Origin of the sequence: Vibrio sp. 10N.261.55.C5 (assembly GCF_041470505.1) — a bacterium.
GTDB classification, from domain to species: domain Bacteria; phylum Pseudomonadota; class Gammaproteobacteria; order Enterobacterales; family Vibrionaceae; genus Vibrio; species Vibrio crassostreae_C.
Window position 1 is genome coordinate 8,120 of the sequence record NZ_JBFRMS010000007.1, and the last position, 57,671, is coordinate 65,790.

The window sequence follows — 57,671 nt, forward strand, 5'->3', positions numbered from 1 at the left end:
TGAACCACCACTTGTTGAAGTAGGTGCTCTTTCAAGGCGACATACAGCGGGGCGAACTTCTCACTGACTTGGATAACCCACCTTGCCATGGTGGCGCGTGATAGCTCGATACCCGACTGGGTAAACAGCGATCATCAATCAATGCATTGGGTGCTAACTCTTGTCCTCCACCCGCTAAGCGACCATTACAAAAAGCACCCACAAGGATCTCGCCGGTAAAGCTGCCTTTGTCTATGGGCAACGTGCCACTGTAGGGCTTAAAGCCAAGTGCTTTCACCACACCTGTTAGTGTATACGCACCGCCACCGAGAAAATCTTTAAGCTCGACTGGCGTTTCAGCTGTGACTTCAGCACCAAAACCCGCCGCAGCGACATTCATAAAATAGCGGTCATTCGCACGCACGCTATCCACCGCAAACGCCTTGCCTTCCAGCGCTAGTTCAAAAGCACCCGAAATATCGTTAGGTATTCCCGTTGCGGTAGCAAAATCATTCGCAGTGCCCATTGGGACAAGCGCCAGTTGTGGTCTTTCACTGGCACGGAACAGGTTGAGCGCGTTAACGGCTTCATTCACCGTTCCATCGCCACCGACAACAATCAGACGCTTAACACCATCGCATATTGCCTCGCTTACCAAACGAAACATGTCCGACGATTCCCAAGTCACTCTAACTTGCAGGTCAATATCATTGTCCCTCGCCGCAAAGATGGCTTGCCTTAATTCCGGGATATTGGCTTTCTTTCCGTTTAAAATCACGCGAATGCTGTCCATGGCTATGTCCTTGTATAGGCTAACTTGATAACTCTTTTGCTGCCGCTTTGATCTTAGCTCGTAACCACTTATGGCTTGGTTCATTAGTACGGCTTGGATGCCAAATCATACACATATCGAGGTCTTCCAACTCGAAGGGTAATGGCAGTGTTTTTACCGCGTACTTTTCAGCAAAACAATGCACTGATGAAATAGGCATTACTCCGATGTACTCAGAGCCTTCGATAACAGGAAGCATCTCTACAACGCCCGCTGCGCGATACACGATTCTACGTTTCTCAAGGTCACTATAGTGCTCAGAGCTTAATAAGCTTTTGCGCGCATGCCACCTAGAGACCACCACATGCTCGAGTGCTAAGAACTGTTCCATATCGATGGTATCGCCAACCGTAGGATGATCACTACTACACACCACCACCAGCTCTTCTGTAGAAATCACCTCGTGCTTAAGCATGGTTCTTCCTTTAGGCGTCATATCAACAATCACGTCGTGTCTTTGCAGCCTTAAATCAGACTCATAGTCTTCGGTAAACAGAGGATGAACCTCTAACGCGATACCTGGTGCGACTTGGCTGATTAACCGCATGACTTTTGGCATCATTTCGTAGCTCGCCGCCGAGACGCAGGCAATGGAAAACACGCGGCCTGAGGTTTTAGGATCGAAGTCTCTTGATGCGGATAAGGTAGAAGTAAAGTTTTTAAGTGCAGCGGCCATTGCAGGATAGATATCAATAGCGAATGTGGTTGGCTCTACGCCTGATGTGGTGCGATGAAACAGTGGCTCATCATAGATATCTCTCAACCTTGCAAGTGCTTTACTCACTGCTGGTTGGCTTATATCCATGCGATTAGCAGCTCTAGATAAGTTCTGCTCTTCATAGATAGCAACAAATATAGGAATTAGATTTAGTTCGGTACTTTTCATACAGTTCCATATTAAAGAAGCAGGTTCCCCATAGTAGAGAACCTGCCGATTATGTTCGATGCGAATAACTAAAGTTTGCTACTTAGTTCTATCTTTTAAGTTTGGCAAGGCTTTAGGGATTTTCAAGCGAGCGGCAATTGAACGAGATTGACTCTGGCTTGATTTCTCGTTGGGCAAGTTACGTAACCCTTTCCATAAACGAGTGAATACGTTTTTATCTTCACATCCTTGTTGAAGGGCTTCGCTATCCTCTAGCCAACGCTTTTGCCCATTTGATTTACCATTTTTCGCTTTATCATGTTGCGCTTTATTCAGTTCTAACTGAGAGGTTTCGTTTCGCAATTGACGGTAGATAAAGGTTCTTAATGCAGCCCAATTACCTTGCTTGAGTAAACGACGTAGTACCAACCAACCTGGTGTTGGGCGGTTCGCAGAATAACGTTTAACCGAAACAAAGCACGCCACACTGAACAACAGTGCCAGACCAACGCTAATAAACACTGACATGTAAGCCTTGATGAAAGATTGGACTGTGTGTTTGGCTTCAAACAGATTCCCTTTTATCACCACGGTTTCAAGGCGTTGATTTTTGCTGTCCCACCACTGAAATGAAAACTCTGGCAGCGTAAATTCACCGCCCTGCTGAATAACATAAACCGTCTCCTCAATTCGACTGGAACGGTAGTTACCACGATCTTGAGTATCATCTAAACGATTAGGTTGCGGGTAAGCTTGGTACTGCTGGGTCGATTCATTGTTCAACACATCTGGCAGCAACACAGAAAAGCTGTCTTTTGCCTTAATCGTGATAGTTCGAGTAATAGCATCGCCAACTTTTAGCTCTTCACTTGAGCGTTGCCATTGCTGCTCTATATCTACTTCTGTCGCAGAAAACCAAGGCGTTTCATTATCGAGTAAACCTGAAGGCAACGAAGCTTCAAACTTAATCGGCTGCGTGTAAAGCGTACCGCCCACGTTTGAACCATCAGGAGCAGAAACTTGGATACGAACCGGCACGGTTGGAATGACAAACTCGCCAGAAGTCATCGGATAAAGTGTCACTTCCCATCGTTGACGCGACCATGTAGTGCCATTGACCCGTTCCGTGTAATTAGTCGCGAGTTGGTTACGTTGCTTAGCGATCACGTTAGGGATTTCGATACTGCCGATTCGAGTCCCTCCTGTTAACCAGCGCGGAGTCGCCACCTCAATATTTAGAATTACCTGCTCATTAACGCTCACTTTAGTCGGCGTTATCTTATCGCCTGACTTTGGCTTTTCCCCTACCCAAGCGATAAGCTCAACGTCACCACTTTTTTGGAGATCGAAGATATCGGCAGCAGAAGCAACAAAAGGAGAAAACCAACTCAATATAAGAGTCATCGACAGTAACCACTTATGGGTTCTGAATCGCACTCTCTTTGATTGAATGGCTTCAAGAGCTAAATGATATCGACTCATTGGGTTTGCTCCTGTTTTGACGCTTGTTCGATGGAAGGTGCAGGGTCTCTTAATTGAATTTGGAACTTGGACTTTAAGAAGAACTTAGGGTCCGCTTCGACTCGTTTTAACCACTTATCGGCAAGCTCTTGGCTACCCAAAATTTCATTGGCATTAAGTGTTTCCTTCAACATAACTTCGGCTACCGTTTGTTCTTCTGCGCCGTCCCCCGTGCGTGGCTGGTCATCAGCTAATTCTATGGACTCCTCAAGCCCATCAGATACCGAAGAAGATGCTTGGCTTTCACTGGTGCGATTAACCTCTTCAACAATGCCGCTTAGAACCGCCAAATTGTTTTCTATATCGGCTTTCAGTTCTGGTGACAGATCGGGCTTTTCACTCAGTGATTTGAGTAGATCGCGAGCAGCAAGGTACTCTCGCTGTCGAGCTAAAGCACTGGCTGCGCTATACAAACCATAATCGGTCTTGGTTTGCAAAAAGGCACTGTGAGCTAACTTAAAATCACGAGCATAGTAATAAGCTGCGCCCTTTCTCATGGGATCCTTAAAGTGCTTTGCCGCTTCAAGGTATTCCTTTTGATTCAATAAACGTTGCCCTTGTTGATCAGGCGTTAGCCATAAATCCCACCACCATTGGGCAGTTTTATCCCAAACCGTAAGGGACTCTTCAACTATGGGTTTATCCGCGGTTAAGCTCACCGTTTTCGCCAAGGTATACGGAGAATACACACTGCCTGTAATCAAAACGCCAACCACACACCATTGAACCAACCACCCTTTTCTAAACCACAACAGCATGATGATTGCCATTGGAATCAGCAGACCGTATCCCATGTCTTTCCAAGGCATTGAAGACTCACCGTTCAGTTGCATGTTTCTTTCAACCGCTTTGTTGAGTTGTTGGATGTCGGAGTTATCAACGGTCACTTCGATCAGCCTTCCGCCCGTCTTGCTCGCTAAGCTACGCAATGAATCGAGGTCTACAGGGCTGTCACTCACCACATTGCTATTTCCTGCCGCTAGAATGAGCAGTTGATACGGATTGTCGTTAAAGAAGGTTTCGAACGCCCTGATGGTACTTGGGTTCACACCATCTGATACCAGCAACACTGACGAACCTAACTCACCCGATAATTGTTGATTGATGAGTGGCAACGCCTCTTCCGCTGACTTACCGGATACAGGCATGATGTCAGGAGTGATAGCTGCCAGAAACGGTTCAAATACCTTGCTGTCTTGGGTCACTGGCATCGCCACGTGTGCGCTGCCTGCATAAACCACTAAGCCCGTATTACCGCCTTTGCGAGCTGCCAATAAGTCTCTAATTTTCTGCTTAGATCGTTCCAAGCGACTTGGAGGCAAATCTTTAGCAAGCATAGATTCACTATTATCAAGCACAACCAACATCGACGCTTTGTCTTCACCAAAAGGCGAAGCCTCACGCTGCCATGTTGGGCCAGAACAGATAATGATGGCGATAGTCACAATTACCACCAATAGCTTCAACGGCAGTTGCTTGCGCCAGCCTGTTTCGCCAATCGTCAATGCATCACGTAAATGTGTAGGTAAAATGTCTTTCCACGTTGGTTTGGTCTCTTCTCTCCAACGAACCCATAACAGGAAGAACATCGGAATAAAGGCCAACAACCACAAAGGTCGGATAAAATGAAACTGGGTAAAAAACTGTTGTATCGTGAGAGAATCAGGCATCACTCTCTCCTTTCAAATTCTTAGCCGAAGAAGCGAGCAGCGATCTTCGGCGTATCGTTGCTAAGCTGAATGCGGTCAAATACATCACTACAACAATCGCCATCAAATAGTGGTGCAGCCCCTGTTTAGGGCGATAAGTGGTACTTTCATATAACTGAGGTTCAAGCTCACCAATCTGAGCATAGGCTTTGGTCAGTTCGTCGCGGTTAAGTGCTTCAAAGGCTTCGCCACCTGACTCTTGAGCGACACGCTTGATGGTTTCCATATCCAGAGCAACCTCTCCAACGGTTTGCGGATCGCCCATCGCAATAACGTGAATTCGAACGCCTTTAGCCTTGGCGACTTTTGCGGCATCGATAGGCTCAACAAAACTTCCTGTATCATTACCGTCTGTTAATACGATCACGACTTTCTCTTTTTCGTTGGTGTCGACGTTTGAATCTTGAACGGCAGCACTTTGCTTTTCACTTTGTTCAAACACCTTGATCGCCAAGCCAATTGCATCGCCCAAGTGCGTACTTTGCCCTGCCATCGCGACATCGGTTTGATTAAGCAGTTCAAGCCATACATCTTGGTCCGCGGTAAATGGCGTTTGTACAAACGCTGCATCACCAAACAAGATCAAACCGAGTCGGTCACCTTTTCTGGTTTTCGCAAAATCAGCCAGCACCTCTTTGGTCGCATCTAAACGAGAGATTTTATCGCCTTGTTTAGAAGTGAAATCTTGCTCCGCCATTGAGCCAGACAAATCGACCAGCACCATCACATCACGACCCAATTGTTCGCGAACCTGTGGCTCACCAAGAATGGTTGGTTTCGCTAACGCACACACGACCAATACCCAAGTAATAATGAGCGTGGTTCGTTGCCACCAGCTTGGAGTTAACTGGCTTGCACCTTCTGACGGTGCTTCCCCAATCGCTTCTACCAATTCTCGAAAAAATGGCACCTTAATCGCCATTTGCTTAGTTCGATAAGCTGGCACCGCAAAGTAGACCAACAACGGTAAAGGCAGCGCAATAAACCACAGCGGATGCGCAAATTCAAAACTGGCAGATAAAACATCAAACATTGTCTTGCCCCTCAACCGTTACCTGTACATTCGGCTTGTGAAGTTTTAGCCACATCATCGCGGTTTGAATTACCTCTAAACGCTGTTCAAAGCTCAAACGCACATTAGGGTCAATTAGGCTTTGCATCCATAATTCCGAAACTTCATCGGCAAAGAACGCATTGCTGTTTTCACTTGTGTTAGCGCTAACAGGCAGATAAGCGTTCAGACGGTTGACATAGGCTTTTCCAAACAGCTTTGCATTACTGCTGTCTAGGTAACGAAGTACCACTTTGAGGACTTTAAAGGTTCGTTCAGTTGAGTTCTTGTCTCTTGCATCCAGTACCATGAGTTCTTGAAGCGCTTCTTTGCGATAACGGTTATTCCACCATTTCTGCGCCAAACGATAAGCCAGATAGATAGCGACCAATAACAGAATAACGCCAAGGATCTTCCAGCCGATCGTTTGAGGAGCCCAGCTCACACTGTCAGGAATCGCTACATCGTGCAGTTCGCGGAGGATATAGGTACTTGGAGGAGTATGTTCAACAGCCATTTAGCGCCCTCCCACTAGCTTCTGCAGCTGTGATATGTGATTGCCCGACGTGTCTAATTCTATATAAGGGAGGTTTTTCATCGCCATCAATTTAGCAAGGGACTGTTTCTGAAGTGCCGCTTTCTGAGCAAGACTTTCACTCGCGAGGTTTACCTTAGATTGACTATCCAGATTAAGTTGAAAGCGACCATCACCCACCACCCAGTTTGCGCTTGCAAGATATTGAGGCAATGACTGTTCTAATGGGTCGGTGACCATAATGGCCAAGATATCGTTGTGTTGCTGTAACTGTTTTAGTCGATCGAGATGTTGTTCTCGGCAGTCTCGCCAGTCACTAATGAATATCAAGGTTGATTGCTTGAGTCTCATTCGCTTGATCAGTTCAATCCACTGGCTAAAACCAACACCCTCGCTGTCACTCACACTCACGTCTAAGCTTTGATTAGCCTTGGTAAGATGCTTTAACTGAGCCAATAAATCAGACTGTGAACGCTGCGCTTTGGTATGAAAGAGCTTTTGGTGCGACGCCAAAACGAAGCCGACACGATCACCATCTTTAAGCACTCGCCATCCACACAGTGCAGCCACTTCGGCAGCCACAACGGATTTCATGGTGTTTTGAGAAGCAAAAAACATCGAACTGCGCTGATCGACACAGATCATTACATTTCGGTCTTTCTCTTCGGTATAGCTACGAACATGCGGCTTACCCGTTCGCATCGTAACTTTCCAATCGAGATTACGGATATCATCACCCAATTGGTAATGACGTAATTCTTCGAAGTTCAAACCACGACCACGGAACAAAGAGTTATGTCTGCCCGAAAGTACGCTGCCCGCTTTTAAATGAGGTAACAGTGAAAACGACTCAGCTTGAGCCTGAATTCGCACTAACCTTGAATAATCACAATACAGTCGTGGATCGAGGCCTTGCGATTTGGGAGCTTGTGTTGGCTTCGCCATGACGCCCCCTAGTTATCCAATCTCAACATTATCGAGCAGTTCTTCAACCACTCTTTGATGGTCAACACCATCGGCCAATGCGTCGTAAGACAACGAGAATCGGTGACCTAATACGGTTGGTAACATGGCACGCACATCGTCCAACGTGACATGGTCACGTCCTTGCAACCATGCATAAGCGCGAGCACATTTATCCAACGCGATCGAAGTACGCGGACTTGAACCAATCTCAATCCATTTAGACAAGTTTGATTCTGGGTAACGCTCTGGCTTACGAGTTGCCATCACCAAGGCCACAATGTAGTTCTCAACTAAATCAGAAACAGCAATGTCTGGAAGTTGGCGCCGAGCTTCAAGTACCAACTCAGGTTCAATATGTTGTGGCGTGACTAATTCTGAACTGGTCTCGCTACCGAGTTCCTCACTGCGCACAAGTCGAATGATGTCGCGTTCAGCTTCATCTTCTGGATAGTCGACTGTCACTTTCATAATGAAACGGTCCATTTGTGCTTCAGGCAGTGGATACGTACCTTCTTGCTCAACTGGGTTTTGTGTGGCTAGCACCATGAACAAATCTGGCAGGATGTGAGTTTGACCACCCACCGTAATCGTCCCTTCCGCCATCGCTTCAAGCAGAGCAGCCTGTACTTTTGCAGGCGCACGGTTCACTTCATCGGCTAATACAATGCTGTTGAAAATAGGACCCGGTTGGAAATGCAACTGAGGCTTTCCATCAAGCTCTTGATACACCTCCGTGCCCGTCACATCAGATGGCAGCAGGTCTGGCGTAAATTGAATTCGACCAAAACTGGTGTTCAGTAGATTCGCCAGCGATTTTACTGAGCGAGTTTTCGCTGTACCGGGAAGTCCCTCTAAAAGCACATGGCCATTAGTCAATAACCCTATCACCAGAGCCCGAACGACGTGGCTCTGACCGATAACACTTTTCTCTGTTTGTTCAATCAGTTGGTTTATTGCTTGTTGCGCATGGTTCATAGGTCTTCCCTTAATTCAATCTGGCTGCGTACATCCTACTCACAAGCTCCATAACTATTAGTTATAAACGCGATAATTGGTTACAAGCGGAATAAGCAGCAAGCTCGATAGCCAAGCTCACCTCATCGCTTTATTTAAACCTAGCTTTCAATTGGTTAATGGCTTCCGGCGGTGCCACTTTGCTCAATGATGAAATACATTGCTCAAACGCCTTTGGTACGCCCGGTATATGACTGTTTCGCGCCAACACTTCACACTGGGCATACAGGTGCTGTGGGTTGCGGCTAAATTGGTAAGCCTTATGCAGTGATTGACTTGCCGCAAGCACATCAGATTTCTCCAAAGCCAATCCGTACACATACCAATATTGTGGGTCGGTTTGTGCAGTTTCAGCAGCTTGTTTAAGGTACTCCGTTGCTTGTTCGTAATCTTTCACACGAAGCAGAGATAATCCCGTGCTGTATGGTAATACACTCGATTTCGGCTGAGCTTCAATACCTTGCTTCAAGGTCGATAACGCTTTTGCTTCGTTACCTTGCGCTCGATACAAATCCGCCAAGTTGGCGTAGCTGTTTTCGAAGTAAGGCTCAATCTCGATAGCACCTTGATAGAACTCAATCGCTTTATCGTGCTGACCTAAATCTCGGTAAACGTTGCCTAGGTTAGTACGTCCAAATCCTCTATCGGCATTAAATTGCTGTATTTCAATGTACTCTTCCAATGCAGGCTTGATTTGGTCTTTCTGCAGAGGATTCATTTCTCCCCAATAACGTACCAATGCACCTGCGGTTTCTGAACGAATCGACAATACAGGGTCTTTCAGTAGCGGCTCTAGAATTTGCCAACGGTCAGTGAATAGGAAACCAGACGAGCCTTGCACAACGCCCAAACGAATCATTTCATCATCATGTTTCACCGCTCTTGCTAGCGAGATAAGCGTATTCTTACCCGTATTACCGCCCAAACGTTCTAAGCTCGATGCACGAATGATATTGCTTAAGCTAGAGTCCTGAGCCGAGTATGCCAACGCATCCTCTGCACCTCTGTGCCCTATCGAGTCAGCATAAAAGGCAACGGCAAAGTGCTGCTGATTACGATACTTAGAATCTGGGAACCACTCACCGATTTGCTTATCTGCCCACTGGTCGGTTTGATCTGCATGACAGCTAGTGCACACGTTCGGCGTTTTAATGTGTTGGCTAATATCAGGACGTGGGATATGCCAACTGTGGTCACGCCTTGGGTCGACCTCCATGTAAGTCGTCTCTGGCATGTGACAAGTCGTGCATTGTGAAGCTTCAGTATTCGCTTCGTGGAATGTGTGCTTTTCAGGCGTGTATTCTGATGCAATATGACATTGGCTACACACGGCTTCTTCCGCAATTTTCAGTTCTGCAGTATGTGGATCGTGACAGTTAGTACATGTGACGCCTTTTTCAGCCATCACGGATTGAAGGAAAGATCCGTAAACGTAATCTTCATCGTAGATTTGACCATCGTTGTGGTAAAGCTCTGGGGTAATCAAGCTCAAGCGATACTTATCAAAGAAAGACCCGTTAACGTGATCACCCGTTTCATTTAACTGAGTACGACGGCTGTGGCATTGAGCACAGGTTTGAACTTGATTGGTATGGATGATGTCTTTTGGTTGCAGGGTTGAATTACCCTCTTGATAGATCCACTCTTTGACCGACTTCGACAAGTCGCGGTCAAAACCATAATGCGCCGAGACTGGAGCATCCTTTCCACCGTTAGCTTTTGCTAGCTGAGCCTTTTCAACGTGCTCACTCGCAGGGCCATGACACGCTTCACAACCGACATTAATCTCAGACCAAGTAGTGTTGTAGGTATTACTCGCGCTGTCGTAGTTTTTCTCTAGGTTCGTTGAATGGCAATCAGCACACATGAAGTTCCAGTTTTGACCGCTATTGGTCCAGTAGAATTCATCGGTGTTGGTGGTATCAGGATAGAGGTGAAACCAGCGTTGACCGCCTTCGCCCTCAGTGCGAGAATCCCAAGCGAAAGGAATCAACTGTACACGGCCGTCTTCAAATTCAACCATGTATTGTTGTAGTGGTTCAAAGGCAAAGGTATAGCTGATTTTGTAATCTTTAAAGTGGCCGTCTTGCCCTTCAATATTGACCCAGAACTCTTCGCCCTTGCGGAAAAATCGGTTGGGTTTACCGTCATGAGTGAATGTTTGATCGTTGAAATCGCCTAATACAGATTCGTCTGTAGCGTGCTTCATCGCCATATCATGATGAGAGCCCTCCCACGCTGCGACTTCTTCACTATGACAATCAACACATGCTTCCGAACCGACATAGCTGGCTTTAGAACCGATAGGTAAAGCGTCAGAGCTAACGGGTGACGCTACAGAGTTGGCCTTTGAAATATCAGAGTTGATATTAGGATCTTGCTCGTTGGCATAGGCGTTCAGACTGAACAGCGACAACATCAGTGAAGACAAGATTGCGGATAATACTGCGACTCGCTGGTGTTTCAATCCGTTTACCAGTGAGCACAACCATGCAGACATAACATTCCTTGTTTTTATACATCCTTATGCTTAATAAGGTAGACGTAAAAACAACGAATTTACAATTATTTAGTGGCAATGAGCTCGATTGTTGTGATTCGTATTCACGACCGGGATTTACTCATCGATATGCGCATAAAAAAAGAGCTCCTAAGAGCTCTTCAATCTGTTCAGTTTCACTCAAACAATCACTTACTTGTTATGAGATTCCTGCAGTTTTTCCATTACCTGATCCAAGCTAAAGCTCGCAGCTTTTTGACGTGGCGGATATTCAGCAAAGGTTTCTAGGAACTTGCCCACATACGCTTGTGCTGGAACGAACATATAAGCATGGTCTAACAACCAGTCGTAATATGTGTTCGATGTAATGTCTGCGTTTTCGTATGGGTCCATACGCAGGTTAAACAGCTTAGGAAGACGTAACGTCACGAACGGTTCAGCCCAAATTTGCATGGTACCCGTTGCACGCTGCTCCATGAACACCGCTTTCCATTGGTTGTAACGAAGCGCCGCTAAATCACCATCATCGGTAAAGTAGAAGATCTCCGAACGACGGCCTTTCTCTTCTTCACCCGTTAGGTAAGGAAGAAAGTTGTAACCATCTAAGTGAACCTTAAACGTTTTATCACCGGCAGTATGACCTTTGAGTAGTTTCTCTTTGATTTGGTCATCACCAGCGGCGGCAACGAAGGTTGGCATCCAGTCCATATGGTGCATGATTTCGTTAGATACGGTTCCTGGTTCAATCTTACCAGGCCAACGAACCATTGCTGGTACACGGTATGCGCCTTCCCAGTTGGTGTTTTTCTCACCACGGAACGGGGTTGTACCCGCATCAGGCCAAGAGTTCATGTGAGGGCCGTTATCCGTTGAGTAGAAAACAATCGTGTTGTCTTTGATACCCAACTCATCCACTTGCTTCAATAGTTGCCCAACGTGTCGATCGTGCTCAACCATACCATCAGCGTAGTTACCGACACCGGTTACGCCTTTACTGTCGGCTTTCACGTGCGTTCTAAAGTGCATACGTGTCGCGTTCCACCACACGAAGAATGGTTTGTCCGCTTTCACTGCGCGATCCATAAAATCAAGTGCCGCGTCTAGTGTTTCTTCATCAACCGTTTCCATACGCTTACGCGTTAGTGGACCGGTATCTTCAATCTTGCCATCAGCGAATGACTTAATGACACCACGAGGGCCAAATTTCTTACGAAACTCAGGATCGGTTGGGTAATCTTCATTCTCTGGTTCTTCTTCAGCATTTAGGTGGTAAAGGTTGCCAAAAAATTCGTCAAACCCGTGTGCTGTTGGAAGGAATTCATCTTTATCGCCAAGGTGGTTTTTACCAAATTGACCTGTCATGTAACCCATAGGTTTCAGCATTTCTGCGATTGTCGCGTCTTCTGCTTGTAAGCCAATGTCTGCGCCCGGCAAACCTACTTTACTCAAACCCGTTCGTAATACACTTTGTCCCGTGATAAAGGTAGAGCGACCCGCAGTACAAGATTGCTCTGCGTAATAGTCCGTAAACATCATCCCTTCTTTCGCGATGCTATCAATATTCGGGGTTTTGTAACCCATGAGACCGAAGGTGTATGCACTCACATTGGATTGACCAATATCGTCCCCCCAAATAACCAATATATTTGGCTTTTCAGCCGCAAAAGTGGCGCTGGACGCGGCCATCATCGCTGTACCCAAAATCGCTAATCGACGTTTAGCGCCATATTTCGCTGTCATAGAAATCTCTTCGTAAGTTATTTGCATCCTGCCCTACAACGTATAGTCCATTTTTTACACATGCGCGAGATTCCCTAAGCTATTAATCTTTTTGTCATTTTTATTGAGATACGGATACAGAAATCATCGATAAGGTTTACGCCAACAAACATGATAAGGATCACACATACAAACTAAGGCTTTATTCTACGTACCCACTGGAGCTGATATTAATCAATAGGTTACCTAAGCATCATAACGATTGGTTATAAGCACTATAAAAGGACGTAACGGAATTTTGAGAATAACATTTGCTCATCGATGCGTTGTTCTAACGCATTAATCTTAAAAGTGAATCGGAGTCCTTATGGGTACTAAAATTAATAAACTAGCATTAGGTGTTGGCTTATTAGCAGCTTCTTCAGCGGCAACAGCAGCAGAAAAACCAAACATTCTTGCTATCTGGGGTGATGACATTGGTGTATTCAACATCAGTGCATACAACAACGGTATGATGGGTTACGAAACACCTAACATCGACCGTATTGCTAACGAAGGCGCACTATTTACTGACCACTACGGTCAACAATCGTGTACTGCTGGTCGTGCTGCATTCCTAACAGGTCAAGAACCTTTCCGTACTGGTCTATTGACTATCGGCATGCCAGGTTCGGACCACGGTATCCCTGATTGGGCTCCAACGATCGCAGACCTTCTTAAAGAACAAGGCTACATGACAGCTCAGTTCGGTAAGAACCACATGGGTGACCAAGACAAACACCTTCCAACGAACCACGGTTTTGACCAGTTCTTCGGTAACCTGTACCACCTAAACGCCGAAGAAGAGCCAGAAACATATTACTACCCTAAAGACCCAGAGTTCCGTAAGAACTACGGCCCTCGTGGTGTAATCAAGTCTACTGCTGACGGTAAGATTGAAGATACTGGCCCAATGACGCGTAAGCGTATGGAGCATGCGGATGAAGAGTTCCTAGAAGAATCTCTAGCATTCATGGAAAAAGCGGTAAAAGCTGACAAACCATTCTTCATCTGGCACAACACCACTCGTATGCACGTGTGGACTCGCCTACAAGAGAAATACCAAGGTAAGTCAGGTATCAGTATTTATGCTGATGGTATGTTAGAGCATGATGACCATGTTGGTGTGCTTCTAGACAAGCTGGATGAACTAAAAATCGCTGACAACACTATCGTAATTTACTCTACCGATAACGGTGCTGAAACGGTTTCTTGGCCTGATGGCGGCGCAACTTACTTCCACGGTGAGAAAGGTACAACTTACGAAGGTGGTATGCGTGTGCCTCAGCTAGTTCGCTGGCCTGGGACTATCAAACCTGGAACTAAAATCAACGATATCATGGGCCACCAAGACTGGATTCCTACTCTACTAGCAGCCGCTGGTGATGATAAAGTGGTTGAGAAGCTAGCATCTGACAAAGGTGCAACTTACAACGGTAAAAACTGGCGCGTACACCTAGATGGTTACAACTTCCTGCCTTACTTCCAAGGTAAAGAAGAGAAAGGCCCTCGTGACAGCATGCTTTACTTCTCTGCTAACGCTGAGCTAAACGCAGTACGTTGGAATGACTTCAAGATTTCGTTTGCTGTGATGGATGGTAACATTGTGGATGCAGTTCGTTTCCAACCAAACTGGCCTCAAGTTGTTCACCTACGTGCTGACCCATTCGAGAAAGCACCGCACGAGTCTGGTATGTACCTACGCTGGATGGCAGACAACATGTGGTTATTCGTTCCAGTAGGAAATCAGGTTCAAGAGTTTATGACGACGCTACCAGATTACCCTATGCAGAATAGCCAAGTACTGAACCCAGGTAACTTCAACCAGAATGCTTACATGCTTCAAGGTAAACTTAAGCAACTAGAAGCAGCCGCAGCACAAGCTAAATAAGCTACTCTAGATTAAAAATGTAATAACGAAGCCGTGGTGACTGAATGCAGTGACCGCGGCTTTTTAGTATCCAATACAAATAACATAAGACGCGAACCGCCAACTAGTACAATTCACACCCAACCTACCCTCTCATTTTTCAAAAATAAAAACTCACACTAGTCAATGTGAACCTTAATATATGACCGTTGCGTTAAGATTTCGCAAATTTTTTCAAATCCTTATGACATGACTTGAATTGGAGTTCTTACCATGCGATTGTAGTTCAACTGCCCATAAACAACTGTATGATTATGAAAACATTAAAATCCATCGCGCTGCTTTCCACAATTATCGCAGCGCCACAAGTGTTAGCTGACGTAACAATTGAAGTTCCTTCTAGCGCAGATGCTTTAGTCGAAGTCTTAGCTGTTAATGAGGCTAAACCTGATCTCGACGGTGGTTTCTTCTCTTCGAGCAAAACGATCACCGTTCCAGATGGCGTAAACCAAATCGTTTTCAAATATCAACTGGCTTTCAGCCAAGGTAACGACCGAGAGTTTGTCGATAGCGATACCATTATTGCTACTTTTGATGCGACAGACACAGCATTGACGTTTGACATGCCTAAGTTCCGTAACACCAACGAAGCGAAAAAAGGCCTTCAAAACTTAGATTGGAAACTGGTTGATGAAAACCAAAATGCAATCAGTGTTAAGCAAGACAAACTTATCAAAGATGGCATGCAGATTGGTCGTAAGTACCCGCAAGAAGCGAAGGAGTACAACCAGAAAGGCGGCATCGCAGCACTTACAGTAGGTGCTAGCGCGGGCGCAGCAGTTGTAGCACAACCCGTAACGCTTCCAGCAAAGATTGACGGAAATGCGGCGAATACAGCTGAAGAAATGTTGTATTTCTGGTACGAAAAAGCGGATGCTGAAACGAAGCAGAAATTCAAAGACTACGTGAACAAGTAGCTCAATGGTCTTAATTTAAAAACGAAAGAAGCTGGCGCACTGCCAACTTCTTTTTTGTCTTCATCTAGATGATTTAGGCTTATATAGATTAAGCAGACTCAGTCGATAACACTTTTCCATCTACTTTTGTTGGCCACCCTAGCGCTTTGTATTCAGCTGCTAGTAAATGGGCACAGCGGCTAGAAATTCTGGTCAAAATCAGCTTTAGCTAAGTAACCTTGAACAAGCTCTCGATATTGCTGCTTCAATGGCGCTTCAATAAAGCTCGCGTCTATCGCATTCAAACTAAACAGCGCTAACTCCTGATGCGTCATCTCATGAGCTTTGCTCACCGCATTAAAGTTATCCAACATGTAACCACCAAAATAAGCAGGGTCATCCGAGTTAATCGTTACAGCCACACCCTTTCTGAGCAGTTCGACAATGTTGTGGTCTTCCATCACATCGAATACACGCAATTTAATATTCGACAGTGGGCACACCGTCAGTGGCATTTTGGTTTCAATCAGCTCTTCGATTAGAGCTTCGTCTGTCATGCACTGGACACCATGATCCACTCGACTCACGCTGAGCATTTCAATCGCATCGACAATGTTTTGAGCCGGCCCTTCTTCTCCTGCATGCGCCACCGTCAAGAAGCCCGCTTGTTTTGCTTGTTGGAATACACGCTTGAACTTCTCTGGTGGGTGTCCTAATTCAGAAGAGTCCAGTCCAACCCCGACGATCTTATCTTGATGCTTCAATACCTCTGCGAACGTTTGAATGGCGCTCTCTTCAGATAAATGGCGCAGAAAACATGCGATGATTTGAGAGGTAATGCCCAACTCTTTATGACCCTGTTCAAGCGCACGATGAATGCCGTTAATAGCGGTGTCGAATGCAATGCCACGATCGGTATGTGTCTGAGGATCAAAGAAAATCTCAGTATGGATAACATTGTCGGCTTTACAGCGTTCTAGATAAGCCCATGTTAAGTCGTAGAAATCCTGTTCTGTGCGCAGTGCATCAGCACCTTGATAATAGATATCCAGAAATGACTGTAAATCATCAAATTCGTATGCGCGTCTTAGTTGCTCTGGGGATGAATAAGGCAGCTCAATGCCATTGCGTTGAGCAAGCTGGAAAAGTAACTCAGGTTCGAGCGAACCTTCAATGTGTAAATGCAACTCTACTTTTGGGAGCCCTTGAATAAATGCGTTCATATTTCACCTACTATGGATTTTAGGTGTGCACTTACTCTGAATAATAGACAGGAGGTTTTCTTGAACGCCATTACAAAGAGTAAGAACACAATTGTGATCTAAACCCTTCGTAATCAGCACTTTGCGGGTGCTGGTAGAGACCCCCAAACCATATCATTGGGGTTATACGAAGCAAACGGTTGCTACTATACAGAGTTTAATGGGAATTTCACTAATCAATTGCTCATTAACCGATTTCTAAAGCAGGTACCTGTTTGGTTCGATCTCAACGGTAATCTGGTCGTATTCTCGACATCAGCAACATATCGATGTACTTACCCGCTTTGAACGTACTGAGTCTTTTTGTGCCTTCTAACTGAAAGCCTACACGCTCATACAAAGCAATAGCGGCGTGGTTATCGGCATGAACCTCTAACTCAAGACGCACGAGATTAAGCCAGTTATCCGCCTGATTGATCGCTTCTTGCATTAACGCCTTACCGACCCCTTTACCATGCATATCCGGGTGAATAGCAATACCAAGACCAGCGCAGTGCCTGTCTCTTACCTTGGTGATCATGAATAAAGTAATGTGACCCACTACTTTGCCGGAGACTTCCGCAACCAGAGTGAAATGGTCTGAATGACCAAACAGTCGCTCCACTTGTTCAGAACTAAGATAAGGCTTTTGTGAGGTGTTTTCTGAAACTGAAGGGCGGCGATAAATATCGAAAATATCTTGGCTATCCGTTGCTTCTAAATGTCTAATTTGTATTTCCAAAGCGCTTCCTTATCCTATTATTTCTATCCATAAGCTAATTTTCATATTACGGATAGCAACGGGAACCTACAACCTTTAAAGGTGTAAGTGCCCGAAATAATTAAACAAATAGTAAGACTGAACTTAAACTTCTGCTTTGATGAGTATTTTTAAAATAGTGTGAATATCAGAATTTATAATCCACACCCACACTCGCTAATACTTGCTCGGAGTTATAGAAATCGATATTAGAATCTATGCTTCTTAAACCCAGTAAAGTAATGAAAGCCCAATCTTTATAACCCATCAAACCACCAAACTCATAAGCTAAGAATGCACCGAATTCATTCTCTTCACGTACTTGCCCGTAAATTGGATTCGACTCATCATATTCACGATCACTTGCATCTAGGGTGACAACAAAACCATGACGACCGATTCTCTTCGCGTAGTTTAATTCAATACCATAACTATCGATGCTGAGTGCTCCTCCTTCTGCGTCTGAGTGGAAATACACCATTGAAGGAACAAATAGACCTGCGTGGTTTGGTAATATAAAGCGGTATCCTGCTTTGGCGTACACATAGGTTCTTTCCCTATCCAGCAGCACAGTATCTTCCGGAGATAAGCCTTGGCTACCAGATAGCTCTTCATCAACATCTGATTGCCCAAATGCGAGATCCGTTCGAAAACCAGTTCCACCGATATTAGTGAGCTGCAGTCGTCCTACATTACCTTTCACATCCGTTTCATTTCGATTAACGCCAACAGCATACGGATCCGTCCAAGCCTTACCCGAGATAAGCGTAGGAATAACAGAAAAATCCAATATGGTGCCACCAGAAAGTTGATATCGATAACCGATCTCAAACGCAATGGTACCTGTTGCAATATCCTCTCGTGTCGTACCCGCATACACTTGGTGAGTCAGCGATTCGCCAAAAGTATATTGAACAGTACCCAAAAAGCCGAGTAGCCCTTGGTTTTCACTCTCCCCTTCCTGGGTGTTGGTGGCTTGATTCGAATCTTGTTCAGTACTCAAATTACTACTGTCAGAGTAGAAACCGGCCAATACACTGAAATTACCGCTGAAACCTTCACTTGGAGCAAGGCCACTGTATGCAGGCATTGAAGCCAATGCAGAAAAGACTACTGGTAAAACAAACCTCATATTCACATCCATTACTTGAATAATCACCAAATAACTATAAGCATCAAATAACTATAAGCATCAAAATGGAATTGTAACAAGCATTTAACAATATAAGTTTATTCGCTTGACGCTGTCGATATCGCTAACCATTCACTCAAAGACACAACAAATTGATCTATCACGATTGGGCTTTCGTAATACCTCTCGAAAATAACGGACAAAACTCAAAGGAAGACAATATGTTTAATAAATTAATCAAAACCATGTCAGTGCTAGTTGCGACGCTTCTTTTTACGGCTTTTGCTCACGCTGATCACCACGGAATGAAGAAAGATATCGTTGACGTGGCGGCTGAAAACGGCTCTTTCAACACCTTGGTAGCAGCGGTAAAAGCGGCAGGCTTAGTTGAAACATTGAAAGGTGACGGTCCCTTCACAGTGTTTGCGCCAACGGATGAAGCGTTCGCTGCGCTACCAGAAGGAACGGTTGATATGCTGTTGAAGCCAGAAAACAAAGACAAGCTGATTGCAGTACTGACCTATCATGTGGTGCCAGGGAAAATAATGGCGTCTGAAGTGATGAAACTTGATAGTGCCGTAACAGTGCAAGGCGAAGCGGTAATGGTAGGAATTGATCACGGCAACGTGATGGTCAACAAAGCGCAGGTCGTGATGGCAGATGTTGAAGCAAGCAATGGTGTTATCCATGTGATTGATGCTGTATTACTGCCTAAATAATAAAGATGAACACAAATCAAAGGTTCTTAGAGGGTGTGACAGGCTCACACCCTTTTGACGTTTAAATACCAAGTTAAGATCGGTATCAAACTAGCCGAACCTGCCTTTATATAAGCAAGAACCCGGATTACATAAACAAGCGCCCGAATATCAGAAAGGCCGCCATCGATACCACCTTCGTGAAGACCACTACCCAGATGCAGTCACCAATACTAGAGTGCGTCGCTTTCCCGAGTAGGAACACAAACAGAATCAACCCTAACACCCAACCTACTGTTGGAATCAATGACACCAGAGCAACGATAACAGCAATAGTAAGAAGGGATTTAAAATCTGCGACCACGAAAGACATTTTAGAGGCGATGTACATACAACATGCGGTGATTAATGCGTCCATCACAAACGCTAAAGCTTCAATACCCACTTTACTTCCTTCACTGATATTAGTTGAAGTGAATATTATCTCTAAAGAGATGATTTTTCTTGAATAAGAGAACAAAAAGCAGGTGAAAACTGTGTCAAAAATGAGATTACCGTTCGTCTGAAGGCATAGGTTTATTTGTTCGAGTCTTCTAAGCCTTTGACCAGTGCTCGCGACCGAGTCTGATTTGCTTTTTGATAGGCATCAAAGCCATCTTCGCGTTTACCTCCGAACAAACAAAGAAACGAGTTGATGACAAATGAAAAGAATGAGATGACGACAACAAAGAGAGGAAATAGCCCCGACACCCCAGCATCTAAGGCAAGAACGCCAACAGCGAAGGACAACATCGACACCAATGTATATAGTTTAGATCTACTCACATGACTCATGAACAACACTCCTTGTATTCATTCAATGTTTAGATTAGACAAATTATCTTGCACACAATTTGAACTCATCGACAATATCAATAGATCAGGCAAAGTTATCCTTAAAAAGGTTCATTAATATTTCAAACTCGGTTTCTGTATCCCTACGAACACTAGCCCGCCTATTCAACTGACTTTTCTATCTTCAACTACCTTTTCCATCACGTAATTGGTCAGCTTTACACCACGCATTTCGACTTCCTGTTCATTCACCACCTTAAAACCAAGATGCTCATAGAAAGGCCTTGCGGTAATACTTACTTCAGAGAAATATCTCGATATACCACGAACTCGACCCACAGTGAAAACATGTTCCATCAACGCTTTCCCTACCCCCTTCCCTTGATATTCGTGGTGACAGAAAAAGTGATCAATCAAGCCACTTGGTTGCAGGTCAGTATAGCCAACTACGCAACCATCGAGTTCAGCCACAAAGGGTTGTAACCCATTCATACGCTTTTGCCATAACGCAAAGTCAAAGCTACTGGGTGCCCAAGCTTCGACTTGCTGTTGAGAATAATCTCGAACATTCACGTTACGTACCGTATGAAAGAAGATCTCCCACAGTGCTTTGTCATCACTCGCTTGATAGTTTCGAATTCTAACCACAACATACTCCTTTTTATCTTAAGTCCTTTCTGAGGTGCAAATAAACAGCTGAATCAGCAAGCTTTATAACCTAACAGCCTCAGCTTTAGAGCAAGATATCAACGATAAAACACAGCGAGCCAGATCGTCACCGTATCTTTATCTGTGCCAATAACCTTGTGCTTTTCTCTCGCAGCAATATTGGTGTAATCCCCTTTAGACAAGGTAACAACGCGTCCATCTTCAAACTCGATGACGCCTTGACCTTCTATCACCATCACCCATTCATTCTCATCTTGATCATACCAACCCTCTTCCGGGGAGCTGTGTCCATGCGACAATATTCTTTCAATTCGAACACTGTCGTTGGCAATCAGGTCATTGAATATTTCATTGGGTATTGATGAAGGAACATCATTGTAAATGTTTGGCATCAAGCTCTCCTAGCTAGTATTGAATTGATTAATAATTTGGGCCTTAGCTTCAGTTGTAAACCTAAGCAGTGGCACTCTTTCTGAAGTAAAAACGGTAATAGCCCACCAAGTTACTGCAGATAAACAGCGCCTCCATAACAACCGCTGTTGGCGAACCAACTAAATAATTGTGAACCAACCAAAAGCTGGTTCCGATGATCATCAATTCTCTTAATCGACGGTCATCTTTATTGAAGGCAGCAAAGGTCTGAAATACGGAGGCAAAGCAACTCAATATGCTGGTCAGCCCCGAATAAGTCACAGCGGTTGCGACCACCGACATCGAGCAGAACAAATATTTAAACTTAGACGAGGTAGAAAAGACGCTCGTCAAATAACGAATCGTGGCAATCGTCATTAAGCTTGCCGCTGTCCACTGTTCAAGAAGGATAAAGTGACTCGAAATAAGAACGCCAGCAAAGAACAGACAAGTGACGATTTTCTTCCTTTCCTTGAATTGGAATGACAGAAGATCAAAACAAATGGCTATCGCGACTAATACTTGGGAAAGATAAAAGGCAGACACGGTGATTCCTTCAATAATAACATTCCGCCCTAGCCGCTTCTTTCACGGTGAATAATCGAATAAAACATACTAGGCGGTTACAACAAAACAGAGCAAACAGCGCTCTAAAGCTTCTATAAAAATCTAAAGCTTCAACACACCACTAATCACAGTGGTCGCAGAGCCGATTAACTTTATTCGCCCATTAGCCAATAATTCAGTCGACATATAGCCACCACGACGAGACGCCTGATAAGCACTGAAACTGCTTTTGTTGAGCTTTTCTGCCCAGTGTTGCGTCAATGCGCAATGTGCCGAGCCAGTCACAGGATCTTCATTAACCCCAACCCAAGGTGCAAAGTAGCGAGAAACAAAATCAAGTTCCGTATTTGCTGCCAATGCTGTCACCACTACACCTCGCCCTTGAATACCTTTTAACGCATCAAAGTTTGGTGAAAGCTCCAATAACACTTGTTCGTTGGAAACTTCGATTAACTGCTTAGAGTCAAATTCTCTGAATGAAACTACTTGATGCGGATCTAAACCTAGGTGTTCAAGCAGCGTGAGGTTGGGTTCAGAACGCAATGATAGCTGTGTACTAGGAAAATCAAGCTCGATAGACGATTCACAAACGGCGGCAGATAATTCCCCAGATAAGGTGTTAAACACGACCTTATCACCTGTCTCAAACAGTCCTTGTTCTTTCATCACATGAACCGTTGCCAGTGTGCCATGTCCACACAGCTTCACTTCGACTTCGGGAGTGAACCATTTAAGCGTCATAGTGTTAAGCGCGAGAAAAGCCGTTTCAGATACCGCCATCTCTTCAGCGATTGAAAACATTAACGACTCATCCAACGGCTCTTTGGAGATACAGACCCCGGCAGGGTTCCCTTTAAACGCTTGAGTTGTAAACGAATCTACTTGATATATCTCTAAATCCACAATGGCTCCTAAATGCACAACATTTCCCAAACCGGCAATCATGGCTCGTTGGGACATAACCTAGATATTGCTGCCCACAATAAGCACAATCACCTTGTGCTACAAGTCTTTAGCAACAACTTTATCGATACTTATTGAGAAACGAAACAAATGATAAACAAAACGTTATAGAAGTGGTTTTAGGGATAAAAGAACATTGAACATAAGAGTAAATCGCGATGGCAAAACAAAGGAATAACGACGATTAATACGAGCGAAAACCCGAAAAAGGTAATCACCGCATCATTATTTAATGCTTAATATTTGCATAATAACTTGTAAGAATGGATATTATGATGAATATTAATTTAAATAATCCATTCACGGACAATAAACTGGAATACGTACTTGTGTTGAATACGATACGACGGAGTCATCCTTGCCTCACACGATAAAGGTTCGGTATCAAGTAGGAGTAGCAAGTTGCTATTTGCATGAAATGCATGAAGTTGAAGTTAAATTAAGTGCCTAAATTTGAATCATGTTGCAAATTTTGGGCTACGATTTAGTTATCACGTACGAAAGGGAATCCGTCAGTGAAAGCGTTTTGCGTATCAATACTTGCGTCAACATCCTTTTTGGCTAGCCCTGTATTTGGCCAGCAGCATGATATTTATCTCTACAATTGGGATGAATTTTTATCTGACAGCGTCGTTACCCAGTTGAGTGATACCTACGGCATCTCACTAAAGCAGCAATATTTTTCTGACGAGTCCATTCGTGATGAAGTGCTATTGAGTGAACGACGAGGTGCGTTTGAATTGGTTGTCATTGAAAGTATGAAACTGAAAGCGCTGGCTAAACAGAACTTATTCCACAACCTGAGCGACTTGCAGCAATCCCTTTCAAGCAACTTTGACTCAAGATGGGTGGATGGGTGTGGCGAATATGGAATCCCCTACGCTTGGGGGACATCCGGCATCTTATACCGAAGCGGAAAAGTTGAGACTCCCAAGTCTTGGGGCGCTCTTCTAGACCCTGAAACCAAAACCAGCGGCCGAATCAGCATGTATTATGAGCCTACGGATTTGGTGAGTGCTGCGCTTCTGATGAATCAATTTGAGCCGTTTACCAACAACGAACAAGAACTTCGAGTCGCTTACAAAACGCTACAAGCACAGAAGCCTCACCTTGAAAGTAATGAATACGTTGTCGATTATATTCGTCATCCCGAACACTTAGCCAACATCGACCTCGCCTACGGATACTCAGGTGACAGCTATGTGCTTAATGATGCCGAACCTGAGGCATCTTGGGCCTACACAGTACCTCTAGAAGGAACAACCTTATGGTTAGAGTGTATGGCTGCAATTAACAACGGAGAGCGATCTCCACAGGCAACCACGATTCTCTCCTTCTTATCGCAACCCGAAATCGCCGCTCAAAACGCAATGGATTCATGGTTTGCAACGCCAAGTTCAAAAGCAAAAGCACTCACTTCTCAGGAGTATCAAAACGATCCCGAGCTTTTCCCGAATAAAGAAGTATTAGATCGCAGCTACCTTTATCAGCCGTTAGAACCGAGTAGCATTCAAATTCGCAATCGTATTGTCGACAGTTTGAGATAACTCATGCCAGTATTGAAGAAGCTCTATTTTGTACTTTTACCAACGCTGACATTTGTGCTCCTGATAGCAGGAATCGTGATGTACAACTTCGCATCAAATCATGCTAAGCACATGTATTTGGACAAGGTGCAATCTGATGTGAACACCGCTTTAGTCGCGGCGGAATACGAGCAGCTCGGCTTGTCCTTACTAGTTAAAGATATCGGTTCTTCGTTGCAGTTCCTCCGCTACATTCAAAATCCTGGCGACTACACGACTCTATCGCTATTGGAAAAACGAGTACTCCGAGTATTAAGCCAGAATCACGTCAATCAATTTGGGCAACGCAATGTTTATATCGTGGACCCTACGTTCAAATTAACGCTTTCGACTCTCAGAGCCGATCCTTTCGAGGGGCTAAAAATCCCTGACAAGATTTATGAAAGAGTCTTCGACATATACACCTCGTTAATCAGCAAGAAGGAACTCTCCTACGAAAGCTTCTCTTATGTCTCGATTAGTGGCGAGCTCAGATATTCGTATGTTGCGGCAATTGACCCTTACCTCCTTCCTCAAGATAAACGTGCAAGTAGCAGTTTAAATCGCTACATTTTGATTGCTGACGGACCTCTGATACAACTCTCTAGCTTATTAATCAAATACAATGACGATGACAATATTCAGTTCTTAATCGAGCCATCCTCAGACGCTGCCAACATTGAAAATACCCAATTCGTTATCAAATCAATTGAGCAAACCCAAGATAATATCAATGTGCAGATGACCAGCCGAAATCTCATCGCGCAAGTAAATATTCGAGAACAAAAGTTCAACCATGAGAAAGCCATCATCGCTAAACAAACCTTGTTAGGTGGCTTTGGCACTCTATTTACGATCATGTTGATCGTGCATTTAGTGGTGCGTTACCAACTTGTGCGCCCGCTTAAAGACTTACTGCAAGAGATATCGATCGGCGGGCTCAAGCTTAGGTATTTCAAGCGTTCATCGGGGCAAAGTGAAATTGATGGTTTAAAGAACGCGTACATAGACTCATTAACAGAGTTGAAGTTCGAAGCCGAATTCGACCAACTCACCAAGCTAGCTAACCGACGCTCTTTCATCAGACACCTTGATGTACGACTAAAAAGCTCGATGAGCCCACACTGCTATGTGGTTTGTTGGGACATCATCGATTTTCGTAAAATTAACGATCTCTACGGGGCAAAAGTTGGTGATAATGTACTGATAAGCTTAGCTAAAGCACTGAAAGAGACACTACAAAACCAACAAACCTCTTTGGGCTTTAGTTGCAGTGATTACTCTTTAGCCAGACTGGGAGGGAATCAGTTTATCGCGATCTTGGAGATGGGTAAGAACCAAGTGATAAACGAAGAAATTGAGAACATCAACAATACGCTGACCGGCACCACCTTCCTTGACTACTATGGGTTTCGATTATCACTCGCAACAGGTGTTTTACCGCTCGACACGCCAAAGTTCGATGAGATTTGGCACCGATGCATCGATGAAATGTTAGCTAATGCGAAGTCTCATAGTGATGGCGAAAGTCGTATTGTTTATGGCGAAGAGTTGTTACATACCTTGGAACGCCATGACGTTGTAGAGAAAAGACTCTTAGAGTGCTGCGAAAGTGACAACTTTGAACTTCGCTTTATGCCTATTTTTAACGCCAAGACACTTCAGATAGATGGCGCGGAGTGCCTGATTCGTTGCCCAGCCTTATTCGATATCGATGCAGGCCCTGAAGAATTTATCCCAGTTGCAGAAAAGAGTAACCTTATTGCCAGGCTCGACATGTGGGTCATTGGCACCGCGATCAAAAGCTATAAAGAGCTTTCAGAACTTCATAAATACAAGGGCACTCTGTCAATTAATATCTCGGCGATGGAGCTCTACAACCGTAATTTTGCCGACAACATCCGTAAAGTACTCGAACGTTATCAAGTGCCACCTGGCAACATTATTATAGAGATTACCGAGACCAGTTACGTGAAAAGTACCAAGCTTACGGTGCAGACTATCGAGAGCCTCAGAAGCTTAGGTTTAAAGGTCTCCCTTGACGATTTTGGTACGGGCTACACAGCGTTTAACCAACTTCTCCACTACCCTGTGGATGAGCTCAAAATTGATAAGAGCTTTATCGATAACATGGTAGACGACAAGGCCGACCGCAAGAGGGTCGAATCTATGGTTAACTTAGGCCACTCTTGTGACACGCTAGTCGTCGGAGAAGGTGTTGAGTCGATAGAACAGTATCATTACCTCAGAAAAGCCAACTGTGACCTAATACAAGGCTACTTCTTCAGTCAGCCACTCACTTATCTGGAATTCATCGAGTTTGTTCGAAACCATAACCCGCAAGCAATTTTAAACCCGCAGTCTGTTAGCAGTTCGAGATCTAACGAGCGAATCGTTGCACTCACTCAAAAGCAGTAACCTTAAACCTAAACCTAAACCTAAACCTCAAAGCCTCTCTTCCTATTCAAGCGCGGAAAGCCACTATAGCTATAACTAGTAGTAGAACTATCTTCATCAGAGCAGGAGCTCTCTATTGGCTGCACATTGAATGAGGAGGCAAATAAAGAATGGCAAAAGCCATGATAGTGAAGCGGGAGAATGGTGAGCGTACAGTCAACAAAACCTAATGATCTAACTTATCGCTGATGCGGGGATTAACTCTGCATCGTCGTTAGTAGCTCCATCATATCTTTAGAGCTGATGTTCTTCTTATGCCTGACTACAGCGTCAATCATCAATTCTAAATTCCCCGCAGAGATATAATCCTTAAGCACGTCATTGAATTTTTCCTGTATCTCATCACTTGTGTACAATTGCTCAGGAATGAAGAATAGAAACTGACTGCCACTACTACGAAACGAGATAGTACTTTCCGGTACCTTTGCCGTCAGGGACTTAGCAGCTGAACTCACCACCAAGTCTCCATATTCAAGTCCATACTTTTGGTTTATCTCACTAAGGTTTCTGATTCTTACAAAGTAAAGGTCGAAATTACCGTTTGTTGGATAGCTGTTCTTAACAAACTGCATGAGCGAGACTCGATTGCGAAAGCCAGTAATGAAGTCGGTAGAATGAAGTTTTCGTTTGATTGCAAAGTCGACGTAAAAAATCGCTCCTGTCACAAGCAGTAGCAACACCAGAAATACGCTGCTTATCTGATGCATCATCACCAACTTGTCGACCATTGTGGTGTTTTCTTCAATAACCGGGCTTTGAAGTCGAAACTTTTCGTTAATAAATTCGACCAGCGTGTTGTAACAAATATCAATTTTCTTCTGCAGTGATTCCTTAGGCAAAGCGCCTTGATTCACCAACTTAATTGAGGATTCTAACGACTTAAACTTTTCAAACTCTGCGGTAAAGTACGGTTTAAAGTTTGCTGAGCGAATAAAATTGGACGATTCAGTGCTGTTGATCAGAATATCAAAACGACTCCAAGTAATGTCATATGCCAACCAAAGTTCATCATAATCAATCGTCTTTGCATGGCTAACCATCAAGAAGTTTGCATACTCTTTGACGAGTTGAAAAACAAACCAAGTGGCCTCATTTTGGCGGTTAGAAAAGCTCTTGTTGATGTCATTAATTCGAGTGACACTGTAGATATTGACGGATAGAACAACCACGGCCAAAGACAAAACAACGACTTTGATTGCGGCCATAGACAACAGCTTCTTCATAATTAGCCTCTACAGGTGAATATCACGAATCTGCCAAATCATCTTGGCATGGAAATCAGGGGTATTGGTTTCAGGGTTCGCAGAGATTGGGTAAATCAACCAAAACGGGCCTTTCTCTCTCACAGACATAAACTCCCCATTCTTTTTAATCGCAATGATGGGTTCATAGGTATCAAAATCTTCTTTGGGCACCGCAATTTTATAGTCATTCAATGCCACAAAAGTAACTTGTGATGATATCGGTAAATCCATATTTCCAAGCACCGTTTGTAACGTCACGCCACTATAAACGGTCAGACCCTCGACCCAAGGCAAGGTGGTAGTAATTTCTTTTTGAGGAAGTGACAGGAGTTGCTCTCTACTAAAACCATGCTTTTGCCCGGAGTGGTCGAAAACCGTTAACTCTGAGGCTGCAAAAATCGAAAACGAGCAAAGCCAAAGCATCAACAAGAATACAGTTCTCATTCTAAACTCCATTTAAAAAGGTCACTAATTTGAGTCTAGTATAAATTGACCATTTAACTTGTACCGATACCACTCAGATTGATTGGTATCGCTTTATCCCTAATGCCCCTACACCTCGCTGTTTTTCAATAACTTCGCCGTTTCTCTGTCTCTTCCATCACCGCTCTCGTTCAGCACTCCCTACCCGCTTGACGTATTCCTTCTCAACCGTCTAGTAACAAAAACTCGTATTTTACTCTGCGTAAGTAAACCAATAAGCCCAATGAATACGTATGAAACAACAAAATTAACAATAAATATGAGTAAGTCAGTAGCGAAAATGCTGGTTGCTGCATAACCTTTAATCGAACGTAAGCAGCTTTAAGAGACTTAATAACGAGTTCCAGTCGTTTCTACTTCACCAGTTGATCTCGTGTATTGATCTTAGAAAGCTTACTCATTTCATAATCAAGGGAATCGAGAATGAGTTTGAATATAAAAAAATTTAACCCCATGGCGACACTTTCTACCCTGGTAATGACGCTGGTCATGTTTCCTGTTTCTGCTGAAGTTAATCAAGAACAATTCGAATTAGGTAAACAAAAAGCTAAAGTGTGTATGACCTGTCATGGCGCTGATGGCATCTCAACACAAGATCCCTACCCGAACCTTCGCGGTCAAAAAGTGGGTTATCTCATCTCTTCATTGAAAGATTACCAGACTCGAGAAAGAACCAGTGGCTTAGCGATTCTCATGCAACAACAAACCGACACGCTCTCAGACCAAGACATCCGTGACATTTCCTATTTCTATTCTGTGCTCGGCAACGAAGCAGGCTCGCTCAGCGATTCAAATTAAGTCAGCGATTCAAAACCTCTAGGCAAGGAGCCTTGTTATGGAACAAGTGACAACGCAATACAGCATTAAGGTCGTGAAGTACTTCATCATTGCATCCTTAGTGTGGGCGATTGTAGGTATGATCATCGGCGTGATTCTCGCCGCGCAATTATATTGGCCAGTCTTAAACTTTGATTCTCAGTATTTCCAATTTGGTCGACTGCGTCCGCTACATACCTCTGGAGTAATTTACGGCTTCGTCGTGAATATCTTGATGGGGACGTCTTTGTACATTGCCCAGCGAACAGGCCATTGTGACTTGTTCAACAAAAGCCTTTCATGGATGGTATTTTGGGGCTGGCAATTCATCCTGTTACTTGCGGTCATTTCCTTACCCGCAGGCCACACTACCTCAAAAGAGTATGCGGAGCTTGAATGGCCAATCGACTTGATGATTGTGTTGGTTTGGGTGCTGTACGCGGTGTTGTTCTTTGGCACCCTTGCTAAACGAAAGGTCAGCCATATCTTTGTGGCTAACTGGTTCTTTGCTGCATTCATTATCGTCGTTGCAATGATTTTCATCGTGAACAACCTCGCGATGCCTGTGTTGGCGATGAAGTCCTACTCTGTGTTTGCAGGCGCTCAAGATGCGATTGTTCAATGGTGGTGGGGACATAATGCCGTCGGTTTCTTACTAACCGCAGGTGTGATTGGTATGAATTACTATTTCATACCCAAAGCGGCGGATCGACCTATCTATTCGTACCGCTTATCTGTGATCCATTTCTGGGGCTTGGTCGGCTTTTACACGTGGGCCGGAACGCACCATTTGGTTTATTCTTCTGTTCCGATCTGGATTCAAAACATCGGCATCGTAATGTCTTTGATCCTGTGGCTCCCTTCTTGGGCCGGTGCGTTCAATAGCGCAATGACCCTTCTACAAAACAAAGAAAAGCTGAAGTCCGACTACATTCTTTTATTCTTTTTCTCAGCAATTCTTTACTACTGCTTGGCGACATTCGAAGGTCCCCTACTCGCTATTCGCTGGTTCAACATGGTGGCACACAACACCGAATGGATCATCGGTCACGTACATTCCGCAGCTCTCGGATGGGTTGGAATGTCAGGGATAGCGGTTTTTTACTATTTCATTCCACGCTTATGGGGCCAAACCGATCTATGGTCACGACGACTGATTAAATGGCACTTTTGGCTTGCTCATGCTGGCGTCGCCATCTATGCAATAGCACTTTGGATCGCAGGCATCGGCGAGGGATATATGTGGCTCGCTCAAAATGAAAATGGCGAACTGATTTACAGTTTTGTAGAAGCTATGGACTTTAAAGCACCTTGGCTATTCATGCGTTTCTTTGGTGGCGCGCTGTTTGTACTTGGATTGTTCTTAATGGCTTTCAACTTGTACAAAACGGTTCGTATGCCCGTAACAAATGATGCTAAACACACTGTTAATGAAGGAGCTTAAATGATGAGTAAAGACTTTACACATTCAATCGTCATTTTAATTTTGACCACTGTTGTCGTGGCCTCCTTCTCTTTATTGGTCTGGGTAGTGCCAAGCATTGTCCGTGGCGATGATATTGCCAAAGGCAGCTTAGCGATGCCTCTCACACCGATTGAGTTAGCAGGCCGAGACATATACATCAGTGAAGGCTGCCATGTTTGTCACACACAAATGGTTCGCCCTCTAGAGCCAGAAGTGAAGCGTAATGGTCGCCCGAACCAAGAAGCAGACGATATCTATGAGTTTCCTAACTTGTGGGGCTCTAAACGTACTGGTCCTGACCTCACTAACTTAGGTAGAAAGTATTCTGACCAATGGCATGCTATTCACTTAATTGACCCTCGAAAAGTCGTACCGACCTCGATCATGCCCTCTTACCCGTGGCTATTTGAGCAGACTCTGACTGGCGATGATATTAGCGCCAAAATGGAAGTGTTACGTACCTTAGGTGTGCCTTATACCGATCAAGAAATTGGTGATGCCCGTTTGCAAGTAAGAGGCAAAACCAAAGGTGAAGCTCTGATTCGCTATTTACAAAGCCTGGGTAAAGATACGTCACAGGAGGTATCACAATGAGCACATTCTGGAATCTATGGGCGGTACTCTTAACCTTAATATTCTTTGTTCTGATGGTGTCTGTTGTCGTTAAATACTGGCGTAGCAATCACAAGGCCGATCACGACCACACCATTGGCACCTTTGATGGTATTGAAGAGAAAGATGCGCCTCCACCTAAGCTGTTATTTATCAGTTATGCAGTGGCATTTCTTTTGTCTGCGGGTTATTTGGTGCTCTACCCCGGGCTTGGAGAATGGGAAGGCTTAGTCGATTGGGAACAAAGCGACGATAAGCTCAGTTCACCATCCACCACTCTCAATGAGCAATTTGCACAAACCAGCGAAACCACGTTAGAGGGATTAGCTGCTGTCCCAGAGATCGTGAACAGCGGTAGGATTCTATTCCAAACTCACTGTGCCGCTTGTCACCGAGATAATGCACAAGGTCAGAAACACTTCCCTAATCTTATCGACCAAGAATGGTTATACGGCGGCAGTGATGAAGCTGTGATCCATTCGATTGCCAAAGGGCGAAATGGAGCGATGCCGGGTTGGAGTGAAATCATGCGCCCAGACGAGGTGGCAAAAGTCTCCTACTATCTAGCGTCTCTCAACCAACGTCATACCGATGTGCCGGAGATTAAAGTCGAGCTCGGTAAAACCTTGTTCGTCCAATACTGTTCGTCTTGTCATGCCGATGGTGCTGTCGCTAATCCAGCGGTTGGTGTACCTGATCTTTCCGATGATATCTGGCTTCACGGCGGCAGTATTGAAGAGATTCAGCACACCATCAATTACGGTTTGAACAACCTAATGCCTGCGTTTGATGAGCAGCTCAGTGAGAACGAGATACTCGCGCTTGGGGCTTATATCCGACACGCTGGTGACGTAGAGCAACAACGGCTCGCGAGTTTGAAAGCATCATCTGTTGAGCGCGGAGAATATCTCGCTTATGCCGGTGACTGTGTGGCTTGTCATAGTGCAGAAGGTGGCGAACCCTTTGCTGGCGGCCTACCCTTTGTCACCCCCTTCGGCACCGTGTATTCAACCAACATAACGCCACACACTACCGAAGGTATTGGGACTTATGACTTCGATGATTTCCGAGCGGCGTTAGTCGCAGGTAAAGGCAAGAATGGTTACCTGTACCCTGCAATGCCTTACACCTCCTATCAATACCTCACCGACCAAGACATGGTGGATTTATGGGAATACATGCAGTCAATCACCGCCGTGCCGCGACGCAATGATGACAACAGCATGATGTTTCCATCCAATATTCGCTTAGGTTTGCTTGGCTGGAACATCGTATTCATGGATACCGACCCTATTGATTATGAAGTGCCAGAGGAACTCAAAGGAGAAATTGAGAATGTCGATAAGTGGCAACAAGGCAAATATTGGGTCGCAGGACTTGGTCACTGTTCGGAGTGCCATACACCTCGAAATATTGCCCAAGCACTGATACCAGAACGTATTTTCCAAGGTAACTTGATCGACGGTTGGAACGCGCCTGATATTACAGCCAATGAGCTCTATATCGATGGTTGGGATGAAGCAACACTCACAGACTTTTTACACACAGGACATTCAGACAAAGGCACCGCTTTTGCGGGTATGGCTGATGTAGTGAAAAACAGCCTAAGCTTGATGACGCGTGAAGATATTGAGTCGATGTCCTATTACCTACTCAGTGGGGACATCAACAACACCATTGCCAGTGATGCCGTTCAGTTACAGCCTAAAGGGTTTGATGAAGCTGCGTATGCCAGTGAAATCTACACCACGTATCGTCAAACCTGTGGGGCTTGTCATGGTGACGATGGTAAAGGTCGCGATCCAATCGCCCCTACTCTGTTGAACAACGGTATTATCATGCACAGCGACCCATTCAATACCATTGCGGTAACGGTGCGCGGCTTGCAACCCACCTATCTCGACAAAGACAGAAATTTCATGCCAATGGCAAGTTTTGAGGATGTACTGTCGGATCAACGCTTAGCTGAGTTAATCACGTTTGTGCGTTTAAACCTTGGCGACAGAAATGAACCGGTCACGGCTGAGCATGTTCGAGAGGTAAGAGAAACACTTGAAGCAGCAGGCTATGCAGGTGGATTACACACCACACCTGAAATGTACGAAAATCGAGATAAGAACATTAACATACGATAGGCGCTGTAGCTGTGCGTAGCCGATTGGCTCAATAAACAGCGAACAGCACGTAACTTTTATCTTTGCTAACAAGCCAAAAGGAGACCACTGTGTCTCCTTTTCTTTTGCCCAAACCCGAGTTCCGACACTTTGCCGTACAACACAATTGTAACTAACTGATTACACAATTAAGCAGAGCTACACATAATGCGATCAATCTCGCAGAACAAAGATGATACCAAGTGCATAATATGCAAAATTTTCTAAAGATGTACTAAGGACAGTTATGGATACAACTACACTCATCTACGATACGTTGGAAGGCCTATCGAGCGCAAAGCCACAGCAACACGCTCAAATCCGCCAAAATCTATATAACCAATTAGATTTATCATTTGAGAAGCAGTTGGCTTTGTATTCATCAGTTCTTGGTCCAGCAAGTGCTGGTAGATTGACCGATTTGGATAGTGCAGTGATGTCTGCACGCAAGATTGTTGGCTTAGAAAACAGCTAAGCAACCTTTAACCTATCTCAACTTTAACGCTGCCATTGTGCAGCGTTTTTTTATGGACGCTATTTACGATAAGTAAGGTTGGTTACAATAAATGCTGTTAGTTGCGATAAATACGGTTAGTTGCGATAAACGCGGTTAAGAAGATAAGTGCAGTTAGGTCTGTTTTTCAAGTTACACGCATTCTCATTTGGTTAATCTTATGTTCCATTTTTAACAGGTGTGTAACCACAATAATGGCGCTAATGTTAGTAGCACGTTAACCACACATCGGATGGAAGAATCATGAGAGTACTTATTGAATATACACAAACAGGCAAATACCGTGATCATGCGTGGGAAGCATTAACGATTCGTCAAAAGGCGAAATTCAAGCTGTAACTCCCTCTTATGCGGCTCAGCTTATCGAACAGAACCGCGCCAGCTTATTGACCACTGAAAATCAAGATATCGTCATCCAACCTTAATGGCTTCAAGGGCTACCCCTCCTAGTTCCTTAAATCGAATAGTTCGATGACATAAAAAAACGCTGCATGGGTGCAGCGTTTTCTTGTTTCTGGCGTATCGTATTTCTAACGTAGATAGTTTCTAAAGTAGATAGTTTCTAAAGTAGAAAGCTTCTAACGCATCTTGTTTCTAGTGCAAATAGCTTGATTACTTTGGCAGATTTTCTAACGCTTCAACCATCGTCATCAATTTATCGACAATCCTTTCGCCGTCTACTCGCAAGCCATTGTGTTCATATTCATTGGTGATCCACGCTTTCGAGTTAGGAATGTTCGCCAATGTTTCACGGCTGTAATCCAACTCAACGTACATGTCATCGGCGTAAACGGCACACGCCATTGGCACTGTATTCTTGCTCAACTGCTCTGCGTTGTACAAAGTGCCCCAGTCCGACTTTTCAGCCAACATGTTCGCGGCTTCACGCAGTGGCTTCAGCGTTTCAAGTTGGTCGAACATCCATGGGTACACCATTTCACCAGTAAACCAGAACTCACTGCCCGATTGGTAGTTGAAGTGTGGGTACTGCTCACGAACACGATGTGCAGACCAGTTAGACGCTGTACCTTGACAGTAAATCGATTCATGCAAGATTGCGTAAATTGGGTTAGTTAAGTAACCCTGCTCTTGCTGCATTTGATTTAGGAAGCTGTAGCTCAGCTGTCTGTTACCGTTCACTTCAACAAACGCACTCTCCAGTGTGAAATACATTGGAAGGTTTGCTTCGCCGCCACCAAGATTAATACCTATTAGCTGGAACTGTTCAACTGTGAACACCTGACCGTTTGGCAGTCTCACATCGTTGTTGAGCAGGTAATCAGAGATCTCGCGACACATAGCTTGTGCTTGTGGGAACTGAGCAAAGAAAGCTCTGTTTTTGTCTTCTACACGCTTGTAAGTCGCACGATAAACATCGTCAGCTTCTCGTTCAATAGAAGGAATGCCGCCCGTCACATAACAACGCTGCAAGCTCTGTGGGAACAGTGACAAATAGCTCAGTGTACAGAAGCCACCAAAGCTTTGACCAATCGTCGACCATTGCTTAATACCAAACTGTTCACGAATCGCTTCAGCGTCACGAACGATGTTATCCGCTCTGAAATGCGTTAAGTATTCGACTTGTTGTTCTGGAGACAAATGCGCCAAAGTTTCATGGCTGATAACCGTGCTGTTGCCAGTACCACGTTGGTCTAGAAGCAGAACACGGTAGTTTTGTAATGCACGCTTTAGCCAACCCGATTGACCACTCACCCGTGGAGAAGGAAAACCTGGGCCGCCTTGAAAGTAGATCAACCACGGCAGCTCTTGCTCATCTTTAGCGAGATCAACCAGCTCACGTGCGAAGACTTGGATCTGTTGTCCATCTTTGGCTTGATAATCAAGTGGCAACTCGAAAGAGTGCTGACGGTACAGGGTGGTTCCATCAATAAAGTTAGCTTGCACGCTTCATTCCTTTTTATCTGATTCTAAAGTCATTGGTACGAATAAAAATGGCACCCTTTGGCACCGTAGTTAGCAAGATACGCATACTAGCTTGTAAATGAAACCGTTTGTTGAACCTGAATGTGAAGGTACTTCATTAAATCGCCAAATTAGCTTTATACGCGTAACAACTTATGTCAAAACAGAGAGTTTAAGATGTGATCTATTGAGAAGAAGAACAAAAGTGGGACACAAATAAAAAGAGCTTAACGAGGTGAGGATACGTTAAGCTCTTTGGTTTTATCTGTTGTAAATGAGGTTTTTAGGTTGAACAAGCTCAGGCTTTATAGGTTTAGTTTCTATAAGCCAAAGATCTATAAACTGAGCTTCTGTAACTTATAGCTCTATAAAACAAAGCTAAGAAGCCTCGAGCTCACCTGCACCTTGAATTGAACGTTGGCTGTTTTCAACAAGAATGGCCGTCGCCGTTTCTTTCAACGCGCCCCACTCTCCATCGTCAACTTCAATGCCCTCGTTCCACGCCTTCTCTTGAGTTTTAAAAAGCGCTTCCGATTCAATGTGTGTTTGGTAGCCATCTGACAAACGTTCGATATCCAAATCCTGGACGGAAAGCTCGATGGTCATATTGTGGATATGATCGTCCGATGCCAGAGGCAAATCTGATAAAAACAGTTCTGGTGCAACGCAACCACGGTTAAGCACATACAAGGTGCTCTTAGGATTTGAGCCATTATCCCAACGTGCGGTACATGCGATGCCTTTCGCTACCAGTTTTACAAGCTCACTGTACGCTAACCAACGGTTATGGCAGTTGTTTAGCTCGATTTTCAGCGTCTTTTTACCGACCATTTTTTCAATGGCGTAATCCATCACCACAGGAAGATGACACGCTAAGCTCGCCTTGTGCAGGTCCACTTCAACTGTGTTGTCGCTTGTCACTTGGATGTCTACAGGGCAATCGTCTTCTAGCCCCATAAAGTTGCTCGCATTGTTAAAATGACGAACACCATCCAAGCCAACCATTTGTAAATCTGCCACCATGTTCGCTATCACATCGGCTTCACCACATGTACGACGCATACCCAGAAAGGCTTTATTAACGGCCGCTACCAGTTCATTGTGAGAAACGATCATAACGATTTACCTCCATGTTGAGCGTTGATATGTGTAGGAACTTTATTTGAGTCAGCGATCTCCGCTTCACTTGGTAAGATTGGGAACTCCCATTCGTCCTGATGAATTTCATCAAGCAACGGTGCACCTTGGAAAAACGTCACTCGTACCCAACGGTCTGAGCGAGGATCAAACTTAGTCGCTCCAAACATCGCTAGCTTACAACGCAGCAAATGCATTGGTGGCGAGTCTTGGTGCAGCACGTTCATTTGAATGTCGCCCATCGCCTTGTTACCTAACGTCCACACACGGCGCGCAATGGCACGATGCTGCGGTTGTTTAACAAGGAATTCAGCCAATGAAAGCTCTGGCGCGAATTGCAATAAAGCATGGTACAGACGGTAAGCTTGACGGCCGATATCCAACGGCAGTTCGCGCTCTTCGCCGAGTTCCTCGCCTCGAACACCGAGCCTTGGCTCTTCTTTGTCCTGAGAGCGATACCAGAACCAGTAGTTATTTTCTGCTTTCGTAAAGTCAGTCGTGATCCCCCAACGGTACTTTTCTTCTAACACAACCAATAGGTCTTTGATCTTTTTGCCACTAGGAAGCGAGAGTGTTTCGCTACAATTCATTTGCTCTTGATGGGCGTCCACTAATTCTGGGTACAATTCCATCAAGCATGAGATAAGGATTTCTTGGGCTTCCATACTCATGTGCTTAGATTGTTCAACTAACTGCGCCCATGTATCGCAATGGTTTACAGAAGCTTCTAGTGACTGTTCTGCGTGTTTCAACTCATCAACAGCGGTTTTGTTCAACTCTTGCTGATTTTCATTGATGGTAACAACTTGTTCTAAATGACAAATCGCTTTTTTAACTAATGTACGTAGGGGCTCAATCAATGCCGTATCCGTGTGATTAGCTAACACGTCAGCTAATGCATGCTCACGGGTTGTCATCCATTGATCGACAATACTTGGGTGGTTAATCAGATATGGCGCCATACCTAAACCTGTGGCATTACCCACACCTAGGTAGCGTTGTAAGCCTCTGTGCAAGGTAATCGCTTGTTCACCGCCTTGTTGCTCCGCTAGGTAATGAACCCAATCTAGGCTGAACTCACGCAGCATATAAACAGCACACATTTGAGCACTGAACGATTGATTAAAATCTGGATTCTTTTCCAAGATTTTAAAGTCAGCAATACCAAACTTACCATTACCATAAACCGCTGTGGTTCGTAGGATGTAGCCAACTTCCGCTAGCTCTTTTGGCGTTGGTTGAACACCTTTAGCCAAGTGACTAACAATATGTTCAAACACTCGTACACTTTTGTTGGCACGCGCTAAAACAAGCACATTGTTAGGGTTACGGCCTGCTTCTTGTAGCGGTACATTCGCACGAAGTCTCTCAAGTAGGGTGACATCAACATCACCAAGAACCAGAGCAAACGTTACGTCCCACTTTTCAGCAATTACACGGTCATTTCGTTCGTCGTCTGCAATCTCATCGCAGAAAACAACCAAATGATAAACATGATTTGGCGTCGTAAGCTTATAGATAACATGACCAAAGCCCTGAGCGTCTAATTGCCATTCATGTTTGGTCACTTTCCATTCTTGCTGCGCCATTTTACGAATCAGAGTTCTAACGAAGCTGATACGTGTTTGGTGCATTGCACCTAGCCTTTCCGGTGCCATGACGACAGTCGCGTCACGTAGTGCTGATTCAGTGTAGGTAGAACGATGTGCATCCATTTTGCTCACCACCTTATAGTTATAGGATTTTGCTAGCCATTCAGAACCGATCGTTGCTGTCTTTTGAAGCATATATAGCGACAGTATGTTGGTTAGCTTTCACGTTTTTAATCGTTATTGATATTATCGAGGCAAGCGAACTCGCCACTTATTATTTGTCCTGACTAGATCGATTGACCTAAATACGTGCCGCCCGGTGTATCTTCACCAGTACGGTTTTTATCTTCCTTCCGGAATCTTGTATCAGCCTTCTTTCAAAGGCTCACACCTTGTTTATCTTCAGTTTTTAGAGAGCTTTATCTCTACATTTTCTTCTTTATACCGGCATTGATGTTTTATAAGCCTTGATCTTTCGCCATCTTGATTGCGATTTGAGGCGCATTCCAAAGTGATGGCAACAAGATTAAGGACACCGGTACCGCGGTGATAACAATGAAGGATTGCAGCGCTGAAATACCGCCAGAGCCTAGGGAAATCAGAATTAACGCTGTTACCCCCATCATCACACCCCAGAAGGTACGAATAATTGCATTCGGTTCTGTCTCACCACTGATCACCACACTGATGGTGTAAGTCATTGAGTCACCGGTCGTTACGATGAAGATCGTGGTTAAGATCAAGAACAGAATTGAGATAAGCATTGGCATTGGTAGCTGCTGAGTTACCGCCAGTAGCGCACCTGGTAAGTTAAAACCTTCAAACGCCTTACTTACGCTGCCTGGATCTGCGATTTCGAACGCAAGGCCAGAGCCGCCAACAATTGTGAACCAGAAGCAAGTAACAAACGGTGCAATCAAGCTAATGGTTGATACCAATTGGCGAATACTACGACCACGTGAAATACGTGCGATGAAGATTGCCATCATTGGGCCGTAACCTAAGAACCAACCCCAGAAGAATACTGTCCACCAGCTTAACCAACCTTCGTCACCACGGTATGTTGCCATTGGGATGAAGTTATCTATCATGCTGCCTACACCTTGGATGTAGCCATTGAAAATGAAGTTTGTTGGGCCGAAGATCAGAATGTAGACCATCAATGACATTGCTAAAATTACGTTGTAACGGCTTAGCATTTGCATTCCGCGGTTAAGACCACTTAATGCCGACAATGTGTATAGAACGATAGCGAACAGGATGATGATAAGCTGCGTCGTGAAGCCATCAGGAATATCAAACAGTGCGTTCAGTGCGTAGCTCACTTGCAAGCCTAAGAAGCCGATAGGACCAATGGTGCCCGCCGCTACAGCGACAATACAACATGCATCAATCAGCGCACCAGTGTGACCTTTCAGTGCTCTTTCACCCAAAACTGGGTAAAGCAAAATACGAGGTTTAAGAGGCAAGCCTTTGTCGTAGTGAAGGTGCATAACCACGATAGACGTTAAACTGCCAACGATAGCCCATGCAAGGAAACCCCAGTGCATGAATGATTGTGATAGAGCATTCACCGCGCCTTGTTGTGCGTTTTCTTGTGCGCCATACAATGGTGGTGGGCTAACGTAGTGAGCGATAGGTTCTGCTGCTGCCCAAAATACACCGCCGCCTGCAAGTAACGTACAGAAGATGATAGCCATCCAACGGAAACCATCCATCTCAGGTTTAGCAATGCCACCTAGGATAACCTTGCCTGTTCGCCCTGCCGCTAGGCCAAGACCAATAAGAAAAGTCAGAAGAAGAAGCATTTGCCAGTAAGGCCCGAATACTTTTACAGACCATGCAAAGCCCGTATTTACAAGGCTTGATAACAGCTCACCGTCAAATAGAGCAAGTGCAACGAACAGAGCGATAAAACCGCCGCTGTACCAAAGTGCTGGGTTGGTTAATCCCAATTTGTCTGACGTAGATTCAGACTGTTTGGTGTTGCTTGTTTTGCTACTTGCTGTGTGTACTTGACCCGCATTTAAGCTTGAAGGTTTCACGCTATTGGTTAAATCAGACATACTCTGACTCCAGAGGTTTCTTTGCAGCTGTCATTTGAATGATGACTACAAGGGTGTATTTAACACCTGCCCTATTGTTTTTTGTGTTGGGCAGGCTAATCCATGTTTGGGTTACCGCGTTGCGAAATAGACCGTTGTTCCTTTTAAATAGTGAAATTGGTTAAAACAGCATTTCCAAATGAACGTTAATTAGAAGTCTGCTAATTCGATGATGGCTTAAGAGAGCGCTTAACCCTTGCTTTGAGGCTCTAGGCCATCTTTCAAGAAATTAAACCAGTTTTCTCCCAAGACTTGCCCAGCTTCAGACTCGCTGAAACCATGACGCATCAATCCGTTATAAATATTTTCCATACCCGCACTACCACAAAACCAAGGCAACGCATCTGGCCAACCTGAGTTGTTTGCAGAGCCTTCGCCGTAATCCATTGCTTTAGACCAACGACCATTTCTCATCCATTCAAGAACAGCTTGAGGTTGGTTTAAACAAAGGTCACTACCAATTCCCAGGTGCTCTACGCCGACCATATCAGCTGTCGTCGCAACCATTTGGCAGAAGTCTTCCAAAGTACATTGGCTGCCGTTTGGTAGGTGGAATGGGTATAAACTGAATCCGATTAAACCACCGCGTGCAGTTAAGGCTTTAATCACATCGTTTGATTTGTTTCGTAGTGCATCATGAGCAAACGTCGGGTTCGCGTGGCTGATACAAATAGGACGAGAAGATAGGTCTATCGCCTCAAGCGTTGAACGCTCGGCACTGTGAGACATATCGATGATCATGCCCACTCGGTTCATCTCTTCGATAGCTTGCTTACCAAATCGAGTAATACCCGTATCGTTCTTCTCGTAGCAACCCGTCGCTAATAAGCTCTGGTTGTTGTACGTCAATTGCATGATCAGAAGGCCTTGCTTACGCATCACTTCGATAAGACCAATCTCATCATCGATTGGAGAACAGTTTTGAGCACCAAGGAAAATGCCGACTTTGCCGGTCGCTTTTGCAGTTTCAACATCAGCCATTGAATGAATCGGCATGATAATGTCTGCATTTTGCTCGAATCTTAAGTTCCATTCTGCAAAGCGAGATAAGGTTTCACGAGCTGTCTCGTGGTAAACCGCGGTAGCGTGAACTGCTGTAATGCCGCTCGCCTTTAGTGTTTGGAAATATTCTCTGTTCCAATTGCAGTATTGCAATCCATCTATAACAATCCGTTGCTGGTACATAACCACTCCTATTGAAAGCTCAGTGTTCTAGCTCGGTTTTGAAAACACGCTCAAATAACATGTTTTCAAAAATGGGTTAAATCACTTGTCTACGTTCGTTTGCTGCTTTGGTTTGAATGTTGGCCTGACTCTGTGAATCAGGCCAATTCGATAGCTGGATAGCTAGGAAGTTAATATCTTCAGCTATCCAATTCTTATTTAGAAAGTGGATTAGTAAGGACGCTGGTAAGCCGTCTTAACCACTGTGTAGAACTCTTTCGCGTATTGACCTTGCTCACGAGGACCGAAGCTAGACTCTTTACGGCCACCAAACGGTACGTGGTAATCCGTGCCTGCTGTTGGTAGGTTCACCATCACACAACCTGTTTGCGCTTGTTGCTTGAACATTGCACTCGTACGTAGGCTCTGAGTGATGATGCCGCCCGTTAGACCAAAGCGAGTATCGTTGGTTGTCGCAATAGCTTCTTCTAGGTCAGCGACACGAATCACGCTTGCCATTGGTGCGAACACTTCTTCTTGGTTCACTTCCCAATCGTTCTTAGTGTTCAAGAACAACGTTGGAGACATGTAGAAACCTTCGTGCTTCATGCTCAAGCGTTCGCCACCAAATGCCAGCTCACCGCCGCTTTGACGTGCTTTATCAACCCAGCCTAGGTTTGCTTCAAGTTGGTTGCCATCAACGACAGGGCCCATGAACACGCCCTCTTCCAGTGCGTGACCCACTTTCAGCTCACTCATACGCTTAATCAATGCTTCAACGTATTGGTCGTGAATGCTATCCATAACCACAAGGCGAGAAGACGCCGTACATTTTTGACCAGCACCCGAGAACGAACCTGCAATCGTTGCATCAACCGCAGTTTGGATATCAGCATCGTCTGCAATAACAAGTGCGTTCTTACTTCCCATTTCCAGTTGGCAACGAACGAAGTTTGGCGCGGTAGCAGCTGCTACTTTACGACCCGTATCAACAGAACCGGTAAAGCTCACACCGTTCACTTCTTTAGAGTTGATCAGTGCATCACCTACCGTTGAACCGCTACCTAGCACAAGGTTAAACGTACCTGCAGGGATACCTTGACGGTGGATGATCTCAGTAAGCGCAACCGCACTCGCTGGTGTTAGGTTTGCTGGTTTCCAGATAACGCTGTTACCGAAAGCCAGTGCTGGAGCGATTTTCCAAGCAGCCGTTGCTGTCGGGAAGTTCCAAGGAGAGATAATGCCGATAACGCCTACCGCTTCACGAGTCACTTCTACAGAAACGCCTGGGCGTACTGAATCCGCGTTATCGCCAATCTGACGAAGCACTTCAGCCGCAAAGTATTGGAAGAACTGACCAGCGCGGTAAATCTCACCACGACCTTCAGCAAAAGGCTTACCTTCTTCACGAGATAGCAAAGTGCCCAGCTCATCACAACGGGCAATCAGCTCATCACCAATCGCTTGAAGCACCGTTTGCTTGCGTTCAATCGGCGTTTTTTCCCACTCTGGTTGAGCGTGTTCCGCCGCTGAAATCGCTTGTTGAACTTGTTCAGCACTTGCTTGTGCAAAGTTGCCAATATTTTCAGAAATATCTGATGGGTTAATGTTCGCTACGGTGCTTACACCCGCTTGCCATTCGCCGCCAATGTAAAGTGCGTTTTCTGCTTGAACATTCTGTAAGTGAGTCATCATTCTGTCCTTGTAACGTTAGGTTGCGGTTGAGTCTGGCAACCATCGGATTAATTAATAAATTGTTAATTCATATAGAGAATAAGTATTAATTTTGTATCTAGACGTAAAACTATTCGCTTGTATTAGTAAAGATCTGCTTAGACAAACAGCTTTGATTGGCAAATTGCCTCAGTTCACAGTCCATTTATTCAGGTTGAGACGCCGATGCATAAACCACGAACTCAACCAACATCTCTTCTCTAGCTAGCCCTGCAACAACGACTGCTGCACGATTTGGATAAGGTGCGTTGAAGTATTCTCCGTATACGCTGTTTACCGTTTTCAGGTATTCACGGTCAGTCACGTAAATCAGAACCTGCAGCACAGAATCCATCGATTCGCCTGCACACTCCAAGGTATGAACAAGGTTGTTAAAAGTCTGACGCGTTTGCGCTTCAATACCGCCTTCTACTACTGCGCCCGTTTCATCGATTGGAATCTGCGCAGTGTATAGAGTGCCGTTATTAACGATTGCCCACTCTAGTGGTGCTTTTGAAGCAAAAAGAGAGGTTTTTACTGGGTGTTTTTTAGTTTGTGCGTTCACGATTTTATCCAACTTTGTAACAACTATGTTTCAAGATGGTTAAATACTGCACCTTGACGCCTGATAAATCTAACGGTAAATTTTGTGCATTTGATAAATAAAATCTATCACCTTGCGAAAAGTAAGGTATAGCAAGGGCTAGAGAAGGATCGGAGTCATGAGTATTAAGCTACAACAGTTAAAACATTTCGTTTTGGTGGTCGAAGAAGGTGGATTTAGAGCGGCATCTCACCGTGCAAATCGATCGCAAGCGGCACTTTCGACTTCGATAAAAGAGTTGGAAAAAATACTCGGCCAACCTCTGTTTGAAACAGGCAACAAATCGACACTGACGCCTTTCGGCGAAATATGCCTGCCAAAAATCATTCAATTCCTTAATGTTTACAAAGCATTAGACAACGACTTACGCGCAGCCGCGGCAGGACAACAAGGAAGAGTTCGAATAGCGAGCGTGCCTTCGGTGGCCGCAAAACTCATCCCTAGTGTTTTAGGGGCATTTTGTGAGCAGTACCCGAATGTAGAAGTGAGTTTGATTGATGATAATGCGGCAGGGGTAGAAGCAAGATTACTCTCTGGCGAGGTGGATGTTGCCCTCGGTAATAGCTCCCATTTAGAAGAAGAGAGCATCGACTTCACGCCTTTGCTTTCTGATCCTATCGGTGTGGTGTGCCTCAAAGATAACCCTATCGCCTCTCAACAGGAAGGAATCGAATGGCAAACCTTGTTAAAGCAGCCCTTCATTCGTAACGGGACTTGCACCCTACTGGACCCAACACCTGCGCGCATGCTCAGCGAACAAGCCCTGTACTCTGTCGAGAACATTACCTCGCTTTTTTCGGTGTTAGAGCTCGGGATAGGCGTGACCACGCTACCTAAGCTGGCTTTCCCAACCAATGAAACCCGCTTGGTGTGGATTCCGCTAATTGACCCACCCTTGCAACGACAAATCGGCATTTTCAGACTGTCTGATCGTACGATCTCGCCACAAGCACAGGCTTTCCATGACTTATGTATTCAATACCTCAGTTATGAAGAGTCATAAGAGAGCCTAGATTAAGTAAATTAGGTAGCGCTCTGCTGCCATTTACTTCCTCAAAACTCGGTGTTTCTTCTCCGCACCATGCTTCTCGCACACCCAGTCCCCCATTTCACTCCTATATCATCAACATTTAGGCGCTGAATTTTCACTCTCGCGCACGCAAATAGTGACAAGCTGACGACAATATAAAAAATATTCGCTTATTGATAAGGAGCGACGTACGTTTAATTTACCAGAAAAACCAGATCTTCCATCATTGCCTCAAACAAGCTTAACCCCTACCAAAATCACACTTCACAACTCAGCTTGTAAATGAACCTAAGTGTTTGAATAGTCGTAATTGATAAGATCATAAGTTGAAAATTTAGCTCGCTACTCCCTTCTAAAAAGCCCCTCTTTTTCACAAGGATAAAGCATCTTAAATATTCATGAATAAAGTGATAGAACTATTACTTTCATAAATGAAAAACATTCATTTCAAAAATGGAATTATTGATATCAATATTTGTCGTTTTGATCACATAATTTTAGGCGTAGTTTATATTTTGTCGAAACGAGAGCGAACTAGTTTATATCGTTCTATTTCGTCAGGAGATATAAAACCAGCAAGATTATCTCTTTGTTAACAAGCAAAGTTTTATTAACAAGTAAATGCGAGTAGCAAGACATATTCAAACTGTGTTTTATATGAGCTTACACTGTTAAATATAAGGTTTTATTATGAGGCTTAATGGGATAAGTGGTGACATTCTTGTTGCTGCTAAAAGAGTTGTTCTCTGCCAAGTAGTATTAGCCGTCGGTGTAGTTTTATATGAAGTGTTTTTTGGTAATAAAGTAGATATGGAATCGTCGGCTTTGGGTATCGGAATTGCGATGCTACCTCCGCTGTTTGGTTTTATATATGCAAGCCTAAAGGTGCGCAAGAATCCTAATTATAGTTTACGTGACTTAATGCAAATGAGTCGTGTCGTGAAAATAACTTATACGTTCTTAATGTTTATCTTGGCGTTCCAGTTTTTCAAATTGGATAACCCAGTAATATTGTACGCATATATTCTCACTATGGTTGGGTACTTCTTAACACCATTTATTACTGCCTCTACAAGATCGGAGTACGTGTAGTATGGATCAAGTAACTACCGCTCACGAATACATAGAGCATCACTTAACCTTCTTAACTACAGGTGATGGTTTCTGGGCGTTCAACATCGACTCGATGTTGGTATCTTGGATTACGGGTTTACTGTTTATTGGAGCTTTTCGATACGTAGTGACTAAGGGCACCAGCGGTGTTCCAGGTCGATTTCAATGTTTTATCGAACTGATATTTGATTTTGTAAACAACCTAGTAAAAGAGATTTTTCAAGCGGAGGATAAATTAATAGGGCCACTGGCATTAACCACTTTTGTTTGGGTGTTGTTAATGAACGCGGTCGATTTATTACCAATAGATTTCATACCAGCATTAAGTCGTGCAATGGGTCTAGAACACTTTAGAGATCTACCAACGGCGGACGTAAATATTCCAATGTCGATGGCACTCGGTGTATTTATCTTACTGTTGACTTATACATTTAAAAATAAAGGATTGAAAGGCTTTATCAAAGAGCTTACTACGCAGCCATTTGATAACCCTCTTTTATACCCTGTTAACTTAGTTCTTGAATTAATAACATTAATTTCAAAACCTATATCACTAGGCTTACGATTATTTGGAAACATGTATGCAGGTGAGATGATATTTATTCTGATCGCATTAATGCCATGGTGGATGCAATGGGCACTGAGTGTTCCTTGGGCACTATTCCACATATTAATCGTATTCTTGCAAGCATTTATATTTATGGTACTGACCGTTGTTTATTTAGGTATGGCAACAGAAGAACACCACTAATTAATAACTAAAAAATTTAACTAACAAATTATTTATCGGAGATACAAATGGATATCGTAAGCGCAGTTTTATATGTAGCAGGTGCATTACTGATCGGTTTAGGTGCAGCAGGTGCAGCATCTGGTATTGGTAACTTAGCAGGTAAATACCTTGAAGGTGTTGCGCGTCAACCAGACCTTACTCCAATGCTTCGTACTCAATTCTTCATCATGATGGGTCTTGTGGATGCAGTACCGATGATCGGTGTTGGTATCGGTCTATACATCATCTTCGCCGTGGCTTAATCAAACCGCTTTGAAAGATCGATTTGTAAATAATCAAGATTTAGTGAGGAAGGTATGAACTTAAATGCAAGCATGTTTGGACAAGCAATCTCATTCGTGATTTTTGTTTGGCTCTGCATGAAATATGTATGGCCCCCTCTCACCGCGATGTTAGACGAGCGCCAAAAAGAAATCGCTGATGGTTTACGCCACTCAGAGAACGCTGCGAAAGAGCTAGAACTAGCAAAATCAAATGGCGCGCAACTCATCGAAGATGCAAGAAAAGATGTGACTGAACTGGTTGAACAGGGCCGAAAACGCCGCAATGAAATCATCAGCTTAGCGCAACAAGAAGCCGAGCAAGAAAAGGCACGCATCTTAGAACAAGGTAGAGCTGAGCTAGAAGGCGAACGCCAAAAGATACGCCGTGAACTTCAGGCAGATATGGCAGACGCAGTAATTCAAAGTGCACAGAAACTGATTAGCAAAAACCTAGATTCCGCAACGAACCGAGCGCTAGTTGACCAAATGATTAGCGAACTCTAAGGAGAGGCAATATGTCAGATTACACCAATATTGCTCATCCCTACGCCAAAGCATCGTTTGAATTTGCTTTAGGTGAAAACCAGTTACAAGAGTGGCACTCAATGCTGTCCATTCTTGTGGCTGTCGCGGAAGAAGAAACGATCGCTAGTCAGATTTCTTCAGCAGAAGGTGCTTCTACACACCAAACAGAAGAGCTGGCAAACCTCATCATTCATATTTGCCAAGGACTCGTTGATGACCACGTCATTAATCTTATTCGAGTCTTGGCCGAGAACGGCCGCCTTTCTGTTGTAAGAGACCTATTTGAATTGTACTGCGAGCTAAAGGACGAACATGAACGTGTAGTGCCTGTCACTGTCACCAGTTCAGAAATGCTGACACAGGATCAAGTTACGTCACTAACAGCTGCACTTGAGAAGAAATTAGAGCGTCAGGTTGAAATGAAGCAGGTTATTGATGACACGTTAGTGGGTGGAATGGTCATCAAAGCGGGTGAAACCGTTATCGATGGTTCTTTAAACACATCAATTGACCGATTGGCTCATCAACTTCACGCGAGATAGGTAACAATTATGCAATTAAATTCAAATGAAATCAGCGATCTAATCAAAGAACGCATCTCGAAATTTAATGTGAGCACCGAGGCTCGCAATGAAGGCACTATCGTATCGGTTCGTGATGGCATCATCACAATCAATGGCCTTGCTGATGTTATGCAAGGCGAGATGATTGAGCTACCAGGTGGCAAATACGCACTCGCACTTAACCTCGATACCCACTCAGTAGGTGCGGTGGTTATGGGCCCCTACACTGACCTCTCTGAAGGTATGAAAGTGAAAGGTACAGGTCGTATCTTAGAAGTACCTGTAGGTAACGGACTTCTTGGTCGTGTAGTCAACACATTAGGCGAGCCAATCGATGGCAAAGGCCCAGTGAGTTGTGACCGACTCGACCCTGTAGAAGTGATTGCACCGGGTGTAATCGAACGTAAGTCTGTTGATCAACCTATTCAAACTGGTTATAAAGCGGTTGATACCATGGTGCCAATCGGTCGTGGTCAACGTGAACTTATCATCGGTGACCGTCAGACGGGTAAAACAGCGTTAGCTATCGATGCGATCATCAATCAGAAAGATTCTGGCATCAAATGTGTGTATGTAGCGATTGGCCAAAAAGCCTCCACTATCGCTAATGTGGTTCGTAAACTCGAAGACCACGATGCGCTAAAAAACACCATCGTAGTCGTGGCATCAGCATCAGAGTCTGCAGCGCTTCAATACCTAGCCCCTTATGCGGGTTGCACCATGGGTGAATACTTCCGTGACCGCGGTGAAGATGCGCTGATCATCTATGATGACCTATCAAAACAAGCCGTTGCTTACCGTCAAATCTCATTGCTATTGAAACGCCCACCGGGTCGTGAAGCCTTCCCTGGCGACGTATTCTACCTTCACTCACGCCTACTAGAACGTGCAGCACGAGTGAATGCAGAGTATGTAGAGAAGTTCACTAACGGTGAAGTGAAAGGCCAAACAGGCTCATTAACGGCGCTTCCTATTATTGAAACTCAGGCGGGTGACGTATCAGCGTTTGTACCAACCAACGTAATCTCAATCACCGATGGTCAGGTTTTCCTTCAAACCCAATTGTTTAACTCAGGCTTACGTCCTGCAGTAGACCCAGGTATCTCGGTATCTCGTGTGGGTGGTGCGGCGCAATGCAAGATCATCAAGAAACTGTCTGGTGGTATCCGTACTTCATTAGCTCAATATCGCGAGCTGGCGGCCTTTGCTCAGTTCTCTTCTGACTTAGATGAGATGACGCGCAAACAGCTAGACCATGGTGAGCGTGTTACCGAATTAATGAAGCAAAAACAATACTCTCCAATGTCAGTCGCTGAGCAAGCAACGGTTATCTACGCAGCAGAGAAAGGCTACTTGGTCGGTGTTGAGCTAAACAACATTGCCCGTTTTGAAGAAGAGCTGATTGCTTATGCCAAAGGTCAGAACCCTGCGTTGTTCGAAAAAATCAACGCGACAGGCGATTACAATGACGAAATCGACGGTGCTCTTAAAGAGATCCTAGAAGGTTTTGTTGGGATGAAAGCTTGGTAAGTGCTCCGGTTTGTTAGCTGGAAATCAAAACAAATAGGAGCAGATTATGGCAAGTACTAAAGAAATTCGCACCAAGATAGCCAGTGTTAGTAACACTCAGAAAATCACTAGCGCAATGGAAATGGTTGCAGCAAGTAAGATGCGCAAGGTTCAAGACAACATGACGCTAACTCGCCCCTACGCCGAGAACATGCGAAAAGTTATCTCTCATGTTGCATCGGGTTCCCTGGAGTACCAGCACCCTTACCTGCAACAGCGTGAACCTAAGCGTGTCGCTTACATCATTATCTCGTCCGATCGCGGCTTGTGTGGTGGCTTGAACTCAAACTTGTTCAAGAAAGTGTTAGAAGAAATGGAGCAATGGCGCACCAAGGGAGTCGAGGTAGAAACAACCTTAGTGGGATCTAAGGCTATCTCGTTCTTCCAACGCGGCGGCAACGTTATTGCACAAACGTCAGGTCTTGGCGATACACCTAAGTTAGAAGACATCTTAGGTACGGTGAATGCGATGCTCGGGCATTACGACGAAGGTAAAATCGATAGCTTGTATCTCGTTTACAACCAGTTCGTCAACACCATGGTTCAAGCGCCAACGACCTTGCAGTTGCTCCCCCACCCTTCGGATTCTGAGGAAGGTGGTGAGCCTAAAAAAGCGCGTCGTTGGGACTACATCTATGAGCAAGCACCCAAAGACATACTCTCAGAACTGTTACATCGATACATCGAATCGCAAGTGTATCAAGGCATTGTTGAGAGCATTGCCTGTGAGCAAGCAGCCCGAATGGTCGCTATGAAAGCGGCGACTGATAACGCAGGCCAACTCATTGATGACTTGCAGTTGGTCTACAACAAGGCGCGTCAGGCTGCCATTACCCAAGAGCTGAGTGAAATAGTCTCAGGTGCCCAAGCTGTCTAGGGCTAGAAAAGACTGGGTCAAGAACAGAATTTGAGGATTTAAGAATGAGTGTTGGAAAAATAGTTAAAGTAATCGGCGCGGTGGTTGACGTCGAGTTCAGCGGCGGCAACAGCCCACGCGTTTATGATGCATTGAAAGTGACTAGCGACGAAGCAAGCTCGTTAGTATTGGAAGTACAACAACAACTGGGTAGCAATATCGTTCGTTGTATTGCAATGGGTACGTCAGATGGCTTACGTCGTGGCCTAACGGTTGAAAACACAGGCTCTCCAATCACGGTTCCTGTCGGCGAAGAAACGCTAGGCCGTATCATGAACGTGCTTGGTCAACCTATCGATGAGTGTGGTGAAATCGGTCAGAAAGAAAACTACGAGATTCACCGTGAAGCCCCTTCTTATGAAGAACAAGCAAACAGCACTGAGCTTCTAGAAACAGGCGTTAAGGTTATCGACCTTATCTGTCCATTCGCTAAGGGTGGTAAAATTGGTCTGTTCGGTGGTGCTGGTGTAGGTAAAACCGTCAACATGATGGAGCTTATCAACAACATCGCCAAAGCCCACTCAGGTCTTTCTGTATTTACCGGTGTAGGTGAGCGTACTCGTGAAGGTAACGACTTCTACTACGAGATGAAAGAAGCGGGTGTACTAGACAAAGTAGCCATGGTTTACGGTCAAATGAACGAGCCACCGGGAAACCGTCTACGTGTAGCACTTACAGGCCTAACTATGGCTGAGCGCTTCCGTGATGAAGGTCGTGACGTACTGTTGTTCATTGATAACATTTACCGTTACACGCTTGCGGGAACAGAAGTATCAGCTCTGCTAGGTCGTATGCCTTCAGCAGTAGGTTACCAACCAACACTGGCTGAAGAGATGGGCGTACTTCAAGAGCGTATCACGTCAACAAAACAAGGCTCTATCACCTCTATCCAAGCAGTATACGTACCTGCGGATGACTTGACTGACCCATCGCCAGCAACAACCTTTGCTCACTTAGATGCGACCGTTGTACTGTCTCGTAACATCGCGGCACTGGGTCTATACCCTGCGATTGACCCGTTAGATTCAACGTCACGTCAGTTAGATCCGCTGATCGTAGGCCAAGAGCACTACGACATTGCACAAAAAGTACAAACAACGCTGCAACGCTACAAAGAGCTAAAAGACATCATCGCGATTCTTGGTATGGATGAGCTGTCTACTGAAGACAAACAGACCGTATCTCGCGCTCGTAAGATTGAACGTTTCTTAACGCAGCCTTACCACGTAGCCGAAGTGTTTACCGGTCAGAAAGGTGTCTTTGTACCGCTAAGCGAAACACTAAGAGGCTTTAAAGGTCTATTGAGCGGTGAATATGACGATATCCCAGAGCAAGCGTTCTTGTACTGTGGCTCTATCGACGAAGTGCTTAACAAAGCAAAATCACTCTAAGAGGCAGGTGCACCATGGCTATCGGAATTACAGATAATACATTTCAACTTAATATTGTAAGTGCGGAAGGTACGCTGTTTTCAGGTCCAGCGTATGCCCTAGCCGTTTCTGGCGCTGACGGTGAACTGGGGATCCGCCCCGGTCACTCCCCGCTTCTCAGTAAGATCAAACCGGGCGTAACCGTGTTTGTTACAGACCCTAAATCAGAAGGCCAAGTGCTGTATGTCTCTGGTGGGATGCTGGAAGTTCAGCCGGATGTGGTTACGTTATTAGCCGACACGGCCTTGCATGGTAAAGACATTGACCGCGCTCGCGCAGAAGAAGCGAAATATGCCGCTCTAGAGAACATCAACAAGGGCAACATAGACATTAACTTTGCACAAGCTCAGCTAGAACTAGCGAAAGCCGTTGCTCAGTTACGTGCATCAGAGCTAACTTCTTCTCACACAAGACACTGAGAATAAGCGTTATTGGCCGTTAGCTGTGCTAGCAAACAAATACAAAAAAGGCTCACTAACTAGTGAGCCTTTTGATATCTGCGTAACGTAAAACCTAGGTCTAACGTTGCTTGATGTTCAAACGAATAGTTTTAAAAGATTCGTTTTAGAAAAGCAGTTTAGAGCAGTCGTTTAGAACTGTAGTTTAAAAGAACTCAATCGAATTACGGCCGCTTTTGTCATCACGTGTTGGCTTTGGCGTATCCGCTTTCTTTTTCGGTTTCTTCTCTTTTTTCTCTTTCTTTGGTTCAGCCTTTGCGCTTAGCATTTCTGCTTTGCTTTTCTTAGATTCCTTCTTCTTAGAATCCTTTTTAGACTGACCTTTCTTCGCCTTGTTCTCTTTTTTAGGCGTTTCTTTCATTTTCGGCTTTTCTGATTCTTCTTGTACTGGCTGATCACACACCACTACATAGTATTCTTGGTTGAATTCAAAGAAGTCGCCATCGTACATTTTACGACGCTTACGGGTTTCTAGCTCACCATTTACCGCTACGTAGCCTTCAGAGATGATGTGCTTAGCTTCACCGCCACCACTCACTAGGTTAGCAATTTTAAACACTTTGTAGAGCTCGATTGGCTGTGATGAAACATCAATACCAATTGCTTCAATTTCAATCTCTTCGCCTTCTTCGCCCAGCTCTTGGCCTTCGTAATCAGCGTCTTCGTAATGTTCTTGGTCCATGGTGACCTCTACCTAAATATGTACTTCTGAAATATTGGGCGCAGTGTAATCTTAAAACAACGAAATGACCATGTTGAATTCAACCAGAGCCCATTTGTTTTAAACAAACCCTCTGCGTTATAAAACACCACCAACATTCGAAAGACTCACCAACTGCTTAGTATATTCATGCTGCGGATTACCAAACAAAGTCTCAGTGTCGCCCTTCTCTATTACCTCGCCAGCTTTCATGACGATGGTGTAATGACACAAGGATTTCACGACATTCAGATCATGACTGATAAACAAATAGGTCAGGCCATACTTTTCTTGAAGTGACTTCAGCAAATCCAATACTTGAGCTTGAACGGTTCTGTCCAATGACGATGTTGGTTCATCGAGCAGGATAAACTCTGGCTTTAAAATCAAAGCACGAGCAATCGCAATACGCTGCCTTTGACCGCCAGAAAACTCATTTGGGTAACGGTGACGCGTTTCAGGATCGAGGTCAACCTCTTTCATTACGTCACAGATGCGTTGGTCGAGTTCGTGCTCATCCAATTGTTGATGCACTAACAAACCTTCGCCAATCACCTGAGCGACCGACATTCTCGGGTTTAGCGCAGAAAACGGGTCTTGAAAGACTACTTGCATACGGCTTCTAAACGAAAGCATCTGTTTTCGATCTAAACCTTGAAGCTGTTCACTCGAGTAGGTAATTGACCCTTCACTATCCACCAGCTTAAGTATCGCCATACCGGTCGTCGATTTACCAGAACCACTTTCGCCAACCAAACCGATTGAGTGCCCTTTCTTCAAAGTGAACTCCATGTCGGTCACAGCTTTAACATGAGAAATGGTGCGCTTGAATAAACCGCCCGTGATCGGGAACCAAACACGAAGTTGATTTACATCGAGTAGCGGTTTGCTTTCGGGTGACACAGGAACGGGCAAACCTTTCGGATCAGAGTTAATAAGTTTTTGAGTGTAAGGGTGAGCAGGCGCGTTAAACAGGGTATGACAGTCGTTACTTTCGACCAAGCGACCATCTTTCATTACTGCTACTCTGTCGGCAATCTTACGAACGATACTCAAGTCATGAGTAATGAAAAGCATTGCCATACCCAGCTCTTGCTGCAGGTCTTTTAGAAGGTCGAGGATCTGCGCTTGCACCGATACATCCAAAGCCGTTGTCGGCTCATCAGCAATAAGCAGCTCTGGTTCATTGATCAGTGCCATCGCGATCATCACGCGCTGGCGTTCTCCACCAGATAGCTCGTGCGGATAGGCTGAAATCTTTTGCTCAGGATAGCGAATGCCAACCTTTGAAAGCCACTCTATCGCCAAGGCTTGTGCTTTGTTGGTTCGCATACCACGATGAATTGCTAAGGTTTCAACAAGCTGTTTTCCAATTCGATGAAGCGGATTTAGGGAAACCATAGGCTCTTGGAAGATCATTCCAATACGACCACCACGAATCCCACGTAGCTGTCTTTCAGAACAACTCAGAATATCGGTGCCAGAGAAATTGATCTTACCGTTTAAGTAATGAGACGAGCCTTTTGGTAACAGCTTTAAAATCGAGTTAGCCGTGACCGATTTTCCGGAACCACTCTCACCCACCAGCGCTAATGTCTCACCTTTGTATATTTCTAAAGAGACATCTTGTGTCACTTGCTCTATCGAGTTTTTTCGCCCGAAACCGACAGACAGTTTATCTATGGTCAAAACCGGAGAAGCAGGAGTTGTATTTGAAGTCATAACCTATCCTTACTTCTGTTGATGCGGGTCGAAAGCATCACGCACCGCTTCACCAACGAAGACCAGTAACGTAAGCATCAGTGAAAGCACGACGAAGGCAGAAATGCCAAGCCAAGGCGCTTGTAAGTTAGCTTTACCTTGCGCCAACAACTCGCCTAACGAAGGCGAACCCGCAGGAAGACCAAAGCCCAAGAAGTCTAACGAAGTCAGTGTGGTCACCGAGCCTGAAAGAATAAACGGCATCATGGTTAACGATGCAACCATCGCGTTAGGTAACATGTGACGAAGCATAATACGTTTGTCATCAACACCCATGGCTTGCGCGGCTCGCACATAATCGAAGTTTCGGCAGCGTAAAAATTCCGCTCGCACGATGCCGACTAAACTCATCCAACTAAACAGCACCATAATCCCGAGCAACCACCAGAAATTCGGCTCAATAAAACTCGACAAAATAATCAGCAAGAACAGGGTCGGCATACCAGACCAGACTTCAATGAAGCGTTGTCCGAATAGATCAACCCAGCCACCGTAGTAGCCTTGTGTTGCGCCAACCACGACACCAATCACGCTCGATACAATGGTCAGAATAAAACCAAATAGAACGGAAATACGGAAGCCATAAATGATACGAGCTAATACATCTCGCCCCTTATCATCAGTCCCTAACCAGTTCACCGAATCGGGCTCCGATGGCACCGCACCTGAAATATCGAAGTTTATTGTGTCGTAGCTAAACGGAATGATTGGCCACACGATGTAACCGTTGTCTTCAATGAGCTCGATAACATACGGGTCTTTGTAGTCGGCCTCGGTTTCAAACTCACCACCAAACTCCGTCTCGGCATATTCATTGATAACCGGCACAAACCACTGATTATCATAAGAAACCAAGAGTGGTTTATCATTGGCAATGATCTCAGCGAACAGGCTCAAGCCAAACAAGATGGTAAATATCCAAAGGGAGATAAAACCACGCTTATTTGCTTTAAAACGTAACCAACGAGCTTCAGCTAAAGGGTTGTTAAACATTTATTATCAATACCTTGTTATTCGTTCGCCATTAACGCGCTTCAAAATCAATTCGAGGATCAACCCAGGTATACGTCAGGTCGGAGATAATGCTCAGCACCAAGCCAAGCAAGGTCATGATATAGAGAGAGCTGAACACCACGGGATAGTCACGTTGAATGGTTGATTCAAAGCCAAGCAGACCAATTCCTTCGAGTGAAAACATCACTTCAATCAACATAGAACCCGTGAAGAAAATACTAATAAATGCGCTTGGGAAACCCGCAATAATGATCAGCATGGCGTTACGGAAAACGTGCTTATAAAGAATACTGCTCTCGTCCAAGCCTTTCGCTCTCGCAGTCACTACATATTGCTTATTGATTTCATCAAGGAAGGAGTTTTTGGTCAGCATGCTGAGCGTGGCGAATCCACCGATAACCATGGCGAAAATGGGCAACGCCAAGTGCCAGAAGTAGTCGCCAATTTGCTGATACCAGTTGAGCTGGTCGAAGTTACTCGACACAAGCCCTCGCAATGGGAACCAACTGAAGTAGTTACCGCTTGCAAACAAGATAATCAGAATAATCGCAAACAAGAAGCCCGGCACCGCGTAGCCGACAATCACCACCGCGCTCGACCAAATATCAAAGCGAGAGCCGTGATGTATCGCCTTCATAATGCCTAAGGGTATCGAAATCACATAGATGATTAACGTACTCCACAACCCTAAGGAAATGGAGACAGGTAAACGCTCGATGATTAAATCAATCACGTTACCACCCTTAAACAGGCTTTCACCAAAGTTAAAGGTCGCGTAGTTTTTCAACATATCGAAGTAGCGAACGTGAATCGGTTTATCAAACCCAAACTGCTTTTTGATCTCTTCAACCACTTCAGGATCAAGCCCGCGTGAGCCTTTATAGCCACTGGCAGACGCTTGATCACTTTCACTTAAATCAACTTCTTGTCCACCACCAGAAAAACGCTCCATAATGCCAGAGTTATGCCCTTCTAATTGAGCAACAGCTTGCTCTACCGGGCCTCCAGGCGCTATCTGGATGATGAAAAAGTTGATGGTGATGATCGCCCACAGCGTGGGGATCACCAACAATAAACGTCGAAATATATACGCGGCCATGCTAACTAACTCCTAGCGACGTTTTTCAGGAAGCAAAGCCGCCTTCTCTTCTGAAATCC

52 protein-coding genes, 3 pseudogenes and 1 riboswitch (1 of these 56 cut by a window edge) are annotated in these 57,671 nt (G+C 44.7%); of the genes and pseudogenes, 21 read left to right on the forward strand and 34 right to left on the reverse strand.

The genetic code is table 11. The features are described 5' to 3' along the window. The 11 genes and pseudogenes from AB4263_RS01210 to AB4263_RS01260 form a co-directional block, all read right to left on the reverse strand. Nucleotides 1–131: pseudogene (locus tag AB4263_RS01210) on the reverse strand (transposase); the annotation flags it as partial. Continuing rightward, a pseudogene (locus tag AB4263_RS01215) lies at nucleotides 131–772 on the reverse strand (YegS/Rv2252/BmrU family lipid kinase); the annotation flags it as partial. The pseudogenes AB4263_RS01215 and AB4263_RS01210, both read right to left, overlap by 1 nt. 19 nt (nucleotides 773–791) lie before the next feature. Continuing rightward, nucleotides 792–1,697, reverse strand: a complete 906-nt coding sequence (locus AB4263_RS01220) for a LysR family transcriptional regulator (protein WP_017059228.1) — start codon at nucleotides 1,695–1,697, stop codon at nucleotides 792–794. 78 nt (nucleotides 1,698–1,775) lie between these two features. Continuing rightward, nucleotides 1,776–3,158 carry a BatD family protein gene (locus tag AB4263_RS01225; RefSeq protein WP_372097239.1) on the reverse strand — a complete coding sequence of 461 codons (1,383 nt, stop codon included), beginning with the start codon at nucleotides 3,156–3,158 and terminating at the stop codon, nucleotides 1,776–1,778. Continuing rightward, complete coding sequence (locus tag AB4263_RS01230) at nucleotides 3,155–4,867, reverse strand: VWA domain-containing protein (RefSeq protein WP_372097241.1); 1,713 nt, start codon at nucleotides 4,865–4,867, stop codon at nucleotides 3,155–3,157. The genes AB4263_RS01225 and AB4263_RS01230 overlap by 4 nt, the downstream gene beginning before the upstream one ends. Beyond that, the gene (locus tag AB4263_RS01235) at nucleotides 4,860–5,939 is read right to left on the reverse strand and encodes a VWA domain-containing protein (RefSeq protein ID WP_372097242.1); all 1,080 of its coding nucleotides are present in this window, start codon (nucleotides 5,937–5,939) and stop codon (nucleotides 4,860–4,862) included. The genes AB4263_RS01230 and AB4263_RS01235 overlap by 8 nt, the downstream gene beginning before the upstream one ends. After that, nucleotides 5,932–6,474 (reverse strand): DUF4381 domain-containing protein, encoded by a 543-nt coding sequence (locus tag AB4263_RS01240; RefSeq protein WP_108207586.1) that lies wholly within the window; start codon nucleotides 6,472–6,474, stop codon nucleotides 5,932–5,934. The genes AB4263_RS01235 and AB4263_RS01240 overlap by 8 nt, the downstream gene beginning before the upstream one ends. Further along, nucleotides 6,475–7,437 (reverse strand): DUF58 domain-containing protein, encoded by a 963-nt coding sequence (locus tag AB4263_RS01245; protein WP_372097244.1) that lies wholly within the window; start codon nucleotides 7,435–7,437, stop codon nucleotides 6,475–6,477. 12 nt (nucleotides 7,438–7,449) lie between these two features. Then, a complete protein-coding gene (locus tag AB4263_RS01250) occupies nucleotides 7,450–8,433 on the reverse strand; it encodes an AAA family ATPase (protein ID WP_372097246.1) in 984 nt (327 codons plus the stop codon). A gap of 130 nt (nucleotides 8,434–8,563) precedes the next feature. Next, nucleotides 8,564–10,972, reverse strand: coding sequence for a tetratricopeptide repeat protein (locus AB4263_RS01255; RefSeq protein WP_372097248.1), 2,409 nt, complete (start codon nucleotides 10,970–10,972; stop codon nucleotides 8,564–8,566). Nucleotides 10,973–11,164: 192 nt separating this feature from the next. Next, a complete protein-coding gene (locus AB4263_RS01260) occupies nucleotides 11,165–12,712 on the reverse strand; it encodes an arylsulfatase (RefSeq protein WP_017060009.1) in 1,548 nt (515 codons plus the stop codon). A gap of 346 nt (nucleotides 12,713–13,058) precedes the next feature. Here AB4263_RS01260 and AB4263_RS01265 point away from each other — a divergent pair, with 346 nt between their 5' ends. Beyond that, entirely contained in the window at nucleotides 13,059–14,621 is a 1,563-nt protein-coding gene (locus tag AB4263_RS01265) for an arylsulfatase (RefSeq protein ID WP_017064704.1), read from the forward strand. 293 nt (nucleotides 14,622–14,914) lie between these two features. Continuing rightward, nucleotides 14,915–15,577, forward strand: a complete 663-nt coding sequence (locus AB4263_RS01270) for a DUF2057 family protein (RefSeq protein WP_136979510.1) — start codon at nucleotides 14,915–14,917, stop codon at nucleotides 15,575–15,577. 179 nt (nucleotides 15,578–15,756) lie between these two features. Here the strand turns inward: AB4263_RS01270 and AB4263_RS01275 are convergent, their stop codons facing one another. From AB4263_RS01275 to AB4263_RS01285, 3 genes are all read right to left on the reverse strand, one after another. Continuing rightward, nucleotides 15,757–16,779, reverse strand: a complete 1,023-nt coding sequence (locus AB4263_RS01275) for an adenosine deaminase (protein WP_372097250.1) — start codon at nucleotides 16,777–16,779, stop codon at nucleotides 15,757–15,759. 90 nt (nucleotides 16,780–16,869) lie between these two features. Next, nucleotides 16,870–16,969, reverse strand: a riboswitch (purine riboswitch). A gap of 75 nt (nucleotides 16,970–17,044) precedes the next feature. Further along, on the reverse strand, nucleotides 17,045–17,539 hold the full coding sequence (locus AB4263_RS01280; RefSeq protein ID WP_372097252.1) for a GNAT family N-acetyltransferase: 495 nt from the start codon (nucleotides 17,537–17,539) through the stop codon (nucleotides 17,045–17,047). Between the two features lie 166 nt (nucleotides 17,540–17,705). Beyond that, nucleotides 17,706–18,689, reverse strand: a complete 984-nt coding sequence (locus AB4263_RS01285; RefSeq protein WP_372097254.1) for a DUF2860 family protein — start codon at nucleotides 18,687–18,689, stop codon at nucleotides 17,706–17,708. A 221-nt stretch (nucleotides 18,690–18,910) separates the two neighbouring features. On the opposite strand from AB4263_RS01285, the gene AB4263_RS01290 reads away from it, so the two are divergent. Further along, the gene (locus AB4263_RS01290; protein WP_017064709.1) at nucleotides 18,911–19,408 is read left to right on the forward strand and encodes a fasciclin domain-containing protein; all 498 of its coding nucleotides are present in this window, start codon (nucleotides 18,911–18,913) and stop codon (nucleotides 19,406–19,408) included. 127 nt (nucleotides 19,409–19,535) lie between these two features. On the opposite strand, the gene AB4263_RS01295 is transcribed toward AB4263_RS01290, so the two are convergent. The 6 genes from AB4263_RS01295 to AB4263_RS01320 form a co-directional block, all read right to left on the reverse strand. Continuing rightward, a complete protein-coding gene (locus tag AB4263_RS01295) occupies nucleotides 19,536–19,832 on the reverse strand; it encodes a hypothetical protein (protein ID WP_017064710.1) in 297 nt (98 codons plus the stop codon). 131 nt (nucleotides 19,833–19,963) lie between these two features. Continuing rightward, the gene (locus AB4263_RS01300) at nucleotides 19,964–20,221 is read right to left on the reverse strand and encodes a hypothetical protein (RefSeq protein WP_017060020.1); all 258 of its coding nucleotides are present in this window, start codon (nucleotides 20,219–20,221) and stop codon (nucleotides 19,964–19,966) included. Nucleotides 20,222–20,386: 165 nt separating this feature from the next. Beyond that, nucleotides 20,387–20,869 (reverse strand): GNAT family N-acetyltransferase, encoded by a 483-nt coding sequence (locus AB4263_RS01305; protein WP_372097256.1) that lies wholly within the window; start codon nucleotides 20,867–20,869, stop codon nucleotides 20,387–20,389. A 98-nt stretch (nucleotides 20,870–20,967) separates the two neighbouring features. Next, nucleotides 20,968–21,282 (reverse strand): cupin domain-containing protein, encoded by a 315-nt coding sequence (locus AB4263_RS01310; RefSeq protein WP_017060022.1) that lies wholly within the window; start codon nucleotides 21,280–21,282, stop codon nucleotides 20,968–20,970. 61 nt (nucleotides 21,283–21,343) lie between these two features. Next, a complete protein-coding gene (locus AB4263_RS01315) occupies nucleotides 21,344–21,847 on the reverse strand; it encodes a YgjV family protein (RefSeq protein WP_017069852.1) in 504 nt (167 codons plus the stop codon). A gap of 123 nt (nucleotides 21,848–21,970) precedes the next feature. Beyond that, nucleotides 21,971–22,771: a PhzF family phenazine biosynthesis protein gene (locus AB4263_RS01320; RefSeq protein WP_371725072.1), complete on the reverse strand. Its 801-nt coding sequence runs from the start codon at nucleotides 22,769–22,771 to the stop codon at nucleotides 21,971–21,973. A 575-nt stretch (nucleotides 22,772–23,346) separates the two neighbouring features. Here AB4263_RS01320 and AB4263_RS01325 point away from each other — a divergent pair. Together AB4263_RS01325 and AB4263_RS01330 are read left to right on the forward strand one after the other, a co-directional pair. After that, nucleotides 23,347–24,378 carry a PotD/PotF family extracellular solute-binding protein gene (locus tag AB4263_RS01325; protein ID WP_017060025.1) on the forward strand — a complete coding sequence of 344 codons (1,032 nt, stop codon included), beginning with the start codon at nucleotides 23,347–23,349 and terminating at the stop codon, nucleotides 24,376–24,378. A 3-nt stretch (nucleotides 24,379–24,381) separates the two neighbouring features. Then, a complete protein-coding gene (locus AB4263_RS01330; RefSeq protein WP_372097259.1) occupies nucleotides 24,382–26,814 on the forward strand; it encodes a putative bifunctional diguanylate cyclase/phosphodiesterase in 2,433 nt (810 codons plus the stop codon). Between the two features lie 236 nt (nucleotides 26,815–27,050). Here AB4263_RS01330 and AB4263_RS01335 read toward each other — a convergent pair whose 3' ends face one another. Both AB4263_RS01335 and AB4263_RS01340 read right to left on the reverse strand, forming a co-directional pair. Further along, on the reverse strand, nucleotides 27,051–28,076 hold the full coding sequence (locus tag AB4263_RS01335; protein WP_017069848.1) for a GGDEF domain-containing protein: 1,026 nt from the start codon (nucleotides 28,074–28,076) through the stop codon (nucleotides 27,051–27,053). 9 nt (nucleotides 28,077–28,085) lie between these two features. Next, nucleotides 28,086–28,541, reverse strand: a complete 456-nt coding sequence (locus AB4263_RS01340; protein ID WP_372097261.1) for a hypothetical protein — start codon at nucleotides 28,539–28,541, stop codon at nucleotides 28,086–28,088. A 462-nt stretch (nucleotides 28,542–29,003) separates the two neighbouring features. Between AB4263_RS01340 and AB4263_RS01345 the strand changes: the two genes are divergently transcribed. The 6 genes and pseudogenes from AB4263_RS01345 to AB4263_RS01370 all read left to right on the forward strand — a co-directional run bounded on the left by AB4263_RS01345 (nucleotide 29,004) and on the right by AB4263_RS01370 (nucleotide 34,565). Continuing rightward, a complete protein-coding gene (locus AB4263_RS01345) occupies nucleotides 29,004–29,378 on the forward strand; it encodes a cytochrome c (RefSeq protein WP_372097263.1) in 375 nt (124 codons plus the stop codon). A gap of 37 nt (nucleotides 29,379–29,415) precedes the next feature. Beyond that, nucleotides 29,416–30,840, forward strand: a complete 1,425-nt coding sequence (gene ccoN / locus AB4263_RS01350) for a cytochrome-c oxidase, cbb3-type subunit I (protein ID WP_017069846.1) — start codon at nucleotides 29,416–29,418, stop codon at nucleotides 30,838–30,840. Continuing rightward, the gene (locus AB4263_RS01355; RefSeq protein WP_017064719.1) at nucleotides 30,841–31,455 is read left to right on the forward strand and encodes a cbb3-type cytochrome c oxidase subunit II; all 615 of its coding nucleotides are present in this window, start codon (nucleotides 30,841–30,843) and stop codon (nucleotides 31,453–31,455) included. After that, the gene (locus AB4263_RS01360; RefSeq protein ID WP_372097265.1) at nucleotides 31,452–33,608 is read left to right on the forward strand and encodes a c-type cytochrome; all 2,157 of its coding nucleotides are present in this window, start codon (nucleotides 31,452–31,454) and stop codon (nucleotides 33,606–33,608) included. The genes AB4263_RS01355 and AB4263_RS01360 overlap by 4 nt, the downstream gene beginning before the upstream one ends. Before the next feature lie 265 nt (nucleotides 33,609–33,873). After that, nucleotides 33,874–34,101 (forward strand): PAS factor family protein, encoded by a 228-nt coding sequence (locus AB4263_RS01365; RefSeq protein WP_004730426.1) that lies wholly within the window; start codon nucleotides 33,874–33,876, stop codon nucleotides 34,099–34,101. Nucleotides 34,102–34,383: 282 nt separating this feature from the next. Further along, a pseudogene (locus AB4263_RS01370) lies at nucleotides 34,384–34,565 on the forward strand (hypothetical protein). 187 nt (nucleotides 34,566–34,752) lie between these two features. Here AB4263_RS01370 and AB4263_RS01375 read toward each other — a convergent pair. The 7 genes from AB4263_RS01375 to AB4263_RS01405 form a co-directional block, all read right to left on the reverse strand. Continuing rightward, nucleotides 34,753–36,045, reverse strand: a complete 1,293-nt coding sequence (locus AB4263_RS01375) for an alpha/beta fold hydrolase (protein WP_017064721.1) — start codon at nucleotides 36,043–36,045, stop codon at nucleotides 34,753–34,755. 396 nt (nucleotides 36,046–36,441) lie between these two features. Next, nucleotides 36,442–37,179, reverse strand: a complete 738-nt coding sequence (locus tag AB4263_RS01380) for a DUF3726 domain-containing protein (RefSeq protein ID WP_372097267.1) — start codon at nucleotides 37,177–37,179, stop codon at nucleotides 36,442–36,444. Continuing rightward, entirely contained in the window at nucleotides 37,176–38,987 is a 1,812-nt protein-coding gene (locus AB4263_RS01385) for a hypothetical protein (RefSeq protein ID WP_372097269.1), read from the reverse strand. Before AB4263_RS01385 ends, AB4263_RS01380 begins: the two co-directional genes overlap by 4 nt. A 263-nt stretch (nucleotides 38,988–39,250) precedes the next feature. Next, complete coding sequence (locus AB4263_RS01390) at nucleotides 39,251–40,858, reverse strand: BCCT family transporter (RefSeq protein ID WP_372097271.1); 1,608 nt, start codon at nucleotides 40,856–40,858, stop codon at nucleotides 39,251–39,253. Nucleotides 40,859–41,086: 228 nt separating this feature from the next. Continuing rightward, nucleotides 41,087–42,082, reverse strand: coding sequence for a membrane dipeptidase (locus AB4263_RS01395; protein ID WP_061023074.1), 996 nt, complete (start codon nucleotides 42,080–42,082; stop codon nucleotides 41,087–41,089). A gap of 210 nt (nucleotides 42,083–42,292) precedes the next feature. Then, entirely contained in the window at nucleotides 42,293–43,753 is a 1,461-nt protein-coding gene (locus AB4263_RS01400; RefSeq protein WP_372097321.1) for an aldehyde dehydrogenase family protein, read from the reverse strand. 187 nt (nucleotides 43,754–43,940) lie between these two features. Then, the gene (locus tag AB4263_RS01405; protein WP_017060835.1) at nucleotides 43,941–44,339 is read right to left on the reverse strand and encodes a RidA family protein; all 399 of its coding nucleotides are present in this window, start codon (nucleotides 44,337–44,339) and stop codon (nucleotides 43,941–43,943) included. Between the two features lie 157 nt (nucleotides 44,340–44,496). On the opposite strand from AB4263_RS01405, the gene AB4263_RS01410 reads away from it, so the two are divergent. The 10 genes from AB4263_RS01410 (at nucleotide 44,497) to AB4263_RS01455 (ending at nucleotide 52,999) form a co-directional block, all read left to right on the forward strand. After that, nucleotides 44,497–45,381, forward strand: coding sequence for a LysR family transcriptional regulator (locus AB4263_RS01410; protein WP_017071346.1), 885 nt, complete (start codon nucleotides 44,497–44,499; stop codon nucleotides 45,379–45,381). 717 nt (nucleotides 45,382–46,098) lie between these two features. After that, nucleotides 46,099–46,500, forward strand: coding sequence for a hypothetical protein (locus tag AB4263_RS01415; protein WP_017060837.1), 402 nt, complete (start codon nucleotides 46,099–46,101; stop codon nucleotides 46,498–46,500). 1 nt (nucleotide 46,501) lies between these two features. After that, on the forward strand, nucleotides 46,502–47,272 hold the full coding sequence (gene atpB / locus AB4263_RS01420) for a F0F1 ATP synthase subunit A (RefSeq protein WP_017060838.1): 771 nt from the start codon (nucleotides 46,502–46,504) through the stop codon (nucleotides 47,270–47,272). Nucleotides 47,273–47,319: 47 nt separating this feature from the next. Beyond that, complete coding sequence (gene atpE, locus AB4263_RS01425; protein WP_004730405.1) at nucleotides 47,320–47,556, forward strand: F0F1 ATP synthase subunit C; 237 nt, start codon at nucleotides 47,320–47,322, stop codon at nucleotides 47,554–47,556. A gap of 54 nt (nucleotides 47,557–47,610) precedes the next feature. Then, nucleotides 47,611–48,081 carry a F0F1 ATP synthase subunit B gene (locus AB4263_RS01430; RefSeq protein WP_017060839.1) on the forward strand — a complete coding sequence of 157 codons (471 nt, stop codon included), beginning with the start codon at nucleotides 47,611–47,613 and terminating at the stop codon, nucleotides 48,079–48,081. Between the two features lie 11 nt (nucleotides 48,082–48,092). Next, complete coding sequence (locus tag AB4263_RS01435) at nucleotides 48,093–48,644, forward strand: F0F1 ATP synthase subunit delta (RefSeq protein WP_017060840.1); 552 nt, start codon at nucleotides 48,093–48,095, stop codon at nucleotides 48,642–48,644. A 9-nt stretch (nucleotides 48,645–48,653) separates the two neighbouring features. Next, nucleotides 48,654–50,195, forward strand: a complete 1,542-nt coding sequence (gene atpA / locus AB4263_RS01440) for a F0F1 ATP synthase subunit alpha (RefSeq protein ID WP_017060841.1) — start codon at nucleotides 48,654–48,656, stop codon at nucleotides 50,193–50,195. 46 nt (nucleotides 50,196–50,241) lie between these two features. Next, complete coding sequence (atpG, locus tag AB4263_RS01445) at nucleotides 50,242–51,111, forward strand: F0F1 ATP synthase subunit gamma (RefSeq protein WP_017064727.1); 870 nt, start codon at nucleotides 50,242–50,244, stop codon at nucleotides 51,109–51,111. 44 nt (nucleotides 51,112–51,155) lie between these two features. Then, nucleotides 51,156–52,541 carry a F0F1 ATP synthase subunit beta gene (gene atpD, locus AB4263_RS01450; protein ID WP_017060843.1) on the forward strand — a complete coding sequence of 462 codons (1,386 nt, stop codon included), beginning with the start codon at nucleotides 51,156–51,158 and terminating at the stop codon, nucleotides 52,539–52,541. A gap of 14 nt (nucleotides 52,542–52,555) precedes the next feature. Next, nucleotides 52,556–52,999: a F0F1 ATP synthase subunit epsilon gene (locus tag AB4263_RS01455; protein ID WP_017060844.1), complete on the forward strand. Its 444-nt coding sequence runs from the start codon at nucleotides 52,556–52,558 to the stop codon at nucleotides 52,997–52,999. 184 nt (nucleotides 53,000–53,183) lie between these two features. On the opposite strand, the gene AB4263_RS01460 is transcribed toward AB4263_RS01455, so the two are convergent. The 5 genes from AB4263_RS01460 to AB4263_RS01480 all read right to left on the reverse strand — a co-directional run. Continuing rightward, entirely contained in the window at nucleotides 53,184–53,720 is a 537-nt protein-coding gene (locus AB4263_RS01460; RefSeq protein WP_372097273.1) for an RNA-binding S4 domain-containing protein, read from the reverse strand. 117 nt (nucleotides 53,721–53,837) lie between these two features. After that, entirely contained in the window at nucleotides 53,838–55,460 is a 1,623-nt protein-coding gene (gene yejF / locus AB4263_RS01465; protein WP_372097275.1) for a microcin C ABC transporter ATP-binding protein YejF, read from the reverse strand. Between the two features lie 9 nt (nucleotides 55,461–55,469). After that, nucleotides 55,470–56,492, reverse strand: a complete 1,023-nt coding sequence (locus tag AB4263_RS01470) for an ABC transporter permease (RefSeq protein ID WP_017060847.1) — start codon at nucleotides 56,490–56,492, stop codon at nucleotides 55,470–55,472. Between the two features lie 31 nt (nucleotides 56,493–56,523). Then, the gene (locus AB4263_RS01475) at nucleotides 56,524–57,612 is read right to left on the reverse strand and encodes a microcin C ABC transporter permease YejB (RefSeq protein WP_004730359.1); all 1,089 of its coding nucleotides are present in this window, start codon (nucleotides 57,610–57,612) and stop codon (nucleotides 56,524–56,526) included. Nucleotides 57,613–57,624: 12 nt separating this feature from the next. Continuing rightward, nucleotides 57,625–57,671: the final stretch of an extracellular solute-binding protein gene (locus AB4263_RS01480; RefSeq protein ID WP_017068488.1), read on the reverse strand. It continues 1,849 nt past the right edge of the window; 47 of the gene's 1,896 nt are visible here — the last part of the coding sequence; the start codon falls outside the window, past its right edge — the gene reads right to left on this strand; the stop codon is at nucleotides 57,625–57,627.

What these genes read in the sequence shown, in the direction of transcription:
- AB4263_RS01220 (WP_017059228.1), bottom strand. Translation starts at nt 1,697, where the DNA reads ATGAAAAGTACCGAACTAAATCTAATTCCTATATTTGTTGCTATCTAT.
- AB4263_RS01225 (WP_372097239.1), bottom strand. Translation starts at nt 3,158, where the DNA reads ATGAGTCGATATCATTTAGCTCTTGAAGCCATTCAATCAAAGAGAGTG.
- AB4263_RS01230 (WP_372097241.1), bottom strand. Translation starts at nt 4,867, where the DNA reads ATGCCTGATTCTCTCACGATACAACAGTTTTTTACCCAGTTTCATTTT.
- AB4263_RS01235 (WP_372097242.1), bottom strand. Translation starts at nt 5,939, where the DNA reads ATGTTTGATGTTTTATCTGCCAGTTTTGAATTTGCGCATCCGCTGTGG.
- AB4263_RS01240 (WP_108207586.1), bottom strand. Translation starts at nt 6,474, where the DNA reads ATGGCTGTTGAACATACTCCTCCAAGTACCTATATCCTCCGCGAACTG.
- AB4263_RS01245 (WP_372097244.1), bottom strand. Translation starts at nt 7,437, where the DNA reads ATGGCGAAGCCAACACAAGCTCCCAAATCGCAAGGCCTCGATCCACGA.
- AB4263_RS01250 (WP_372097246.1), bottom strand. Translation starts at nt 8,433, where the DNA reads ATGAACCATGCGCAACAAGCAATAAACCAACTGATTGAACAAACAGAG.
- AB4263_RS01255 (WP_372097248.1), bottom strand. Translation starts at nt 10,972, where the DNA reads ATGTCTGCATGGTTGTGCTCACTGGTAAACGGATTGAAACACCAGCGA.
- AB4263_RS01260 (WP_017060009.1), bottom strand. Translation starts at nt 12,712, where the DNA reads ATGACAGCGAAATATGGCGCTAAACGTCGATTAGCGATTTTGGGTACA.
- AB4263_RS01265 (WP_017064704.1), top strand. Translation starts at nt 13,059, where the DNA reads ATGGGTACTAAAATTAATAAACTAGCATTAGGTGTTGGCTTATTAGCA.
- AB4263_RS01270 (WP_136979510.1), top strand. Translation starts at nt 14,915, where the DNA reads ATGAAAACATTAAAATCCATCGCGCTGCTTTCCACAATTATCGCAGCG.
- AB4263_RS01275 (WP_372097250.1), bottom strand. Translation starts at nt 16,779, where the DNA reads ATGAACGCATTTATTCAAGGGCTCCCAAAAGTAGAGTTGCATTTACAC.
- AB4263_RS01285 (WP_372097254.1), bottom strand. Translation starts at nt 18,689, where the DNA reads ATGAGGTTTGTTTTACCAGTAGTCTTTTCTGCATTGGCTTCAATGCCT.
- AB4263_RS01290 (WP_017064709.1), top strand. Translation starts at nt 18,911, where the DNA reads ATGTTTAATAAATTAATCAAAACCATGTCAGTGCTAGTTGCGACGCTT.
- AB4263_RS01300 (WP_017060020.1), bottom strand. Translation starts at nt 20,221, where the DNA reads ATGAGTCATGTGAGTAGATCTAAACTATATACATTGGTGTCGATGTTG.
- AB4263_RS01310 (WP_017060022.1), bottom strand. Translation starts at nt 21,282, where the DNA reads ATGCCAAACATTTACAATGATGTTCCTTCATCAATACCCAATGAAATA.
- AB4263_RS01330 (WP_372097259.1), top strand. Translation starts at nt 24,382, where the DNA reads ATGCCAGTATTGAAGAAGCTCTATTTTGTACTTTTACCAACGCTGACA.
- AB4263_RS01335 (WP_017069848.1), bottom strand. Translation starts at nt 28,076, where the DNA reads ATGAAGAAGCTGTTGTCTATGGCCGCAATCAAAGTCGTTGTTTTGTCT.
- AB4263_RS01340 (WP_372097261.1), bottom strand. Translation starts at nt 28,541, where the DNA reads ATGAGAACTGTATTCTTGTTGATGCTTTGGCTTTGCTCGTTTTCGATT.
- AB4263_RS01345 (WP_372097263.1), top strand. Translation starts at nt 29,004, where the DNA reads ATGAGTTTGAATATAAAAAAATTTAACCCCATGGCGACACTTTCTACC.
- ccoN (WP_017069846.1), top strand. Translation starts at nt 29,416, where the DNA reads ATGGAACAAGTGACAACGCAATACAGCATTAAGGTCGTGAAGTACTTC.
- AB4263_RS01355 (WP_017064719.1), top strand. Translation starts at nt 30,841, where the DNA reads ATGATGAGTAAAGACTTTACACATTCAATCGTCATTTTAATTTTGACC.
- AB4263_RS01360 (WP_372097265.1), top strand. Translation starts at nt 31,452, where the DNA reads ATGAGCACATTCTGGAATCTATGGGCGGTACTCTTAACCTTAATATTC.
- AB4263_RS01365 (WP_004730426.1), top strand. Translation starts at nt 33,874, where the DNA reads ATGGATACAACTACACTCATCTACGATACGTTGGAAGGCCTATCGAGC.
- AB4263_RS01380 (WP_372097267.1), bottom strand. Translation starts at nt 37,179, where the DNA reads ATGATCGTTTCTCACAATGAACTGGTAGCGGCCGTTAATAAAGCCTTT.
- AB4263_RS01385 (WP_372097269.1), bottom strand. Translation starts at nt 38,987, where the DNA reads ATGCTTCAAAAGACAGCAACGATCGGTTCTGAATGGCTAGCAAAATCC.
- AB4263_RS01390 (WP_372097271.1), bottom strand. Translation starts at nt 40,858, where the DNA reads ATGTCTGATTTAACCAATAGCGTGAAACCTTCAAGCTTAAATGCGGGT.
- AB4263_RS01395 (WP_061023074.1), bottom strand. Translation starts at nt 42,082, where the DNA reads ATGTACCAGCAACGGATTGTTATAGATGGATTGCAATACTGCAATTGG.
- AB4263_RS01400 (WP_372097321.1), bottom strand. Translation starts at nt 43,753, where the DNA reads ATGACTCACTTACAGAATGTTCAAGCAGAAAACGCACTTTACATTGGC.
- AB4263_RS01410 (WP_017071346.1), top strand. Translation starts at nt 44,497, where the DNA reads ATGAGTATTAAGCTACAACAGTTAAAACATTTCGTTTTGGTGGTCGAA.
- AB4263_RS01415 (WP_017060837.1), top strand. Translation starts at nt 46,099, where the DNA reads ATGAGGCTTAATGGGATAAGTGGTGACATTCTTGTTGCTGCTAAAAGA.
- atpB (WP_017060838.1), top strand. Translation starts at nt 46,502, where the DNA reads ATGGATCAAGTAACTACCGCTCACGAATACATAGAGCATCACTTAACC.
- atpE (WP_004730405.1), top strand. Translation starts at nt 47,320, where the DNA reads ATGGATATCGTAAGCGCAGTTTTATATGTAGCAGGTGCATTACTGATC.
- AB4263_RS01430 (WP_017060839.1), top strand. Translation starts at nt 47,611, where the DNA reads ATGAACTTAAATGCAAGCATGTTTGGACAAGCAATCTCATTCGTGATT.
- AB4263_RS01435 (WP_017060840.1), top strand. Translation starts at nt 48,093, where the DNA reads ATGTCAGATTACACCAATATTGCTCATCCCTACGCCAAAGCATCGTTT.
- atpA (WP_017060841.1), top strand. Translation starts at nt 48,654, where the DNA reads ATGCAATTAAATTCAAATGAAATCAGCGATCTAATCAAAGAACGCATC.
- atpG (WP_017064727.1), top strand. Translation starts at nt 50,242, where the DNA reads ATGGCAAGTACTAAAGAAATTCGCACCAAGATAGCCAGTGTTAGTAAC.
- atpD (WP_017060843.1), top strand. Translation starts at nt 51,156, where the DNA reads ATGAGTGTTGGAAAAATAGTTAAAGTAATCGGCGCGGTGGTTGACGTC.
- AB4263_RS01455 (WP_017060844.1), top strand. Translation starts at nt 52,556, where the DNA reads ATGGCTATCGGAATTACAGATAATACATTTCAACTTAATATTGTAAGT.
- AB4263_RS01460 (WP_372097273.1), bottom strand. Translation starts at nt 53,720, where the DNA reads ATGGACCAAGAACATTACGAAGACGCTGATTACGAAGGCCAAGAGCTG.
- yejF (WP_372097275.1), bottom strand. Translation starts at nt 55,460, where the DNA reads ATGACTTCAAATACAACTCCTGCTTCTCCGGTTTTGACCATAGATAAA.
- AB4263_RS01470 (WP_017060847.1), bottom strand. Translation starts at nt 56,492, where the DNA reads ATGTTTAACAACCCTTTAGCTGAAGCTCGTTGGTTACGTTTTAAAGCA.
- AB4263_RS01475 (WP_004730359.1), bottom strand. Translation starts at nt 57,612, where the DNA reads ATGGCCGCGTATATATTTCGACGTTTATTGTTGGTGATCCCCACGCTG.